The sequence below is a fragment of the Microcoleus sp. D3_18a_C4 genome (genome assembly GCF_036702415.1).
In the GTDB taxonomy this organism is placed as follows: domain Bacteria; phylum Cyanobacteriota; class Cyanobacteriia; order Cyanobacteriales; family Microcoleaceae; genus Microcoleus.
This window is the reverse complement of sequence record NZ_JAUBTI010000005.1, coordinates 1-57,098: the sequence shown is the minus strand read 5'-3', so window position 1 is coordinate 57,098 and position 57,098 is coordinate 1. Positions and strand designations below refer to the sequence as shown.

The window sequence follows — 57,098 nt, the reverse complement described above, 5'->3', positions numbered from 1 at the left end:
TACAAAAATTACTCCTGTCATAATTAGCGCCACGCCTACCAACCGCAGCGGCGGCAAAGGCTCGTGAAATATCAGTTTGCCACCTAAAACAGTAAACAAGTAACTAATTGACAGTAAGGGCGAGACTATGCTAAGGTTGGCCCGCGACAAAACTACAATAAAGCCGATCGAAGAAATTGCATACAAAGAAAGACCACTTACTATCAAAGGCTGAGTAGCCATTGCTATAATTTTTTCTATTAAATTAGCAGCGCCAATGGGCCCTAATATTTTAGCTCCTGCCTTCAGACTAAATTGACCTGCGACGCCGCACAATATTGCAGCAAGCAATAAGAGAAAAACGCTTCTATTCATAAGTTTACTAACCTATAGTACAATCAAAAATTGCCGTTCGCAAAAACCTGAAAAAGTTTAATTAAGTTTTGTTAGGTTTTATTCACCACCAATATTTTAAGCAGAGATACGGGAAAATCAAGTATGGTCGATCGCGATCGAGAGTGGAACAAATATATGGCAGAGCAGACCAACGCAAGCGGAGAATACACTCTAGAACTATCGATACTCATGCCTTGTCTGAACGAAGCAGAAACTTTAGAAATCTGCATCGACAAGGCACAGAAGTCCCTGCGCGAACTTGATATTGCAGGCGAGGTCATCATAGCAGACAACGGCAGCACTGACGGTTCTCAAGATATCGCTACCAGAATGGGAGCGAGAGTCGTGCCCGTAGCAGCCAAAGGCTACGGCAGCGCCCTGATGGGAGGCATCATCGCAGCGCGCGGAGTTTATATTATCATGGGCGATGCTGACGACAGCTACAATTTTTCAAACCTCGGCGCTTTTGTCAACAAATTGCGAGAAGGTTTCGACTTAGTAATGGGAAACCGGTTTCAAGGGGGCATCAAACCGGGTGCAATGCCGCCGCTGCACAAATATTTAGGAAATCCGGTGCTGACATGGGTTGGGCGGCTATTCTTTGCAAGTCCCGTCGGCGATTTTCACTGCGGACTCAGGGGTTTTAGGAGAGACTCAATTTTGAAACTCGACTTGCAAACAACGGGGATGGAATTTGCTAGCGAAATGGTAGTCAAAGCATCTCTGTACACCTTGCGGATAACTGAAGTCCCAACCGTACTTTCTCCCGACGGCCGCAGCCGCCCGCCGCACTTGCGAACTTGGCGAGATGGCTGGCGACACCTCCGATTTCTGCTGCTTTACAGTCCTCGGTGGCTGTTTTTGTATCCGGGTACTGCGCTGATGATTTGGGGTCTAATTGTTAGCATTTGGCTGTTGCCCGGTACTCAAAAAATCGGGGGTATCAGCTTTGATGTACACACGCTGCTGTATGGTGCGATCGCAATTATCATCGGTTTTCAAGCAGTAACTTTCGCTTTTTTCACCAAAATTTTCGCCATCAGCGAGAAATTCCTGCCCGAAGACCCCAAACTCAACAAAATATTTCGCTATGTCACCCTAGAGACAGGATTGATTGTCGGAGTCACGCTGATTTTACTCGGAATAGTTGGCTCGTTCTTGTCATTAACTATCTGGAGCGAAACGGCTTTTGGTACTCTCGATCCTTCTAAAACTCTGCGTTTGGTTATTCCCTCGCTCACTTGCCTGACTGTTGGTTTGCAGATGGTTTTGTCGAGCTTTTTTCTCAGCGTGCTGAGCTTGAAGCGTAGGTGATAACATTAAAGTTCCTGCCAACCTTCCTCACAACTAAATTTCCACGCAGGGGAAGTTCAGGGCGATCGCACTGCAGGGAAAATCAGGGCCGCAGGAGCAAAATTTCAGATTATCTGGTATAATAAAACAGCCAGCTCTAATAATTTTCAATAGCTATGAACTATGAAAACTCAAGAACTTCGCCAGAATCTTAAGCAATCCATAGATCGCTTATCTCCTGAACGGCTGATCGTTGTGGCTGATTTCTTAGCTTATTTAGCAGAACGTGAAAGCAATGAAGCTACGGTGGAATTATTGAAAATTCCCGGTTTTCTTGAAGTATTTAATAAAGCCCAAAAAGATGTAGCTGCAGGTAAGGTGACTTCTGTTGAGCAACTCAAACGAAAATACTGATGAAAGTCTAAAGTTTTATTCAGTCGTTCTTAGCTTTGATGCTCAGGAGTTTTTTGAAGAAGCATCAGCTTCTTTACAACGCAAGCTAGATAGATGTTTTGAGATGTTGAAAACAGACCCTCGCAGTCATCCAAATATTAAGCAACTCAAAGGCGAATTAGCTGGATACTATCGCTATCGCGTTGGAGATTATCGGGTAGTTTATGACATTGATGATGAGCAAAAGCGTGTGGTTGTGACTGTTATTGCTCATCGTCGTGAAGTGTATTAGGGCGCACTTTGGGAAGATAAGGGAGATCGCACATTTATTTATTCACTGCTTTTTACATGATGTTCAACATAAGAGCGCAGCACAGCGTTCATTAGAGATTGATAGCCTTTTCCTTGGCTTTTAAACCAATCTAATACATCGCTATCAACTCTTAAAGAAATAGCTTGTTTTGTCAGTGGTGTTACGAGTTTTGCTTTTTCCCAAAAATTCGCATCTAATTCAGGAATATCAGAGGTATCGATCGCAGATTCTGGAATATTCTCTAATTCTTCAAGTCGTTTGCGCGAGATAGTCATATTCAAACTGCATGAGGCTGTATATAGAAAACGTATCTACTTATAATAGAGCACAAAGGCGCTCGCCCTTCGAGAATACTGCCCAAAGTTCGATCGGGGGAAAGCTCTGGGGCGATCGCACTTTAGGAAGATAAGGGCGATCGTACTTCCCTCGATCCTAAATTGCTATAATGACAATCAGCCAAAAAATATTAATGCAGAGTCTATGTCTACTTACAGCACGGTACTGAGTCAGGTTCTAAGACTTGCACCAGATGAGCAACTGCGACTCATCTCTGAATTATTAGTATATGTTCGTCAGCGGGTTCAGGCTAAACCTAGGCGGAGCATTTTAGAATTAGAAGGGTTGGGTGAGGAAATGTGGAATAGAATTGATGCTCAAGAGTATGTGAATCAGGAACGAGATTCATGGAATGGATAGCTCAGTTAGAGATACAACCGTACTAAAGTTGCTATTATTTATTGATAATCCCACAGACGAGGAGATTAAGATGCAAGTCAAAGACATGACAGTTGACCAATTGCGGGACTTAATTCGGCATACCGTGGAACAGTGTTTAGAAGAATATTTGGGCGATCCTGATGCAGGTTTAGAAGTTAAGGAAGAAGTCAAGCAGAAATTGTTAGAGTCAATGAAGCGCAAACAATCAGGAGAAAGCTGTCTTGAACCTGGGGAAGTTTATCAAAAACTTGGCATGAAATCGTAATGACCTATTCGGTTGAGTTGACATCAGAAGCAAAAGAACTAAAATTGAAGTTATCCTAAAAAGCAGAGGAAAGAAAAAAAAATATGAGTACAGAGCGCTGGGATGATGATAGGCTAGACCGCTTGGCTAGCATTGTAGATAGTAACGCCCGCGTCATTCAAGCTTTGGCTAATGTGGCAGCAGAGGCAAGGGAAGAACGGCTGCAAATTTTACAAATGATTGCTCAACAGCAGGCTAGTATTGACCGACAACAGGCTGAAATTGTGGGTTTAAGAACCGAGACTGTGCGGATGCTTGATATCCTGCTAAATCAGCGGAATCAGGGAGATAATCCAACGGCTTAAGTAAATAAGAAAGTACGGGCGATCGCACTTTGGGAAAATAAGGGCGCTCGTACTTTGGGAAGATAAGGGCGATCGCACTTTGGGAAAATAAGGGCGAACGCTTTTCCCCGAATCCCGAATTGAGATAGAATAAATAACAAGCAAAAAAATTAACGAACTTTAGTGTAAGTTAAGATAGCCTATGTTGAGTATTGAACAGATAGAAAATGCGATTCTCCAACTTCCGCCCAACAAGATTGGAGAGTTGTTAGAGTGGTTTATGAATTTGGATTACCAACGATGGGATCTTCAGTTAGAGAAAGATATTGCTGAGGGTAAACTGGATGCTTTAGCAGCAGAGGCGAACGCAGATTGTGAGAGTGGTAATTATCGAGCGATTTAATGCACTATACGAAGGAGAAAATTTTGGGAGTGTTACAATGCTTTGCCATCAAATGTACAAGCTACAGCAGATCAGTGTTATGAGTTGCTGAAGGCAGATCCGTCTCATCCTTCTCTGCATTTTAAGAAGGTTGGTAATTATTGGTCTGTAAGGGCCGGACAAGCTTATCGGGCGTTGGGTATTGAAATTAAAACAGGTATTTTGTGGTTTTGGATTGGTACTCACGCAGAGTACGATCGGCTGATAGGAAAATAAGGGCGATCGTACTTTGGGAAAATTAAGGGCGATCGCGCTTTGGGAAGATAAGGGCGATCGTACTTGGGAAAAATCAGGGCGAGTAGCTGACTGGTGAAAAAAGACAAGTTGCGATCGCCTACCTGATGACTTAAAATAGAAGAGACATATAGCTCTGTGGTCAAAATGGACAGAATCTCCGTCAACCCTCAAATTCACTTCGGTAAGCCTTGCATAATGGGTACGCGCATTACTGTACAGAGCGTTCTCGAATTACTAAATGAAGGGCTTTCTTTTGGAGAAATTATCCGAGACTACTATCCCGATCTGGAAATGGATGATATTCGGGCGTGCTTGCGTTATGCGATCGCACTGGTGGCGGCTGAAGATGTGCATTTGGCATTAGCTTAAATTATGAAATTTCTGATTGATCAAGATGTGTATGCTGTCACCACAAAGTTTTTGATTGATGCAGGACATGATGTAATTGTTGTCGCTCAAATGGGTCTAGCGCAAGCAAGTGATGAAGAAATACTGAGAGTAGCGCAAGCAGAAAATCGCATCCTGGTTACGCGAGACAGAGATTACGGAAATCTTGTTTTTGTGAGGGCGATCGGAACAGGTGTGATTTACCTTCGAGTCTTACCTAAAATGCTGAATGAAGTTCATAATGAACTAGCAGGAGTTATAGAAAATTACTCGGAAGTAGAACTAAAAGGGGCATTTGTGGTTGTAGAACCTGATGGATATCGGTTTAGAAAACCGCTTATATAGGGTATTAATTAGTTTGGTGTGGGAAAGCAAAGGGCGATCGCACTTTGGGGAAATAAGGGCGATCGCACTTCCCTCGATCCTAAATTGCTATAATGACAATCAGCCCAAAAATCTCCACATAAAGCCTATGTCTACTTATAGCGAGGTACTGAGTCAGGCTCAAAATCTTACTCCTGACGAGCAACAGCAGCTTTTAGAAGTATTGTCAGCTTTGATGCGCGATCGGGTAACAACCCAAACTCAGGGTAGCAGTCAAAGATTGCCCAGGAAAAATCTCAAGAGATGGCGAGGTTTTTTGCCGTATCGTGTGGATGCTTTGGAATTCCAGTTGCAACTTAGAGAAGTGTCTTGGTAACTCGCAATGCTGAGGATTTTAAGCGCGTTGATGGGTTAAGAATGTTGAATCCATTTGATTAAGTTGGGCGATGTGTTGACTGAGCCTAGGTATCTTTTTTTCTACTTACGACAGGTCATAAGTCGATGAAACACGCCTACCATAGTACGGTAATGAAATGGATGACGATGCCAAAATATGGAGGGCAAATGACCCTCTGGTGCTGACTCTTGATAAATTAGACGAGAATCGTCCCATCCTATTATGTTATAGAATTTATACATGGCATCGAAATTAGCTAATAATTCAAGTTCGTCCTCGCTACTTTCAATTTTTTCTCGCCTGTTAAATTCTTTTTTCTCATTGTAAAGACGAAGATAAATATCACTCCAAATCATAAATTGAACACTAAAACCAAAACGTCCTTCGCTGTATTTGACCCACAGCCTGTCTATAGTACATATATCTGTGCAAGGAATTCTTGGTATTTTCCTGTTTTGAGGATCGGGATCCATTAGGTCAAGGTCTATAGAGGAAATTTTTTCAAAAAGAGATTTAGTTTCCTTATTTGCGGATTCAAAATCTTTAACTGCTAGACACTTCCGCAGGTTTCGATAATCTATCCCTACTGCTGAACTCAGATCGTCATTCAGTTGACTTTCATCAATAGTCGGGTATCTTATTTCATTACGATTAGGAAGGCTAGGAGTTTGATTTTCCTTTTTATTAACTAAGACAAAGTAAGCAATAGTGGCAATCACAATTACCATTAGAATTAATGTCATCATTATCAATTATTATCGACAAATCTTTTATGTATAACGGAGAGCTTAAGAAACGATCGTCCCCTGCACCCTATTCCATCCTTTCCACTAGCGCGTGAGGGTCACTCAGTCAAACTTTTATGGGGGTGAATCGGTATCAATGGCAGTTTCTTCTTTGCAATCCTGGCATTGATATACAACTCTTTCTGTGTATTTATTGATTACTCTTGAGCGCACGTAACTCATCTTGGTGCTTCCGCAGTGCCCACATACAGGCCCACCAACCTCATTTCTTTGACCCATTTTTTGTTACCTTACTCACTTAAACGTCACTATAGTAAAAGGATGACTCCGATAATGTCGAGACTTACCCGGGACACTCCGATCGCAAATGCCCAAAATATCCACAATAACGGATGTAGCCCGATCGCCCTCAGTGCAACCAACCTCTACTCCAAAAATCATACAACGACCCCATTGCGGCCTCGCCCACCCACTCACTTTAAAAAATGTTATATTTTGTTATCTAAAAAGTTATAAAAAATAAGTTATAATTACTAAAAATTACCCCAGACGCGATCTATGGAGCTTAAGGAAGTCTTAAGATTTGCCGATGAAAAAGTTTTTTCTAAAACAGGGAAGCACTTAGACGACCTGCAAGAAGCTATTTTAAAAGAAACGCTCCAAGGTCGAAAATATGCAACAAAAATAGCGCAAGACCGTAATTGTAGTGAAGGTTATGTTAGGGTTGCTGCTTCTGAATTATGGAAGATATTATCAGATGTCTTCGGCGAAGACGTTACTAAAGTAAATGTTAGAGCGATACTGGAAAGGGCAAAGTTTTATAATTCTCCATCAGCTATTTTGAGCAATCATGTCACGTTTAATAACGTCAATGTTTGTCAAGAAAGGGCGAGAAGTCCAACAGAACCTCAAAACCCCCAACAAACTTCTAAACAACTCCACATAGACTTAGGCGACTCACCGGAAATATTCACCTTTTTCGATCGCACTTCTGAACTCTCCACCCTCGAAAACTGGATAACACACGATCGCACACGCCTCATCGCACTCCTCGGAATCAGCGGCATCGGCAAAACAACCCTCTCCCTAAGCCTGATCGATCGCATCAAAACCCAATTCGATTACGTCATCTATCGCAGCCTCGGCTTTTCCCCAACCCTCGATGCAACCCTCACCAACCTGCTGCAAATCTTTTCCCAACAATCAGAAATTCCCCAAAACATCGAAACCAAGATTGGCCAAATCCTCGATTACCTGCGAAAAAACCGATGTCTGATTGTCCTCGATGACGTACAGATGCTTTTGGGCAGCGGGCAACTAGCGGGACAATATAAAACTGGATATGAAGATTATCAGTTATTTTTTAAACTAATTGCCGAAGTTTGTCATCAAAGTTGTTTGATATTGAATAGTTGGGAAAAACCCAGAGAAATTGCCAGATTATCAAAAGATCATCATCCCGTTCGATGTTTTGTATTGGGAAGTTTGGGAGAAGCAGCTAAAGAAATTTTGAACTCACAAAAGTTATCCGATGAGGAAACATGGGAAACTTTGATTGACATTTATCAAGGCAATTCTCTGTGGTTGGAGTTCACTGCAACGCTGATTCAAGAGTTGTTTGGGGGGAGAGTTTCTGAGTTTTTGCAGTGCGAGATGCCGATTTTAGATGAAGGGTTGCAATCTCAGTTATCTCAACCTTTTGGGCGTTTGACACAGCCAGAATTGGCAGTGATGGTTCACCTGGCTAATCAACCTGAACCCGTTGCTGTGTCGCAAATTTTCAACAAAATACCATTTTCGCCGTCAGAAATAGTCAATGCAGTGCGATCTCTTGGAAATCGGTTTTTATTGGATACGCAGGAACAGGAACAGATAACTTTGTTTAGTTTGAATTCAGTGGTGAAACAGTATGTAAAAACTCAGTCTTCTTAGTCCGCGCAGGCGGACTTTGTTCGTGTAGTTGCGGTTTCAACCGCCGTCTTTATTCGATCGAATAAATTCGATCGTATTTCATAAAGCGGGTAACAAACCCGGATTTAATTTAAGTGCGATCGCACCCATTCCCGAAACTCTCTAATTCTCGCATTCTCTCCCTTTTCTGAGTCGAGGCGCATAAACTGTGCGAGTTCTTTGACAGGAAACGAGGCAAATGCCAAACTGGTTTCCGATTCGACATAACCCCTATCATTTAAAATGTTAATTATTAGTTTCCCCTTCTTCCAAATCCAAACCTCCGGCACTTTAAGTTCCGCATAAACCGCCATTTTATGGATAGATGAGCTAGTCAAATCAATTTCCACAGCTAAGTCTGGCGGGGGGTCATTTTTGAGATCGATAGTTAACTTTCCCCGCATTAAAGCTTCATTTTGGATATAAAAACATTCATCAGCTTCGTTGCCAGCTTTTTTCGGTTCCGAACGCCAAGTAGATGATTTTAATCCGATAATTTCAATCCCAATTTCCTCAGACAGCGCTACAATTAGCCGACCGAGAGTCCAGCTATACCTCTCATGTTCTGGTAAAGGTACCATGAGTTCTAAAGTTCCCTGATAGTAAGTCATGCGCGGCGTTGAACGTTCGGCAAATATTTCTAACAAGTGTTCGTAGGTTTCCCAACTGATATCATGTAAAATCAGGTGAGAACCTGCAAGCTCTTCTTTACTGTACGCCAGGGTTTGAACCATTGCAAATACTCCACGAGAACTTTAACTCTATTTTACTCTATTGAACATTGGACAGGTGCGATTCCCTGCGGGATAGCTTCGCACGCGCGTACTTTACCAAATCGACTCAAGATTCAAAATAAATCCGGGGAGAACATCTTCACCTGATACAGCGGCTGGAGATTCTAGCACTTCAACTTCTTGATCCTGACGATAAATCTCTACTTGTCGCGATTTGCGATTAATTAACAAACCCAAACGTGCACCATTATCGCGATACTCTTTCATCTTATCCTGAGTTTCTTTCAAACTATCGCTGGGAGACATTAACTCGACCACAAAATCAGGACAAATGGGGGGAAATTTCTTTTGTTGTTCGGAAGTTAGTGCATTCCAGCGTTCTAATTTTACCCAAGAAGCGTCAGGAGAGCGATCGGCCCCATTGGGAAGTTTGAAGCCTGTTGAGGAATCAAAAGCAATACCGCTGTCATCGTTATCCGCCCAGTTAAATAATTGCTGGGTTAATCTTCCATTCCGGTTTCCAGTTTCTCCTCCTGCTGGTGACATGATAATTAATTCTCCTTTCGCTGTGCGTTCCAATCTAATATTTTCATTCTCCTGACAGAGTTCAAAAAACTGATCGTCTGTCAGCTTAATAATTGGGTTGAGGTTGAGGGTGAGGGTAGTCATAGCGGTATTTTATCGTGGCTAAACGACCTTTATTAAGGATTGTAGCATATTGAGTGAGTTGTGAGGGCGATCGCTTCCTACTCATCAAAACCCTCCCAAAAATATAAGGACACAGCATTGCTGTGTCCCTACAGATTAAAGGCGATCGTCCGAAATTCGGAGGTTTATTCTACCCCCTCAATCCGGTCTTCCACCTCCTGATAAAGTTCACGCAGACGATCGAGATTACTCTCCGAAGTTTCCCAATAACCCCGGCCATTCACCTCAAGCAAAGTGCTGACAATCTTGCGGAACGAATGAGGATTTAAGTTAAGCAAACGCTTCTGCATCTCCTCATCTTGAATAAACGTAGTGTTGACATCCTCATACACCCAATTATCCACAGCGCCCGCCGTCGCACTCCATCCAGTCGTATTCACCAGACGCTTAGAAATCTCGCGCACGCCTTCATAACCGTGGGACAACATCCCCTCGTACCACTTCGGATTCAGCAGCTTGGTGCGCGAATCTAAACGCACGGTTTCTGATAGCGTCCGCACCTGCGCGTTGGCTGTGGTTGTATCAGCAACAAAGGATGTCGGTTGCTTCCCATCTGCGCGCAAACTGCCGATCAATTTAGTCGGGTCGGAGTCGAAATAGTGCGACACGTCGGTTAGGGAAATCTCGGCAGAATCCAAGTTTTGGAATGTCACTTCCGCAGTTTTCAAGGATGATTCAAAAATCTGCCGGTCTTGTTCCATTGTTCCGGGATTGTCGGAAGAAAAGGCGAAGGATTTGCGAGTTAAGTACATTTCCTGCAACTCGGCTTCGCTTTCCCAAGTGCTGTTTTCCACCGCCAAGTTGATGTTAGATGAATAGGAACCTGAGGCATTGGAAAATACCCGGGTTGCTGCTTGTCGCAGGTTGATTCCCATTTCTTCCGCTTGCTTCAGGGCGTGTTTGCGGACGAAGTTCATCTCTAACGGTTCGTCGGCTTCCGCTGCCATTTTCACGGCTTTATCTAACAAATTCATTTGGTTGATGAACAAGTCGCGGAAGACGCCGGAACAGTTAATTACTACGTCGATCCGAGGGCGTCCCAACTCTTCTAAAGAAAGCAATTCGAGTTTGTTTACTCGGCCCAATGCGTCGGGAACTGGCTTCACTCCCACCATCCACATTACTTGGGCGAGGGATTCGCCGTATGTCTTGATGTTGTCGGTTCCCCACAACACAACGGCGATCGTTTCTGGGTAATTTCCGCCGTTATCAACGCGCTGTCTTTCTAACAGCCGATCGACTACAAGCTTAGCAGACTTAACCGCCCCCGTTGTAGGGATTGACTGCGGGTCCAAAGCGTGCATATTCTTGCCAGTCGGCAAAACATCCGGGTTGCGAATCGGATCGCCACCGGGGCCGGGCAGAACATACTCGCCTTCTAACGCGCGCAACAAAGCGCCTAATTCGTTGTCAGCACAAACTTGCTGCAAGCAGAATTCCAGATACTCAAACAGCGGTTTAATCGGTTCAGGATCGATTTTTTTGTAACCGGCGGCGTGCAAAGCTTCCAGCCAAGGTGTTTTCTTGCCCATGTTGAAGAAATTCAACTTAGAAACAAGGGAAACTCTACCCTCAGCATCGGTTTGTTCCTTCACCAAAGCGCCAACGGCATCCCGACAGGCCAAGGTGATGTTTTGCAGCAATTCGACATCACTTAAAATGCCTTTGTCGCTGTTGGTGTAAATTTCGCCGATATCGCGTCCGAGACTGTTAGCAATAATCCGTGGCAAGCTGATCAGCCCGTCTTCTTCGCGGTCTAAATTGGCGATATTCACCAAAGTTGCGATCGCCTCTTCAGCAGTCGGCGGCTTACCGATAACGTGCAAACCGCAAGGTAACAACCGCGACTCAATCTCCATCAACTTGCGGTAAACCAAGCCAACTAAATTGTCCCGTTCCTCCGAAGTCATTCCCGCAGCAACCCCTCTTTCTTGTTCGGGAGGTAGGGCGATATCTTTGTCCAAATTCACCAGACGGCATTTTTCGACGATCGCATCCACAATCGGCACACCACGCCCAGTCTCTTTCAAAGTTTGATAAGAAGCAATTAACTCGCTGAGTTCCTGCAAACCTTTGTACAAACCAGCATTTTCAGCCGGAGGAGTCAGATAGCTGATTGTTTCAGCATAACTGCGACGCTTAGCAATTGTTGCCTCGCTGGGATTGTTGGCGGCGTAATAATAGAGGTTAGGAATTTTGCCGATCAAACTGTCAGGATAACATTCCCCAGACATTCCCATCTGCTTACCGGGCATGAATTCTAGCGAACCGTGAGTGCCAAAGTGCAGCACCGCATCCGCACCCCAAATGCGCTCCAAATATGTATAGTAAGCAGCAAAACCGTGGTGCGGGCTGGCAGAACGAGAGAATAACAACCGCATCGGATCGCCTTCGTATCCAAAAGTAGGTTGCACTCCGATAAACACATTGCCGAAATGTTTGCCGAAAATCAGCAAATTTTGTCCGTCGCTGTTCAAATGTCCCGGAGGCGGGCCCCAATTTTCTTGCAAGCGTTCCGAGTAAGGAGTGAACTCTTCGTATTCAGCTACCGACATCCGGTAAGCAACATTTAATTCGGGACTTTGGTATTGGGCTGTTGCGTCGTGGATGACTTCTTGCATCAGTTTTTCGGCGGAATCCGGCAATTCTGGCAAGTCGTAACCGTTGCCTTTTAAGGCTTTCAATACTTGGTAAATCGAGCCAAAAACGTCCAGATACGCGGCAGTTCCGACGTTGCCTTTGTCCGGCGGGAAACTGAAAACTGTGATCGCAACTTTTTTATCTAATTTTGGTTTGCGGCGCAGCATTGCCCATTTCATGGCGCGCTGGGAAATTGCTTCGATCCGGTCTTGTAGGGCGATCGCCTTGCCAGTTGCGCCATCTCTTCCCGACAATATAATCGGTTCGATCGCGCCATCCAACTCGGGAATCGCAATTTGCAAAGCAACTTGAATCGGGTGCAAGCCTAAATCGCTATTTTCCCACTCTTCCGTCGTTTGGAAAACCAGCGGCAAAGCCACCATGTAAGGGCAGTTTAGCTTTTTCAAAGTCTCGATCGCCTTCGGGTGATCTTGTTTCGCCGGGCCGCCCACCAGGGCAAAACCAGTCAGAGAAACCACCGCATCAACGATCGGCAGTGGCGCAACACCTTTGGTTCCAACTTCCAAGAAAAAAGTTTCCACTGGTTTCGAGAAGTCCAAACCGCCGGCAAAAATCGGCACCACCCGCGCCCCCATTGCCTCCAATTCCTGCACCATTGCTACATAGTGCGCGTCATCTCCGGTGACTAAGTGAGTCCGCTGCAACACCAAGCCGATGCAAGGTGCGAGGGGGTCTTTGAGGTCTGCGGAAATATCTTTGCGGGCGTTGTACCAGGTGAGGTATCCTTTTACATCCTCAAACATCGACGATGCCAAAGGATGCCAAATTCCCATATCCGGGTAGACAACGGGCTCTTGGAAAGTTAGCTGTTCTTGGCCTTTGAATACATATTTATGTGACAGCATCAGCAGGAAGTTTTCCAAGTTTTCTTGGGAACCTCCCAGCCAATACTGGAAACTCAGCATGAAGTTGCGCGCATCTTGGGCTTTGTCGATGGGCAAATATTTCAGCACTTTCGGCAAAGTTTGCAGCAGTTTCAGCATTCCGTCTTGGAAGGAACTCCCGGATTTTTCCTTCCGTTTTTTCATGAATTCGCCGATCGCACTTTTGCTTTGTCCCAACTGTGCCATCGAGAAACTGCCCATTTTATTGAGTCGCATCACCCCTGGCATCGACGGGAAGACGACGGCGACATCCAAGCTGTCGCGCAGCGGTTCAACTGCCGCTACCACTTTTTCGGCCAAATCTTCAATGAAAATTAGAGAAGCAATAAATACATTGGCATCCGCCACATCCCGCTTGAAGGCTTCGTAATTTTCCGGGCTGCGGAGTTCCTCGATCAGGTAGCCGCTGATTTCTATTGCCAAATTCGGATTTTTCTTGTTTATCGATCGAACCGCTGCCGACAGGGCGCTTTGATACTGCGGTTCCAGTACGACATAGACCACCTTCATTAGCGATCGCCCCTGCAAGTTTTCCGGCACGACATGGCGAATGGTGGGCTTGACGTGAGTGAACATCCGGTTAGGCTCCTTTAAGATGCTGTTTTCTGGAATCGGGAATTTTTTTATCCCATAAGCATTTTTACCAGAAAACGCTTGCCATTAGGCGATTTGAGCCTGCACATGACACAATTCGACAAATTTAGGTCAACTTTTCGTTACATTTTTTTATAAATTCCTTGAGCAAATACTCCATTTTTTCTTTACAAAAATTTACTTGACATAAAGTTAATTGTATGTAATGAAGTAATAATGGGGAGAAAAATAATTAAAAATTAACCAAGGATTGAGAAAGAAATCCTGAAAAAAGTTCCAAGTTTTGTAGAAGTGATCGAACTTGCGATCGCTCAATTAACTGAGGAAAAAAAGGCATAATTGCTGAAAGCAGAATGTAGCCTTGGGATAATTGCTGAGTCACAAAGATTGACATTTTACCAGGAATTTAAAACCCTTTCATAACGTCTGTTTTGTGTAAATTCCTGATCGGCGATCGAGTTCATGGAGAACTAATTGCTATAGAATCTCAAACTCATCAAAACTTTAGGGGGAAACATGGCTAACTACGCAATTTTCGACGAACAATTCTACCTCGCCTCATATCCTTGGATCAAACCAGCCATTGATGCCGGAGTCATCAAATCCGGGAGAGAACACTTTGAAAAATTCGGGCGAGAAGGCGGTCTAACTAAAGTATCGCGTTATTTTGACGAAAATGCTTACCTTGCTGGGAATCCCGACCTCGCACCCTTTGTCCGCACTATCAATCCAAACGCACCTTTTGCGACAGGCCTCGATCACTTTATCCAGTTCGGTTACGATGAAGGACAGCGCCGCAGCGCAGTATCGCCTGAGTACAGCGAAGATTTTTATTTAGCAAATAACTCAGAGTTGCGATCGTTTGTCGGCCCCAATGCACCTTTCAAATCGGGATACCAGCATTTCATTCAATTCGGCTCAAAAGAAGGTCGTTTTGGAACTTCATTTTTTGAACCGGAATACTTAAAAGAAAACCCCGACATTGTGCCGTTTATAAACTCTGGAGCCCTGAGAACTGGTCGGGATCACTACTTCAATTTCGGGAAAAACGAGCCAAGCCGCAACGCAACTTTTGTTGGTAGCCGCAGCACCGATATTCTCACTGGTGTTGGTGTGGGGAATACCGAACTGATTGGAGTGGAAGTAGGTATCGATCCCAGGGGCAACCGGCAGTATGAAAGCTTTGGCACCAATGAATTCGATGTCCTGATTGGCAGTCCGGGAGCTGATAGATTCGTACTGGGAGTTCCTGCTACAGCCGGGAATGTCACCCCGACACCGCTGTATTTGGGTAACGGTCAAGCTACGATTCGTAACTTCAACATAGAAAGCGATTTTATCCAACTGCAAGGAAATTCTTTAAACGACGGCTACAGCCTGACTCCGGTTGGCAACAATTTGGCAATCCAGCGTTTTGGAGATGTGCTCGGCGTGATTGAAGGAGCAGCAACCTTGGGTTTAACTTTCCAAGAATCTAACGGTAACGGTACTTTCTTGATTGGATAGTCATTGGTCATTGGTCATTAGTCATTGGTCATTAGTCATTGGTCATTAGTCATTAGCTAATGCTGATGATTAATGATTTTTTAGTGGTTGTAGGCTAATGTGCTATAAAAAAGTACGATCCTCTTCGAGGGCTTCGCTAACGCACTTTACATTCTTTAAACTGCAAACTATGAATTACGATATCTTCGACGAACAATACTACCTTTCGCAATATCCGTGGCTGAAACCAGCCATTGATGCAGGCATCATCCAATCGGGAAGAGAACACTTTGAAAAATACGGTCAAGCCAGCGGCCTCACAAAAATATCGCGGTGCTTTGACGAAGATACATATCTAGCTCAAAATCAAGATATTGCACCCTTTGTTCGCACCGCCAACAACCAAAACCAACCTTTTGCTTCAGGTTTAGACCACTTTATCCAGTTTGGTTACGAAGAAGGTCGCACGCGAGTATCGCCTGACTACGACGAAGTTTTTTATTTAAAGCGCCACCCGGAAATAACTCCCTTCGTGCAGAACGGAATTTTTAAATCCGGCTTTCAACACTTTATCCAATTCGGAAAAACAGAAGGTAGGTACGGGACAAGTTTCTTTGAACCACGTTACTTGGGAGATAACCCAGATGTGGCGGCAGTTGTGGAGGCTGGAAGTTTAAAAACGGGTCGAGAACACTATCTAAATTTTGGGCAATTTGAGTCAAATCGATACGGATTTTTTACAGGAACCAACGGTAATGATATCGTCACGGGATTTACAGCGGGAAAAAATCAAATTATCGGACTGCAAGTAGCTTTCGCCGGCCCTAATCCACCTTTTGGGATTAATAAGAATAAGTATGACGCTTTGAAATTGGATGACATCACGAGAGAGCCTTTCCTGACTACCACTGAATTCGATACATTGATTGGCACTTCTGGCATTGATTACTTCGTACTCGGAGATGCTGTTCCCAACAACCGACGTAGTTTTATCAGCCGGGTAGATTTCTATACGGGCAGTGGGGAGGCCAGGATTGTCAATTTTGAAAAAGGAAAAGATTTTATTCAGTTGGTGGAAAGCTTTAATGAACTGAGTATATTTCCATCAGGGGCGGACTTATTAATTCAAAAATCTGGAGATACACTTGCCAGAATTCAGGGCGGATCAAATCTAACTCTGCAAACGATTGAGATGATAAATCCGTTTAGTCCTCCAGTCGGTCTCACTTTCCTCGGCTAGAAAACATAGAGTTTAAGTGAGATTTGACACTTGGAAAAAATCACCCGATCGGGTAATTGTCTCAGTTTCGGATGATTGATAAAGTCATAAACAGCTCATTAAAGTCGCCGCCACAAAAAATAGCTAGTTACGCAATTTTTGACGAAAAATACTACCTCGATCAATATCCTTGGGTCAAACCAGCCATTGATCCAGGAGTCATCAAATCGGGACTAGAACACTTTCAAAATTTTGGTGAAGCAGGCGGCTTAACCAAAGTATCGCGATATTTTGACGAAGCTACTTACCTCGCTGGCAACCCAGATATCGCTGCTTTAGTCCGCACCCCCAACAACCCAAATGCACCTTTTGCGACCGGACTAGACAACTTTATCCAATATGGTTACGAAGAAGGTCGCACGCGCGTATCGCCTGAGTATGACGAAGCGTTTTATGTAGCAAATAACCAACACTTGCAGCCGTTTATTCAGAATGGAACTTTTAAAAACGGCTACCAGCATTTCATTGAATTCGGTCTCAAAGACGGTCAGTTTGGAACTTCATTTTTTGAAACAGAATACTTAAACAAATACTCCGATGTTCTGCCGCTTGTCGAATCTGGAGCCTTGAAAACCGGTCGCGAACACTACTTCAAGTTCGGAACTTCCGATCCAAGCCGCTCTGCGACTTTTATCGGAACTTCCGGGAATGACATGATTGCCGGTGCTGGGGTGGGAAATACCGAATTAATGGGAGTTGAAGTAGGTTTAGGTACAGGTGGTGCCTTTTCCATCCCAGGTCGAAATTATGAAAGTGACTGCAGTAATGAATTCGATACTCTCACTGGCGGTAGCGGCCACGATAAATTCGTACTCGGAGACCTTATGCAAGGTACTGGTGGTAAGGGATACAGTTCCCCAACAAGGCTCTATATCGGGCCGGGTTTTGCTACAATTCGGAACTTTACCGAAGGTCAGGATAGCATTCAGCTAGCATCAGATATTTTTGTTGAGGGAAGTCCCTTAGATCAATTCTTGGTATTTCCCATCAACAACAATCGAGATTTAGCTATCCAGACGAACGGCTTGTCAGTATTAAGTCCCAATGGAGATTACGAAATTAGTAGATTTGACACGATCGCTGTTATTGAACGCGGCGGAAATCTTAAGTTGAATCTATTACCAGAATCTAGAGGTTCTCTATCTCTACTTGGCTAGAAATCTCGAAGCTATTCGGGATTTGCCTGATTGCTGCTGGGAAGTACGATAATTAATTGTACCCTCCAGAAACCGGATTTATCGAATCAACCCGGTTTCTAAGTTTTTAATGCCGATCGCGCGCTAGCTTCAAAACCTCAACCGCATCTTTGTGACCCTCCGAAGACGCCCAAATTAACGCAGTCCAAGTATTATTATCATACGCTTTGATATCAGCTCCTTTATCGATTAAAACTTCCACAACTTGAGTGCGCCCGCTGCCTGCAGCACTCATCAAAGCCGTCAAACCAAAATTAGTTTTAGCATTCACATCCGCTCCCGCCTCCAGCAAAAGCTGTACAATCTCCGTATGTCCGGCAGCAGCGGCACTCATTAACGCCGTCCACCCGTCATTATCTTGACTGTTGGGCCCGGCACCTGCAGCCAGCAATTTTTTGACGATCGCCGAATTGCCAGCCTCAGCCGCAGCCGTCAAAGCAGTCCCGCCTTCCTCATCTTTAGCATTGATATCTGCACACTGTTCGATCGCACTTTCTACAGCCGCAACATCACCCGTCTTGACGGCATCAATTAAATCTGTCATAAATTCTCCCTTGTATCCTCTCAAATATTAAATCCTATGGCAGTCGATATTTTAATCCTCTCCAACGGCCCCGGAGAATTGGCAACTTGGGTGCGTCCCGCCGTGCAAGCTTTGCGCGAGCAATTGGCAAACGCGGGCACTCAAGCGCGAATCTCTGTGGTGCTGTCCCCCTGTCCGCACGCCACCGGGAAAGAAGCGCAAATCGCTTGTTCCTACCCAGAAGTTGACAGAGTGCAAGCACCGGAGCATTTTTTTCCATTCTTATTGTCGGGCAAAACGGCTGAAAATTGGGATTGGTATGAAACAGGAGTTGTTTTGTTTTTAGGCGGCGATCAATTTTTTACAGTTGTTATTGGCAAAAGACTCAAATATCGCACTGTTATTTATGCTGAATGGGACGCGCGGTGGTATCGCTGGATTGATAAATTTGCGGCGATGAAACCACAAGTTTTTGCTAAAATTCCCCAAAAATATGCTAAGAAATTTACAGTTGTCGGAGATTTGATCGCGGAAGTAGGGAACGGGAAATCGGGCAGGGCGGGCACGGGGGCACCGCCCCTACGGAAAATAGAATTAATTGGATTGTTGCCCGGTTCTAAAGCGGCTAAATTAGCTTTAGGTGTACCGTTATGTTTGTCGATCGCCCAATCTATCCATCGCCTCCGCCCTGAAACTCGCTTTGTAATTCCCGTTGCTCCTACCTTAGATGTGCAAACTCTAGCACGTTTTGCCGACCCCAAACAAAATCCTTGCCTGCATTTATTTGAGAACGCCAGCGCCGAACTTCATTTAACAGAACCGCCGTTTTTGGAGACAGCAAATAAGCTGCAAGTAGAACTTTGGACGCAGACACCCGCCTACGATTTGCTATCAGAATGCAGCTTATGTTTAACTACTGTGGGAGCGAATACTGCGGAATTGGGTTCCTTAGCTGTACCGATGATTGTTTTGATTCCGACGCAGCAATTGGATGCGATGAAAGCTTGGGACGGATTGCCGGGTTTGCTGGCAAATTTGCCGTTAGTCGGTTCAGTTTTTGCTACGGTGATTAATTGGCTAATCTGGCAATTGGGAAAGGGAAAGCTTTATGCTTGGCCGAATATTTGGGCACGGGAGGAGATTGTGCCGGAGTTGATTGGGAAGCTGGAACCGGAAGTAATTGCTCAATTGGCGATCGACTATTTGAGCCATCCTGATAAATTAGCACAGATGGGCGATCGTTTGCGTGCGGTGCGGGGAGAATCGGGGGCGGCGAAAAAAATTGCTGAATTGGTTTGTGAAGAAATTGAGGTGCAATAATCAATAAAACCTCGTAGGGGCGGGTTCACCAACAATCTCTGACTGTAATTCATAATCTAAATAAACCCGCCCCCGCCCAACAGTAAATATCAATCTGCATTATTCCCGTATTTTATAAATAAAATAGGAAATAATTTGATTTGTATCGTAGGGGCGGGTTCACCACAAATCTCTGACGGTAATTCACGATCTAAATAAACCCGCCCCCCCAACTCAATCTGCATTATTCCAGTATTTTATAAATAAAGGTTGATACAGGCTATTAGTTGGGTGGGGGCGGGTTTTTGAGATTGTCGGTTTTTGGCAATTATTGCAGGTTTACCCGCCCCTACAGGAGATTAACCTCGATCGTGCTTAGCAATTATCCAAATGGCGTGGATCGTACCCGGAAACAAGAAAAAACAGCTTAGAACCAGGTTGATCCAAAAATCTCTGCCAAGGCCGACCGTCATAAATACGCCCAGAGGGGGAACAAAAATTGCAGCGACTATGCGAATTAAATTGCCCATCTCAGTTACTCCAAACGAGTTTTCTCTTTCAATTTAACTTCACTGACCAACCGAACCTTTCCCGAAAAACTTAGGCGGTGCTGCCATAGTGTAAACTTCGGTTTCAGCGGCGATTACCTGTCGTAAGTGACCGGGAAGCTGCATCAACCCCAACAGTGTAATTCCGTCGAACATCCGCAACCCGCCTGTTGTTTTCTCGGCGAGTAATTTGTCAGTAGCTTCGGGATCTGGTCGCGTATTTATTTCTTGATTAGAAGCTATCGCAAAACCCCAAGGAGCTCCATAAGTAGAAATAAAGCTGGTGCAGGATTGAACATTGGAGAAAACAGATTTCAGGGTATTTACAATGCGAGCGTGCATTTTCATTTCTGCCGGAGAAACGGGGCCCGCTTGCACTACGAAATATCCGTTAGGTGACATTACGCTGCGAACTTTCTCAAAATACTCCTTGGTAAACAACTGGAAAGATGGGCCTTCTTCAATGGGATCGGACAAGTCAGAAATGACAATATCCCAATCATTGTCAGTTTTATCTAAATAGTCCAAAGCATCGCCGATTACTACTTCGCAGCGGGGGTCGTCAAAGGCATTTTGGTGCATTTCGGGCAGGTGTTCGCGGCAAGCTTCTACTACTTCGCTGTCAATGTCGATCATCACGACTTTTTCAACTGTTTTCCACCGCAGCACTTCTCTAATTGTAGCTCCTTCTCCGCCGCCGAGAACGAGGACTTTTTTGGGTGAACCGTGACACATCATGGCTGGGTGCACCAGGGGTTCGTGGTACAGAAACTCGTCGCCTGTACAAGATTGCCACTTACCGTCCAAAACTAAGCCTTTCCCGTAGATACCGGTTTGAACTACGTACATTTCTTGATAGGCAGTTTTTTTGTAAGCGAGCACGGCGATGACGCCGTGAACGTAAATATCCCAAGGGGTAATGTACTCGCTCATCCAAAAGTCTGCACGAACTTCGCTACCTGACATCAATTACTCTCCAAATATAAACTGCTGTGTCGATGTTGTCACAAGTAGTAGTTATTAGCACAAAATGGTGCGGGTGTGTGAGTACGATCGACACACTAAACTGAGATTTCTCAGCAATGGTATAGTGTGATTGCGTTCTGGGATAGAGCAAGTGCCTTGGTAGTTGAGATTGCTTGTGGGATCTCGCGCGCCCAGTCGAGATCACTTTTCCCGTCGCCCCCACTCCATCGCACTCACATTTAATATTTTCGCTTTGCATTGCCGGCGGGTTTTATACAAAAGTTGTCTGAATCGGGCAATTTTTCGCGCTGGGCCCGCCTTTATAAGTTTGCGATCGGCCTGCTTATTTATCAACAATCGGATGAAAACCACGCAAATGCGAGAGCCGAGAATAAAAGTAGCGATCGGTTTTAACCAGATTTGTTATTAATATGTTGACATTTTGAATGTATATTAGATAAGATTTTTAGATCGAGCCAATTAAAGGAAGTGTGGAATTTTTAGGACAAAATTGGCTAGGCGATGTGTGCCGCGATTCTAACTAGGTAAAGGGTGCAACTAAATTTCCTAATAAAACTGTTATGACACTATTTTTAGGTTCAAAATAATAGCCGATGGAACCAACAGACTGGGACAACCGAATCAAAGAGCTAGAAAAAGAAAATCGAATCCTGCGGGAAAAACTTGAAACTTCGGAAACCGAACGCAGCCAATTACAAGTCATTAATCACCAAAAAGAATCTTTGCTAAAAACACTCAGTGAGGAATTTAAAGATTCCGAAAATATTTTAAAAGCAAGAATCTCTACGCTAGAAAAAGCTCTCTTAAACCAGCAAACAACACAGATCAAATTGATCGAAGCCGAAAAAATGTCGGCTTTGGGCATTTTGGTAGCTGGTATTGCCCACGAAATCAACAATCCCGTCAACTTCATTTACGGCAATATTACCTATGTCAATGACTACGCTGGCGACCTTTTAAAATTGCTAGCAATGTACCAGGATAGGTATCCCGAAACAGATCCAGAGATTGAAGATTTTTTGGAAAAAATTGACATCGACTTTTTGCGCGAAGATTTGTTGAAAACTCTTTCCTCAATGAAAGTTGGCTCCGAGCGCATCCGCGAAATAGTCCTGACTTTACGCAACTTTGCGAGGGTAGATGAAGGTGAAAAGAAACCCGTTAACATTCACGAAGGAATTGACAGCACCTTGTTAATTTTGCAGCACTTAACTAAAGAAAAACCAGGTCATTCTGCTATTAATTTTATTAAAAACTATGGAGATTTGCCCAAGGTAGAGTGTTATGCGGGACAATTAAATCAGGTATTTATGAACATCATTAATAATGCTGTTGATGCCCTGCGGGAGCGAGAGCAAAAGTCTTCACTGGAGGAGATAGAAGCAAACCCTATCCAGATGACAATTACTACTTCTATTATTTCCGAAAATTGGGTCAGAATTAGCATCAAAGATAACGGTGTGGGAATGAATGAATCTGTAAAAGCGAAAATTTTCGATCCGTTTTTCACCACAAAACAAGTTGGTCACGGGACGGGTTTGGGATTGTCAATTAGCTATCAGATTGTTGTGGACAAACACGGCGGGAGGTTGGAGTGCATATCCGCAATTGGAGAAGGGACTGAATTCGCGATCGAGATTCCGATCGCCAATTCCCGCAGCTAAGATCGATCGATCGAGCTAAACTGAGGGATATTGACACTCAAGCGGGCTGAAGCCACTGAGATTCTGCTAACAGAATAGCTTTAGTTATTACTAAAGTCTGATTCTCGCTACGACCGCCAAACGCCGTCTACTTAGTCGCCCAAATCAAGTTTAGGTTTCTAGCTACTTTTGTCGTTTTGCTTTCCGAACCCATCGCCCTTGCCAAAATGCGGTACGCTCAACAACCTGCTATTACTTGCCCTTTACTGTCATACTGTCATCAAGTTTGCACTTGACCGTTGTTTCCAGGGGCGGGAATTTCTCCGCACTAGGATGTCTCTACACGTAGATGGTTGTTCTTACTCACTTCTGGATTATAATACAATATTTCAACAGAAATAGCAACAAAGACACGGGGACTTCCATCCCCGCGTCGCTTCCCACGAGCGGGCTAAAGCCGCGCTCGTTTCCCGCTTCCCGTATTGTTTCTATGAAAACTCCCTTTGACCGCAGATCCTCCTAGTTTGATGTGCAACCTTATGTCTACTGTCACTTTTGGTTTGTCAACCCCTATAGCGGCAGAAGCCGGGGCATCCTACGGCAGCAGCGAACCGCCACAGCGCCCCACCGTGCAAGCAGAGTGGATCGAGGTATTGGTGGACTCTCCTTTCAGGGTTGCGGGGGACTCCCCTGGGGAGGAAAATAAGTTATTTACCTATCGTTTACCTGCGGAACTTACCGTGCAACCAGGGGATATTTTGAGTGTACCCTTTGGCAGTCAACAGGTAGGGGCGATCGCGATTCGGTTCATTTCTCAACTGCCGCCCGACTTAGATCCGGCGCGGGTTAAAGATGTCGAAGATGTTGTCAGTGCGGGTTTTTTCCCGCCTAATTACTGGGAATTGCTCGATCGCACTGCCACCTATTATTGCACACCATTAATTCAAGTAATTAGAGCCTCACTGCCGCCCGGTTTGTTAAGCCGTTCCGTGCGCCGAATTCGCTTAATTAAGGACGCAATTTCTCCGAATGCCGAAACATTTCTCAATCCCGCAGCCAGTCAAATTTTGCAATTGCTGCAAGCTCAAAAAAACGGCGATTACACTTGGCAATACCTCCAGCGACAAGTCAAGGGAAGTTATCGGGGATTGAAAGATTTATTGAAACGCGGTTGGGTAGAAAGTTATTTAGAACCTCCCAATCCTCCCAAACCACAACTCAAACCGGCAGTGACATTAATTGCTAGTGCATTTGTCACAGATTTAACCAAGCGGCAACAAGAAGTATTGGAAGTTTTGCGGCGTGGCGGCGGTGAAATGTGGATGAATGATTTGTTGAGAATTTGCAGCGCGAGTTCTTCTGTTGTCAAAAATTTGGAGCAAAAAGGTAGTGTTGTTATCGATCAAAGGGAAGTGCTCAGGGGCGATCGCGGAATTTCTCAATTGCCCGATGCACCGAAAACTTTAACTCATTTTCAAGCTCAAGCCTTAGCGTTTATTAACTCTTTTTCGGGATTCCGTCAAGTGCTGCTGCATGGCGTTACAGGTTCCGGGAAAACCGAAGTGTATTTGCAGGCGATCGCCCCAATCTTAGCCAGTGGCAAATCCGCCCTCGTACTCGTTCCCGAAATCGGTTTGACACCGCAACTTACCGATCGATTCCGAGCCCGTTTTGGCGAACAAATTTGCGTGTACCACAGCGCCCTATCCGACGGCGAACGTTACGATACATGGCGTCAGATGCTGACTGGAACGCCGCAAATTGTCATCGGCACGCGATCGGCCATTTTTGCGCCATTACCTCACCTCGGCTTAATTATCCTCGATGAAGAACACGACAGCAGCTTCAAACAAGACCAACCAGCCCCCTGCTACCACGCCCGCACCGTTGCCAAATGGCGCGCCGAATTAGAAAATTGTCCCTTAATTTTAGGTTCCGCAACGCCTGCTTTAGAGACTTTTGTCGGGACGCGCCGAGATTATTACTCGTTACCAAATATCCATTATTTATCATTGCCCGATCGCATTTATTCCCGCCCGATGCCGCCTGTGGAAATAGTCGATATGCGCCAAGAATTGCGACAAGGAAACCGCTCAATTTTCAGCGCTTCCCTGCAAAACGCGCTGGAACAATTGCAAGCAAGACAACAGCAAGGTATCCTGTTTATTCACAGAAGAGGACACAGTACCTTTGTCTCTTGTCGGAGTTGCGGCTATGTGATGGAATGCCCGAATTGCGATGTTTCCCTGTCTTATCACCACGTCGGCGAAGGAACAGCAGAAATATTGCGGTGTCACTACTGCAACCACACGGAACGACACCCCCAAAACTGCCCGGATTGCAGTTCTCCTTACTTCAAAAACTTTGGCAGTGGCACTCAGCGAGTCGAACAGGAATTAACGAGATTGTTTCCTGAATTGCGGGCTATTCGGTTTGACAGCGATACGACTAGAAATAAGGGCGACCACCGCAGATTGTTAACGCAATTTGCTAATGGGGAAGCTGACATTTTGTTGGGTACGCAAATGCTGACGAAAGGGTTAGATTTAGCTGGAGTCACATTGGTGGGAGTTGTGTCTGCTGACGGGTTGCTAAACTTATCCGATTATCGGGCCAGCGAACGAGCTTTTCAAACATTAACTCAAGTCGCGGGACGTGCGGGCAGAGGCGACGATCCGGGGCGGGTAATTATTCAAACTTACACTCCCGAACATCGGGTTATTCAAGCAGTTAGGCGACACGAATATGCGGGTTTTGTGGAAACAGAATTAGCAGAAAGAGCGGCGCTGAATTATCCACCTTCGGGGCGGCTTGTATTGTTGCGATTGAGCAGTGCAGATGCGGCGGAAGTTGCGGTGACGGCGGTACAATTGGCGTCTGTTTGTCAGGAGTATATTGAGCGATTGTCTGTACCGGGGTGTGAATTGTTGGGGCCTGCACCTGCGGCGATTATGCGGGTGGCAAATCGCTATCGGTGGCAGATTTTGCTGAAGTTGCCTTTGGATGAGTCGGTGGATTTGTCGGATTTGATCGGATTGCGCGATCGCACGCCGCGTTCTGTTAGTTTAATTATTGATGTCGATCCGTTGAATTTTGGTTGATTGGTGGTGTAATCGTAGGGTGTGTCAGCTTCGACAATTGTATCAATAATCGAAAATCTCCAAGCTGACGCACCTTAAAAGCTATGATACTTATCAAGCAAGGAATAAAATAATTATCTAATGCGTGTCATCAGCCGAAAACCACTGAGAGAATTTTGGGAAAAACACCCCAATGCTGAACCAAGTCTATTAATATGGTATCAGCGTACTTCTGAGGCTGAATGGCAAAATTTTGTCGAGGTACGCCAAGTCTTTCCCTCCGCTGACTTAGTAGGTAATTTTACAGTCTTTAATATTGGTGGCAATAATTATCGGCTAATCTGTTTTATTGATTATGAATACCAAATAGTATTCGTCCGCAGTGTATTAATTCATTCAGAATACGACAAGGAGAATTGGAAAAATGACGATTGGTTTGAAAACTCCTAGTAGCGATTACATTGAGTTAATCGTAGCTTTTCCCCCGCGCCCGATTAGTTGTGAAGCTGAGTTAATTGCTACCCAAAATCGGATTAATTATATTTTGGATCGCCGAAAACTGACGCAAGATGACCGAGATTACTTAAATGTGCTCGGTATTCTTGTCTATGATTACGAACAAAAACATGAGCCAATGCCTGTGCTGAAGGGGATTAAATTGCTCAAGGCTTTGATGGTTGAAGCTGAGCTTTCAGAAAAAGACTTGGTTGATATTTTTGCTACTGAGTCTCTGGTGGCTGAGGTGTTGAATGGTAACAGGGAACTGACGGTGAGTCAAATTCAGAAATTAGCTGAGTTTTTCCACCTATCGCCTGCGGCATTTATTGAGTGAACTTAATCGGATTCCCACTCTCGCTCGATTCTTTCTAAGTCTTTCGCGGCTCCCAATTGTTGAAATATTTGATGGGCACTGTTGTAATGTTGTTGGGCAAGTTCTGGGTAGTTGCGCTGGCGGTAAAGCTGTGCTAAATCGTAGTTAGTCTCGGCAATATGCCAAGTCATTCCTAGTTCTTGCATTTTCACTAAAGCTTCTTGTAAAAGCGGTTCTGCTGCATCTAGGTTGCCTCTACCGAGTTCCGTTTCTCCCAGACAACCGATCGAAGTTGCCATACCAGAGCGATCGCCCAATTCTGTCATTAATTCCAAAGATTGGCGGTACAATCTCTCTGCTTCATCCCAATTGCCACGATTTCCCTCGATCTGTCCCAACAATGCCCAACTTGTTGCGATACCATAGCGATCGCCCAATTCTGTCATTAATTCCAAAGATTGCCGATACAATCTCTCTGCGTCATCCCAATTGCCGCGATTTCCCTCGATATATCCCAATACTCCCCACATAGTTGCCATACCAGACCGATCGCCCAATTCTGTCTCCACTTCCAAACATTGCCGATACAATCTCTCTGCTTCATCCCAATTGCCGCGATTTCCCTCGATATATCCCAATACTCCCCAACTTGTTGCCATACCATAGCGATCATTATATTCTGTCCTTAATTCCAAAGATTGGCGGTACAATCTCTCTGCTTCATCCCAATTGCCGCGATTTCGCTCGATCTCTCCCAATACTCCCGAAATTTTTGCCATACCATAGCGATCGCCCAATTCTGTCATTAATTCCAAAGATTGGCGGTACAATCTCTCTGCTTCATCCCAATTGCCCCGATTTCCCTCGATCTGTCCCAACAATGCCCAACTTGTTGCGATACCATAGCGATCGCCCAATTCTGTCATTAATTCCAAACATTGCCGGTACAAGCTCTCTGCTTCATCCCAATTGCCGCGATTTCCCTCGAGCTCTGCCAATAGTCCCCAACTACTTGCCATACCATAGCGATCGCCCAATGCGCTGAAAATCTGTAAAGCGTGTTGATAATAACGCTCAGCTTCAGTCAGATTCCCCATTTGCTGTGCCACCCATCCTAACTGCGGGTAGGTGCTAGCTTGAGAATAGATATCTCCAATTTCTTGTGCAATCTCTAAACCTTGCTGATAAAAAACAGTCGCCTGTTGCCAATCTCGCAAATCCTGACAGACATTCCCCAAATAATACAAAGCATTAGCTTCACCGCGACGGTTTCCCAGTGTGCGGCTAATTTCCAGCGATGCTTGATACTCACTCATTGCCGTCGAAAATTGTCCCTCTTGCTTGTAAGATTTACCCAATTCATTGTAAACTTCTGCTCGCAGCGATAAATTTTCCGCTCCCTTTGTCAACTCCAAAGCTTTTTCTAAATACTCCCTCGCTTTAACTGGCTTTCCTTGGCTGAGATAAGCAACTCCTAATTGATGTAAAATATTGCTACAAGCACTAGGATTTTTTTCCGATCCAGAATGACTCGGACTGTATTCCATCAACAAAGACTCTAAAAGTTCAATTCTTTCTTGCTTTTCAGGCGTTTGTAATGTACTAAAACTCCTTTCCGAGTCGAGAGTCCGAGCAAGGGCATCATCTCTAGTAGATTGAGTAGTTTTAAACAGAAATACGCCCGATTTCCACGCCCAAAAATCAGGTGCAAACTTCGCCAAACGAGTAATCGCATAGTCCGGCAAAACAAAGAGGATCGGATGGGGAACGCTGGTTTTATAAGCATCTCGTACCCAATTAAGGTCTTGTAATACCGGAGGATATTCGTCAAATTTGCCTATCGACTTTTCCAATCCCCGCACAATTAAAACTAATTTTTTATTTGGCTCTCGCTTAATAGTAGGTAAAATCTTGATAATTTCATCTCGGAGAAAACGCAAATTCTCATCAAAACTCACAACTTCAAATTGAGTTTCTTGAGAAATCGGATGATTTTTCAATACCTCAATTAGCAAATCAGCTTCCGCATTAAAATTAACTTCTGCAAACCCGATAGTCAAATCTTCCGAAAAATCAACAAAGGTCAAAAGTTGAGTAAATGCTTGCTGATTGACAGCTAAAAATCGCCCAATTTGTGAATTACGATCGTTCTGGGTTAACATTGGATTCTCTGGCATCTCGGAGAGCTTTTTGGAATTCTTCATTTTGCTTCACCACCGGATTCGGATAGTTCCATCGATTTTTGCCGTTGTATTCCAAAACCGAAAGATTGAATAACATCAATTCACTGATTTCATCTTTATTAATATTTTTTGTCAAACAAACTTGAGCTAAAAGTGGATAATGACTTTGCGGGATAATCCGTTCAAAATTAAATTGTTCTTGTTTGATTGCATAGGTAACATCTTCAGCCATTATTTTATCGTGACCGCGACCTCTAGCTGTTATGGAAGCAGTTCGCATAATCTGGATGAGTTGGCGAACATGACCGCCGCTGGCTTTTGCCACTTCCAGCAATTGTTCGCGAGACTCAAAGATTGTGTCAACTTCAACTCGGCGTTCGATTAAACTAGCCATAGCATTTAAGCTAAGTTCATTGTAGTTTAAGTCACAGCTATCTCGATTAAATTCATAAATATTGACCATCGGGACAATGTGAGGACAGTCAAAATTCTTGACGGCATTTTGAGACGAGTACAGAGCTCCCAGCGGAACTGTATAAATCATCGTACAGTTCAGTTCTTGAAGTTGAGCGGCATAGTCAAAAAATAAATGGTTTGCCACCTTGGGAGGAACGCGGTCTAAATTATCAAATATAATTAAAAAACCTTTATAGTTAGGAAACTTTTTACGCAGCTTTTTGAGAGCATCATTTAACAGCAAGTTGATATCGGCTTTCAATCGAGAGATATCTTTTTCTAAAGTTTGGCGAATTGTTTTTTTCTGCTTATCAGAACCTTTGATTTGTGCCAGTAACTTGACCAACAACTTCGCTAAAAATGGAGCTTCCGGCCCCAAAGTTGCTTCTCCTTCGATGCTGATGGAACTTTCAACGGTTCGTTCTGTTTCTTCGGTGACATCCTTAAACCAAGCCTCAAAATTATCCATCAGCCGAGAATCTAATTTCAGCCCCAGCCGGCGCATTTCAAACTCAACTCGCTTAATGGCAATTAAATAGAAATCTGTATAACCGACATCATTAATATCTGTCTCTTCGTTGACTTCCAGATAAATGACGCGATAATCTTTTTCCCACTCTTTTTGAATTCGCTTCAATTCGGTACTTTTGCCACAGCCGCGATGTCCGGTAAACAGGATTGTGGTAAACTGTTCGGGTTCTTGACAGTCTAAAATATTACTGACACCTGCGATCGCTTCGGTTTTGCGAACATCCGATAAATCAACATAATAGCGATCGAGATCTGCACCTTCTAAGGATTGGAGAGGATTACAGACTTGATAGGCAGTTTTGAGGGTAGTGGCGCGGTTGATAGGATTAGTGGTCATAAGTTTTTAATTTAGTATATTTGTTGCAGGAAACCTGAACAATGTATCAAAGTTAAGTTGTTTATGTACTTGGATTGTAGCAAAATAGGTCCGCACTCAGGACTTTAGCCCTGAGAAAAGAAAGGACGGAATTCCTTACTACAAACTAATGGGTAATATACCAGTTTTCAGTCGAGTGAAGTACAGATTCAACGGTAGGGAAACGGCACGGCGCCGTGTCCTCGATCCTGTCAACAAGGGCGTTAAACCCGCAGTCCGGCAGGGGTTGAAACCCCTGCCTCAAAGCAAAAGTCCTCTTAAGAGGACTGAGAAAAAGACTGGTAAACCGATTAGTCCTCTTCAGAGGACTTTCGCTATTAGACAGGGAATTCATTCCCTGGCGGACTGCCGGGTAGGCGCGAGGACTGGCGGACGAAAAGCTTAAGTTGACACCAATGGGCACGGCGCCGTGTCCCTACTGTAAATCCTACCAACTAAGGCAAATCAGTGCTCCCCATCAGATAAAGGTCGCACTCCCGGGCCACGCCGCGCCCTTCGTTAATTGCCCAAACCACCAAACTTTGTCCCCGGCGACAGTCCCCAGCCGCGAAAACTCCCGGAATGCTGGTTGTATATTTTTCGTGCTCGGCTTTTACGTTGCTGCGGGCGTCGCGTTCCAATCCCAGCGCATCCAGCAAGGGCTGTTCCGGGCCGAGGAAGCCCATCGCTAGCAACACAAGCTGTGCGGGCAACACTTTTTCGGTGCCGGGGATGTGGTTCGGAATGAACTGCCCTTTCTCGTTTTTCGCCCACTCCACTTCAACGGTGTGCACGGCTTTGACATTGCCGTTTTCGTCGCCCTCGAACTTTGTCGCCGTGGTGAGATAGCCGCGGGGGTCATCGCCGAATTTGGCTGCTGCTTCTTCTTGGCCGTAGTCGAGACGGTAGACTTTTGGCCATTCCGGCCAGGGATTGTTGGCCGCCCGTTCTGAGGGCGGTTTGGGGAGGATTTCTAGCTGTACCAGGCTTTTGCAGCCGTGGCGAATGGAGGTGCCCACGCAGTCGGTGCCGGTGTCGCCGCCGCCGATAATCGCGATATCTTTGCCTTCGGCGGAGATGAAGTTATCGTTGGTGCTCTTGTCTAAAACTGCTTTGGTGTTCGCAGTCAGGAAGTCCATTGCGAAGTGGATGCCTTTTAATTCCCGGCCGGGGATGCCCAAGTCGCGGGGTTTTGTCGCGCCGGTACAGAGCACAACTGAGTCGTATTCTTTTAGCAGTTGTTCGGCTGGTAAGTCTTTGCCGACTTCGGTGTTGCAGACGAATGTCACCCCTTCGTCTTCCAGGACTTTGAGGCGGCGCATTACGACTTGTTCTTTGTCTAGCTTCATGTTGGGGATGCCATACATTAGCAGGCCGCCTGGTCGATCGGCTCTTTCGTATACTGTTACCCAATGACCGGCTTTGTTGAGTTGCGCGGCGGCGGACAAACCGGCGGGCCCGGAACCGATGACGGCGATTTTTTTGCCGGTGCGTTTGGCGGGTGGTTCGGCGGTAATCCAGCCTTCATCCCAGCCTTTGTCGATAATTGCGGCTTCGATGTTTTTAATCGTCACCGGCGGGTTGTTGATGCCGAGCACGCAAGCGCCTTCGCAGGGTGCGGGACAGACGCGGCCGGTGAATTCGGGGAAGTTGTTGGTTTTGTGGAGTCTGTCTAGGGCTTCTTTCCACAGTCCGCGATATACGAGGTCGTTCCATTCGGGGATGAGGTTGTTAATCGGGCAGCCGCTTGCCATGCCGCTGATAATTGTCCCCGTGTGGCAAAACGGAATGCCGCAATCCATGCAGCGCGCGCCTTGGGTGCGGAGTTTGTCCTCATCCATTGGCAGGTGAAATTCGTCCCAGTTGTGGACTCTCTCGACTGGTGAGAGTTCGGAGGGCAATTCGCGCAAGAATTCGATAAAGCCTGTTGGTTTTCCCATAGTGGTGTTCTGGTTAGAATTTACTATTCTGGTAGTTTGTCAAAGCTGAAGCCTGTATGCTTATGAACTAACTATTGTCATATAAATTGTGGGCGATCGCACCTCAGATTGAGCAATTTGTACATGAAATCTTTAATATCGCCGGGAGTCGGGGAATTGTCGGCAGCGGTAAAATATAGATAGATGGACAGCAAAGAAACCGGGTTTTTTACGGGGATTAAAGGTTTTAAAGGTTTTGATGCAGTATTTTCGTCCCTCAAACCCGGTTTCTACGTAATTTCAGCATGGCTTATTCTGGGACGATCGCATTTACCGATAATCCCACATCTGGAAACCCTCGCGGGTTAACTCGGACGACCCGCCAGCGTCAACTTTCAAGCGCCGTCCCCATCAGCAGGGCTCGAAATACAATACAAAAAGTTACAGGCCTTGCCAAATATTAATTTCAGGATATACTACTGTAAATCGGTCAGATATATGGAGTTAATACCGTCAACTCCTAAAATAGGTACACAAAGTCATGAGCATTACAATTCAGAACGTATCGAAACACTTCGGCTCCTTCCACGCAATTGACAACGTGAATTTGGAAATTAAAAGGGGCTCTTTAGTCGCGCTGTTGGGGCCTTCGGGTTCCGGGAAATCAACTCTGCTGAGGATGATCGCGGGGCTAGAACCGCCGGACAGCGGTCAGATTTACCTGACAGGTGAAAATGCTACTCATCAGTCGGTGCAGGAACGTCATATCGGTTTTGTGTTTCAGCACTACGCTTTGTTCAAACACATGAGTATTCGGAAAAATATTGCTTTTGCGATGGAAATTCGCAAAGTTCCTAAAGACTCTATTCGCAGGCGGGTGGATGAACTTTTGGATTTAGTGCAGTTGACAGGTTTGGGCGATCGCTATCCTTCGCAACTTTCCGGGGGCCAGCGGCAGCGGGTGGCTTTGGCCAGAGCTCTCGCAGTTCAACCGAAAGTGCTGCTGCTAGACGAACCTTTTGGAGCATTAGATGCTAAAGTCCGCAAAGAATTGCGATCGTGGCTGCACAACCTTCACAAAGAAGTTAACATCACCACAGTTTTTGTGACTCACGACCAAGAAGAAGCTATGGAAGTAGCCGATGAAATTGTGGTGATGAACAAAGGTAGAGTCGAACAAGTTGGCACTCCTGCTGAAATTTACGACAAACCGGCGTCAGCTTTTGTGATGAGTTTTATTGGGCCGGTCAATGTGCTGTCGAATGCTGCGGGTTTGTTCGCCAGCAACGGTACAACGGCTCGCAATAATGGATCCGCTCATTCGGACGTAGTATTTTTGCGCCCCCACGACGTGAAAATTCAAACTAAGCCGGAGTCGGGTTTTGCCTTAGCAAAAGTCAGCCGCATCATTCATTTAGGACGGGAAATTCAAACCCAGTTAGTATTAGAATCGGGTCAGGTAGTAACAGCTTACGTGAGTCGCGATCACTTCGACGATCTACAGCTAAAGCAATATCAGCAAGTTTACGTCAAGCCCAAACACGCGATGACTTTCCCTGCTTACTCAGTTTAAATCAGCGGCTGCATCTTACGCAAAATACTATCGGGGAGCTTCTAGACAAAACTGCTGCCACATCGTTACCAGGCTCGTGCCTGGTAATGCTGTCTCGTGGCTCTCAATCGGAGGCCGAGCCTCCTGAAATTCATTCCCAGGCAGAGCCTGGGAACGAGAAAAAGCTTCCCCCTGAAATTTTGAGTGGGAACGATAAAAAAAGGTCAGCGAAGAATATGAATGCTAACAAATTGTTGAACTTAGCAACTAGCACTTTACTTAGTTATCGCCGTTACATCCAGGCAGGATTAACACTTTGTGCAGGATTGGGGCTGTCTGCGATCGCCTCTTCAGTTGCGTACAATTGGGAATATAAATCCATGCAAGCCGAACTGCAAGACCGCCTGGACAAAATAGCTACAGACATTCAGAAAGATGTTAGCGGTAATTTAGAAATCATTCGGGCTGCGGGAGCATTTTACAGCGTATTTGACGGCGTTAAAAAACCAGAAATGAAGACATTTGTTGGGCCGGCCCTCTACCGCCATCCGAGCCTAAAGGCGATCGCTTGGCTGCCTAGTGTTTCTGACTCTCCGCAATTCCTGACAGAGGAAATAGATTTAAATTTAGATTTAACAGCCAATCGGCTAGCGTTAGAAAACGCCACAAAAAGACAAGAAATTACCGCGACCGATCGCCAAAAATGGTCGTCACAAAATCAACCCACAGTCTTCGTCTTCATGCCAATTTTTACTCAAAATTCTGCTGATGATGGCGCCGAATTTCAGCCAAACTTACCTCCTCGGTCACGAGAAAATTTGAAAGGTTTTACTTTTGGCGTTTTGCTGGTTGATGCTATTGTAAAATCGGCTTTACAGGAAACTAACCTCAACTTTGTTAACGTTTATCTTCAAGATGCTATGGCTCCTGAAACAGAAAGATTTCTTGCGTTTTATGAAGCCAAGACCAAAAGGATAATTACCGACGAAAATATCAAAAATCAACTCCAGCTTGGAGAAAGAGCTTACTGCCCAGACGGCAGCAGTTGCACCCGCATTATCAATATTGAAAATCGCAGGTGGTTGCTGCAACTACGGCTAACGCCAGAGTACATTAATCCTCTAAGATTTTGGCGTTCTTTGACTGTTTTAATATTTGGAACAATCTTAAGTTGGGCGGCGACACTTTATCTAATAAGCTTGTTGAATTATACCGACAAAATTGAGAAAATAGCAGCAGAGCGCAGGGCTAAATCTCAACAGCTAGAGCAAACATTGCAAGAGTTGCAGCAAACTCAAGCTCAACTGATTCAGCAGGAAAAAATGTCTAGTTTGGGTTTATTAGTTGCTGGTGTCGCCCACGAAGTTAACAATCCTATTAATTTTATTTACGGCAATATCCACCACGCTCGCGAATATACTAGGGATTTGTTGGAGTTAATAGAACTCTACCAAAAACACTATTTATACCCTCCATTGGAAATTTCACAGCATTTACGAAATATTGAGTTTGACTTTCTGTGCGAAGATTTGCCGGAAGTGCTGTCCTCGATGAAAATAGGAGCAGAGCGCATTGTTCAAATAGTCCAATCTTTGCGGAATTTCTCTCGCTTAGACGAAAGCGAAATGAAACCTGTCAACATCCATGAAGGCATTGACAGCACTCTGCTAATTCTGCAAAGTCGCCTGAAAGCTACAGCCGATCGCCCGCCGATCGAGATTGTTAAAAACTACAGCCATTTACCTTTAGTAGAGTGCTATGCCGGACAATTAAATCAGGTGTTCATGAATATTCTGGCTAATGCGATCGACGCCCTTGAGAGTTACAACCTCGATCGCGGGCCCAAAGCAGCGAAAGCTAATCCGATCGCGATCGCCATAACTACAGAATATTCAAGTCCCGATAAAATAATTGTGCGGATAGCCGACAATGGCCCCGGTATGGCAGAAAATGTCAAAAAACGGCTGTTTGACCCGTTCTTTACTACTAAACCTGTGGGAAAAGGGACAGGATTGGGACTGTCAATCAGCTATAAAATTATCGTAGAAAAGCACAAAGGTACGCTGCGCTGCGATTCGACACCGGGATTGGGGACCCAATTCTCGATCGAGATTCCGCTGCGGCAAGAAGTCAGACAAGCTGTACCGTTTGTTTCGCGGAAAATATCGGAGGCAGCTTAGAAAGGGCTGGGGAAGGAAAATTTTTTTTCTCATTAACTACTGTAATTCGGTCGGATTATAGTATTATAAGTAAGAATGCCACAACCAATACTGCTTTATGCAGCTTAAACCGTCGGCACTGCCGATACTGTATAACCGAAACACGGCGGGACTAAATATGTTCAGTGACTTGCAAATTATTTACGAACGTGACCCCGCGGCGCGCAACTGGCTGGAAGTATTATTTTGCTATCCCGGACTGCAAGCAATTTTTTTGCACCGGATAGCAAACTGGCTTTATTCCGCTGGTCTGCCGTTTGTACCGCGCTTGATTTCCCAACTAAGTCGGTTTTTAACAGGTATTGAGATCCACCCAGGAGCGAAAATTGGTAGGGGGGTGTTTATCGACCACGGCATGGGGGTGGTAATTGGCGAAACTGCGATCGTTGGAGATTATGCTGTAATTTATCAAGGAGCGACCATTGGCGGCACGGGTAAAGAAATAGGAAAACGGCATCCGACGCTGGGAGAAAATGTAGTCGTGGGAGCCGGTGCTAAAGTTTTAGGCAATATTCAAATTGGCAATAATGTTCGGATTGGTGCGGGTTCGGTGGTGCTGCGGGATGTCCCTAGCGATTGCACAGTTGTGGGAATTCCCGGCCGCATTATCTCTCGCAAAACGCAGGTGGAAGATGCTCAAAATTCTCAAGGCCTACCGGATTTGGAAGCTCAAGCAATTCGAGCTTTGTTCGATCGCATTAAGGATTTAGAAGAGCAAGTTGATTTTTTAAAATCTCAATTATCTCCGCTCAAAACAACTCACTCAGAGCAAGCAGAGGTCGAAAAATATGAATTATTTCACTCTTCTGATTTATTCATTACACAGTTTTTAGACGGTGCAGGAATCTAGTAAAGCTTTAATTTATATAGATTTTTGCCAGCCACACAATCCTGCTGTCATTGGACAAACTAACTTTTATTCTTTCAGTAACTGGCTATGACTATTGCTTCTCTTTCCACTAAAACTTTTGATGAAACGAGCCGCCATATATTTCCTCGCCGCTCGCGCTTGCCCAACAGAAGCAATGCTCTGTGGCGAATTGAAACTGGAGTTGTGCGAACTGTAACGTGGCTTGAAGATGGCACAATTATCACCTTGGGATTGTGGGGGCCGGGTGATACGATCGGCAAACCGATATCAAAATGCGATCCTTTTCAAATTGAATGCCTTACTAAAGTCGAGGCAATTTTACTATCGGGCGAGCGCTGGCTAAATAGAGATATTTTGCTCACTCACATTCAGCAGGCTGAAGATTTTATGGTAATGCGAGGTTACAAAAGAGTTGATTTTATGCTCTATCAACTATTAACTTGGCTGGCTAAGAGGTTTGGTTCTGAGGTAGAGCAAGGACATCTAATCGATATGATTTTAACGCATCAGGACATTGCAGAAATCATCGGTACGAGCCGCGTAACTGTCACTCGCACCCTCGGTCATTTTGAGCAGCAAGGCTTGATCGATCGTCTGCCGCTCCACCGGATTATTCTACAACCTTCCGAGGTTTGGCACTACGAAATCTAAGGGTAGAATCAATGTCTCGCACGCGCGTGCGAAGCTATCCCGCAGGGAATCGCCCCAAAATTTCTGTATCCTTCGCTACTAAAAAAAACTATTGACTTTCTGAGACTGTCTGTGCAACAATCAACAGCTATACCTATAATATACGGTAAATCGGTCCAGTTTAAGATGATTGCTAGATAGAGCGATCGGCTCTCTAGCAGCGAGGAGCTTTTTGTGCTTTTCGACAGAGACAATGCAAGAGGAAAGAAAATGAAAACTAAATGGCTGAAAGCTCGATTCAAAAGAAACAAAATAGGGGCATTAATTGCCGTCCTAGCGGTGCTGGCGATCGCAATTCCTCTGTTCCCATTTTTCCCAACCCAAGCAGCGGAATCAAAAAGTAAAATTCAATTCGTTTCCCCCGCGTGGGTTGCCCAAAACGCCAGCGACAAAAACCTGCGAATTCTCGATGTCCGCACCAATCCAATGGACTACTTTATCGGGCATCTTCCCAACGCAGTCAACATCGCCGACAACACCTTGCGCGGGCCGGACAGCGGTTTGCCAGTACAGTATCTAACGCCGGATAAACTGGGGCAATTACTGTCGCGGGCAGGAGTAACAGACAACAGCCGCGTCGCAGTTTATTCCGACGGCAGAGACATTCTGGGTGCGACAATGGTTGCTTACGTATTGGAGCGATTGGGACACTCGGACATAGCAGTTATCGACGGAGGTTATGCGGGTTACAAAGCAGCTCAAACTGTGACGAAAGAGTTTCCAAAATACGCGGCCGGTACACTGACTGTGCGCGACAACAAATCAATTCGTGTCACCCTGGATGAAGTCAAAAATTTAATTGGCAAAGCAGGCGTCACATTCATCGATCCCAGACCGGAAAAACTATTTCAAGGGGAAGAAAAAATCTGGACGCGCAACGGACACATTCCCGGCGCTCGCAACATTCCCTGGCCGACTTTTACCGATGCTGAAAACCCGCACAAGTTGAAGTCTCTCGACGAAATCAAGCAGATTTTAGCAGCTAAAAAGATCGATCGCAACAGCGACATCATCGTTACTTGCAGTACGGGGCGGGAAGCAACGCTGCAATATGTAGTTTTGAAACACTTGCTGAACTATCCGAAAGTCAGAATCTACGAAGGTTCTTGGACTGAATACAGTCAGACTAATTTACCTGTAGAAACTGGGCCGGAACAAGCAGTGTAGAAAACCAATCTGTAGTTAACAGCAATTTTGGCTAAAAATTGACCTAAGAGGTAGAATGAAAACAGCAATTATCTCGATATCAATGCTCGGAATAATCAGCTCGATTGGCTTTGGTTTATCAACAATAGCTGAGCACCGACAAGCAGATAATTCCGTTGCTTGCACTCCTAGCGAACAACCCGAGGAAAAATCGGAGACTTCGCCGCGAAAAACTTAGCGCTAAAATGGAGGCTCTGCCTCGCTTTACAGTTGTTTCTGGAGTCAAGTATTTTATTGTGAATAACACCGCAGAAATTGCTTTTTCACCGCTGACAAAAACTTCGCCGCCCCGATCGCAGCGTCCGATTTTAGCTCTGATACTGACGCTATTTGCTGCTGGTGCGGCCGGTTTGAGCGCCTACGGGTGGCGGCAGAGCGTTTTATTTCTGATTGGAGGCTTGCTGGGCGCGAGTTTGTATCATGCAAGTTTTGGCTTTGCTTCTGCTTACCGCAAATTATTTGCCGATCGCGATATTACAGGTGTTTTAGCGCACTTGTTGATGTTAGGAATTGCTACTGTACTTTTTGCTCCCGTACTTGGATCAGGAGAGGCATTCGGACACAAAATAGCCGGGGCTGTTGCGCCTGTGGGCTGGCAAAATGCGATCGGCGCTTTTCTATTCGGAATTGGAATGCAATTGGGCAGCGGCTGCGCTTGCGGCACGCTTTGGACAATTGGCGCCGGCAGCGCGTCAATGCTATTAACGCTGCTGACTTTTTGCATCGGTTCTTTTGCAGGAAGTTTGACCAGACACCTGTGGAATTTGCCATCGCTACCGCCGATATCTTTAGGAAAAACTTTGGGATGGATGCCCGCAGTCATCTTGCAGCTAAGCGTATTTCTGTTAATTGCGATCGCCCTCTGGCAGTGGAATCGCACCAATGGCAAGCAACCCTTAACAGCAGATTTTATCATTAAAACTCCTCAATCTCACATCAAGAATCAATGGCTTTACGGGCCTTGGTCTCTCGCTGCCGGAGCCTTTGCCCTTGCCTTTCTCAACTGGGTAAAACTGTTAATTGACGGCAGGCCTTGGGGAGTGACTTGGGGGTTTACTTTGTGGGCGGCAGAATTTGCTACCGCTTTCGGCTGGAATCCCGCAACTAACCCGTTTTGGAATACTCCCGACAAGTTGGAATCCTTGCAAAAAGGCATCTTTGCTGATGTTACTTCCGTGATGAATTTTGGCATTGTTTTGGGTGCAATTTTAGCAGCGGCTTTGGCTGGCAAGTTCGCCGTCAAAACAAACCTGTCGTTACCCAAAGTTGCAGCCGTTTTGAGCGGCGGTTTCATGATGGGTTACGGAGCGTTGCTGGCTTTTGGCTGCAATGTCGGCGCTTTTTTTAGCGGTATTGCTTCTACCAGTTTGCACGGTTGGCTGTGGATTGCGAGTGCTTTGTTGGGCAGCGTTGCGGGAATTAAATTGCGATCGCTCTTGCGACTTGAGAATTAATCTCCAGCATTCATGGGCGATCGACCTCTGTAGGGACAAAGGCTTTGCCTTTGTCCCTACCCGCAGGTCGCGTTTTCCCACCAAGCGCGCCTAAAACAACAAACTACTGTTTATGTGTAGACATTAAGTATTTAATAGTTTAATGTATTAGATTAAGTAGAGAGAGGTGGCGATCGCACTCAAAGATATATCGCCAAACTGCTAGCAAAACAGTCTCTCAATCTTGCCACTGTTGCCATTAATAAGAATTGCCACATCAGCGAAATCTTATAGATTATCCGGGCCAATCTCATCAGGCTACATTTGCCCTATATCAAGCGCATTAAACTTAATTATGCGCTCAATCTATCTGAGAAAAACAATAGGAACTAAGAAGCATCAATGCGGAATCATCATCTCGCAGATAGTGTCTTGCAGCCATTTAAGAAAAAAAACGGTTTGCCAGTATTTTCTCTTAAATCAGCCGCTCTGTTAAAATCGTCCCTGTTCAAAGGTGACGGTGCAATCTTCGATCAAATTCAGAATGGTCTGGGCAACAGATAATTTGCATCGAATGTGCGTTAATTAAATTTAATCATCGACTCGTCAATAAGTTCAAAAGCAAGGGCAACAATCGCACTTGTTTTTTTGTTTGTGTTGATTTCTTTCTTCTCACTGCCAACAGATGCGATATCTCGCACCTGTTTACTGCCCCCAAATAGGTGAGTATGAACTCATATGTTGCACCATTCTCAATTAGCCTTTTATGAACAGGCTTTTCGGCCTGTTCCACAACAGATAAATTTTCTTGTGGAACAGGCCGAAAAGCCTGTTGCTGACAATGGTGCAATATCTCAGTATCAATCAACTTAACGATGACACAGCATATATCCGCCTACCTATTTAGTAGTTACTTTAAGGCGGCGGTATTGCCTTTAATATACTCGCTCCCTGCAACATTTGAGACTCTCCTGCTCTACCCGCTTCGGGGTATTCCCAAGACGGTGCAAAGGGCGGAACCAAGAAGGGGCAAGCTTTCCACCCACCCTGTACCCCCACGCCCAGCATCAGGCAGTTTCCGCCCCTGTGCCCGTGCTGCTCGTAATACCGACAGTGCCGACAGCTTAAACCTACATTTACGTTGCTCACGGGATTTCTCCAACCGTTTTTGTAATAAAGATATATTAACACCTGTAGACCTACCGGAATTGTGTACTATTATATAATGTACAATTTAAACTCGATCGCCAGTGGGGAATGTGGAACTATCTTCTAGAGTACAATATGCCCTGTTAGCCCTCTTGGAACTGGCGAGCCACCACCCGAAGGATTCGCCCCTAACAGTAAGCGAACTTACTGCTTCTCAAGAGATACCCGAACGCTATCTAGACCAAATTCTTGCCGTGCTGCGGCGTGCAAGTATTGTCCAGAGTTTGCGGGGTGCTAAAGGCGGTTATTTGCTGGCGAAAGAGCCTTGGCAGATTACTTTGCTAGAGGTGTTTTCGACACTCGAAGGCGACGGCAGCGGCCCGACCCAAAAAGTTTCGGAATCTGTAACAATAGAAAAAACTGCGGTGCTAGAAATCTGGCAGGAAGCTCAACAGGCATCTTGGGCTGTTTTGGGCAAATACACATTACAAGATTTGTGCGAACAGCGGGATGTTCGCAAACAAGCACATCCCATGTATTACATTTAAGTGGAGAGAAATTAAGCCATGAGAATTGCTAAGGATGTTACAGGAATAATTGGCAGAACTCCTTTAGTTCAGCTCAATAAAATTCCCCAAGCCGAAGGAGTAGTTGCTCGAATTGTGGCAAAATTGGAAGGGATGAATCCGGCTGCTTCGGTGAAAGATCGGATTGCGGCAAGCATGATTCAGGCGGCAGAAGATGCGGGGTTAATTCAACCGGGAAAAACTATTTTAGTTGAACCGACTTCAGGCAATACTGGAATAGCTTTGGCAATGATTGCGGCGGCGAAAGGCTACAGTCTGATTTTAACGATGCCGGATACGATGAGCACGGAACGCCGATCGATGCTGAAAGCTTACGGAGCTCAGTTGGAATTAACTCCGGGACATGAAGGGATGTTAAGCGCGATCGCCCGTGCGGAAGAAATTGTAGAAGAAACCCCCGATGCTTTCATGCTGCAACAATTTCGCAACCCCGCTAATCCAAAAATTCACCGGGAGACAACGGCCGAGGAAATTTGGGAAGATACAGAGGGTAAAGTAGATTTTTTAGTTGCTGGAGTTGGCACCGGCGGTACGATTACTGGAGTTGCTGAAGTAATTAAACCGCGAAAGTCTAGTTTTAGGGTAATTGCAGTTGAACCAGCCAGCAGCCCTGTACTTTCTGGAGGAAAATCTGGTGCTCACAAAATTCAAGGGATTGGTGCAGGATTCATCCCGGAAGTGTTGAAACCAGAGTTAATTGATGAAACAATCGCAGTTAGCGACGCAGATGCGATCGCTTACAGTCGTCGGCTGGCCAGAGAAGAAGGATTGTTGTCAGGAATTTCTGCAGGCGCCGCTTTGTGTGCCGCCATTCAAGTCGGCAAGCGTCCCGAAAATGCTGGAAAATTGATAGTTTTTGTGCAGCCTTCTTATGGTGAACGCTACCTCAGTACAGCCTTGTTCAAAGATTTAGAATTACCGACTGTCAGCGAACTCGAAGCATTAGTCAGCAAGTATTAAATTGTAGTAGGGCATTGGTAACAACTTAACGTCAAACCGACAGTCTCTCTTGTTATATCGAAGTCTAGATCCCCCCTAACCCCCCTTAATAAGGGGGGGACAAGATTCTTCTCAAAGTCCCCCTTCTTAAGGGGGATTTAGGGGGATCTAGACTCGGCTATAAACAAGATATACAAAGGTTTGTAGGGCATTGTTGACAGCAATGGGCCCGGCACTACCCCTACTTTTCAGACTTGATACAACTTCCAACTAGCCATCGCCAACATTCCGTAAATAACAAACTTTAGCGGGCGTTGAGGCATAATTTGGCAGAATTTAGCACCTACTAAAACTCCCGGCACCGAACCCAACCAAATCGGCAAAACTAAAGTCCAGTCTACCGTTCCGAGGCTGAGGTGTCCCAGAGATGTAAACATCAACAAAATTGCCGCTTGCGAAATATCTGTACCCACCAATTTAGAAGTATCCAGGCGGAAAAAAGCAATCAGCAACAGTGCAAACATCGAACCGGAAGACACGCTAGTGATTCCCACTATGCAGCCTAAAATTGCTGCCGCACTCACAGTACAAATACGGCCATAATTAGTATTTAAGTCCCATTTAGCGGGCGAAGGCAATTTAAAACTAGGGAAAAATGTTTTGACCACTAATTTGGTCAGCGATAAAGCGACAATTAGTGCGATTCCTACTCCGAGACAGCGCAGCAATATGCTGTCTAAGTCCTGACTTCCGCTGGATTTGATGCAGTGTAAAATCCACACGCCAGTCAGCGAACCGGGCACGCTGCCCAAAGCCAGCCACTTAACTATTTGCAAGTCGAGGGTCTTTTGCTGCCAGTGTTTGAAGCCACCAACAACTTTCATCAGTGTGGCTGCTACGACATCCGAACTAATAGCAATTGATGCTGGAATTTGGAAAACAAAAATTAACATTGGGGTAATGAGCGAGGCTCCGCCAACTCCGGTCAAACCAACGATAATGCCCACAAAAAAGCTGAGAAACGATAGTAATAAGTAGTTCACTGTTATGCCCAAAAACTGTGTATTTAAGCGCTGCCAACCAACAAATAGATAACTTGGGTGGCTACAACAACACAGCTACACAGGCTAAATATCACTTGCATTTCAATATGCGTTGCCAGGAGTTTTGCTTTTCAACGCTTGAGATTTACTGCGTGTTAAGCTACCAAAATTTTGGCAAAAGTAAGTAAATGCCAATCAATCAAACTACAAAAAATGTAGTGTAAAAGCTCCCTAATTTTCTTATATGTACCTGTGTAACTGATGAAAAATCCTGGATTTATGGGGTTTATATTCGGCGTTCTACCTTGAAGTGACCACCGTCACAGGTAAAGCATAGCTGAGGTTAACCGAGTCCTTGCCGGAAAAGAAATCGGGAGTATCGAGAACATTAAAATGAATCAATGCCACAATGACCACAGTGAAGGCGGTTGATGATACTAAACCCGTCAATAACTCTTTTTTGAGGTTTTTTTCCTTGGGTTTGTCGGCAAAAACATCTAAAGTTCCTAGCTGCATCAACAGAATTCCCACAATATTGGAAAGCCAGTAGCCGACAATTGTGCAAGGAAACAGTAAATCTGGGGAAAGCCAACTGAAGATATACCCAAAGGCGTAGGCAATTGGCAGATTGAAAAATATGTCGTTCCACCAACACAGGGGTGATAGCAAATATCCAATTGCCAGAAGCAACCCGCCTCTGATCTTTTTAAACCAGACTTCGTTAAAGCCCTTAGCTTCTGGCAACTGTTGGGTGAGTTGTCCTGGAATCTGGTACTCTTCAATGACTTTTTTAGCGTTTTCCACGTTAATAGCTCATTACTGGATCGACTTACCGTAGTTTAACAGCCCAAATCAGTTATGTCTAGTAAGTCAATCAAGTTACCGTATTTTGTGGAAGCGGCTAAATATACTTTTTTTGCGGTACTAAAATATCTATCCGAGAGAGGTTGTTGAGAATGCTGGCTGGTGATAATTTAGGCGCCGATCGACAAATTGAAAGTTTCCGGCAAATGCTTGACAGTTTGCCAAAGATATGCAGTGTCGATGCCCCAGTAAAATTGCAGGTAAACGAGCAAAAGCCCGATCGCGACTGTCAGGCCCAGCAATTTAGGGACTATTTTCGCCACAGTCTCCAGCACTACGAATGCAGCCCAGATAGCAGCAGCTAAGATGATAATGGAAGCGATCGTGGCAACTGTATCGCTGTTCATGATTAACTCCTGTTGACAATCAATCGGGTATGACAAAACTACTTGGGCTCAGGGCGGTTGCCAAAATCGAATAAATTACTCCAATCCCCAATAAGCCCACAGCAAAACTGAAAAATAAAACCATGCCGTCTGGGGGATTGTAGGTATCGTGGTCAATTTGGTGGCGAACGGTGAAGTAATGCTTAGTTGAGATTAAGACTGTCACCCAACCTATTAGAGAGAAGATTAAACCCAACTTCCACCCCATCGCCTCGCGGTAATGTACGGGCATTTGCACGACGCGAAGTCGGATGATGACGACGCCAAAACCCATGAGTGCGATCGCAGCCCGCATCCATGCTAAGAAGGTGCGCTCATTTGCCGATCGATCGATCGCCCGCGACAGATTTTGCTGTTTTGTTTTCTCATCATCTACTTGCATCGGTGGGAGCTCACATCTTGCACCATTCTCGATAAGCCTTTTTTGGGCGGGCAGGATGCCCACCCCACAAGAAAATGCACTTTTTGTGGAACAGGCCGGAAAGCCTGTTCTTGACAATGGTGCAACATCTCAGTTGGAACGATAATTGCACGCGATCGAACTCTTTAATATTCATATTAAACCGCCACCATTATTCAGGTGCCATCAAACCAAATGAGCTAGAAGGAACGGTGAACATATAATAAATTACCCCAGCCCCTAGGATTGCGATCGCGAGGCTAAAAAGAATTACCCAGCGATCCGTAGGTTCATAAGTATCGTAATCGATATCATGACGGACACCAAAGTAGTGCTTAGTTGAGAATAACACCGTCAGCAAACCCACTGCCGAAAAAAGCAAACCCAACTTCCAGCCATTGCCGGGAGTTGGGAGTAGAGGGGGATGAAAGGTGCGAAGGCGCACGATAACTACGCCAAAACCCATCAGCGATATTGCAGTCCGCATCCATGCTAAATAAGTGCGCTCGTTTGCCAAGTGATCCCGCACCCGCGACGGATTTGGTCGCTTAATCTTTTCTGTAATTACTTTTGTGGATTTCCAATTTAATAGCATAGATAAACCTTTTAATTTTAACGGGAAATGAGAAGGTAAACCGATATATTTTCGCTGGGATGATTATCCGCCGGGTATTTATACCCGGCGGGATTTTGCGTTGCAACGGGCTTTACACAGCCGATCGCATTACAACTTCACCAAAACTAATCATTTTCCTCAGTTGGTGCGTTGGGAACTTGCGTATCTATGTAAGCCTGAGTCACATCAGGAACAAACCAATTCGCATCCCCAGGCTGGAAAACCTTAGCAGTAGGAACGTTGAATTCTACAGCCCCCGTATCGGGATTAGCTCTGGCTACAACTTGAGTGCCGTCAACTATCTTAACAGCTAGACCGCCCGTCAATTCTTCTGAAGGTTGATCGGTCGTTCTTAAATCGGTTGCTTTGACATCGCTGGCTAGATAAATTCCATCGCAATCCCATTTATGTTCAGTTGTTTGGCCGTCAGCTAGAAAATAAAGGGCATTCTCGTAAGTAGAAGAAGCGGCTTTTTTGCGTTTCGGGCCGTAGACAGCCAGGGTTTTTCCTGTCTCGTTGCGGCACTGACCCCAAGGTTTTCCCGTTTCTAAAGTGTATTTTTGAAACTCCAATTGAGAGATTTTTTTCTGGAACTCTTCAGGGGTATAATTCTGGGCGGTATCGGGTGCGTCTTTCGCTGCCTTGAGAGTGTTCAGAGCTTGAGTCACCTCTATGTAGTCGGGATTGCTCGCATATTTCGGCGTTTTTGGAGCGTCGGCCCAGGATGGGGGAACGAATACTAAATTGGCGGCCATTACCAAGAGCACTAAAACAAATTTGAAGATTTTCACAATTTTTCTCCTTTTCTCGATTGTCAGGTTTTTTCCAACTTTCTGTTTGCTTGCTATTTTAGGACTTAGGCAAAAACGATATCTCTTTACCTGGTTTGCCTGAGAAACCAAATTTGGCAGAAGCGAAAAATCTGTGTTTTTAGCATTATACCTATTGTCAAATTCGCTCTGCGTAGGGTAGTGGCGAAGCGATCGGGCGAGCGTTTAGGGATTCATCCTCAAGTTTTTAGCTCGGTTTGATTCACCACTACAGGATTTCTTGAGACAAGAGGTATATTGTTGCCTAAGTCTGGCAATTGGCTAGCTCAAAAGATGGTTTCAAGTTTCGTGACTACTTGAGGCTAAATTAGTTTGAAGCTGCTTTTAGCTTGGTCACTCACTTCATTATTAACTTAGCATATTTGTTGATAAATTTCAAGCAATTTACCGCCATTTTTAAGCAAGCAATTGTTAAAGTAAAAATGATGAGTTAGGACTTATGACTTATGGCAAATTATCTACCGACAGAGGGATGAAAGTAGCGAAACCTTGGCCGATCATTAGTTAGATTAAAATGGCGGGAGCAGCCGATAACTACCACTTTCAATCAGGATGAATATTCCCAAACCAATCAATACAAAAGGGACAGCAGCCTTGGTATAGCGAGTCAAAATATGGGCGATCGTCCTTTGGCGAGTTAACCGATAAGCGGCATAAGACCAAACACCTACCATCACCGAGAAAACCGCCAAAATCACCAGCAAGCTCGGCAAATCGCTGCTAGCAAACAGCGGCAAGTAGATACCGATGTTGTCACCCCCGTTAGCCACTGTTACCGCAGCCACATTCAAAGTTTGGGGATTGAAAAGATTTGCTAATTTTGACACAGGTGAATTAGATTTCCGGTTAAATTCGCCCGATACTGCTTGTACGTCATTCTCCTCATTTTCTCTCTTGACTAAGTGACTGATGCCGATCGCGATCGGAACCAAACCCAGCAAGCCAATCCAAGCTTTCGGCACAATTAAACCGCCAAAAAAACCGGGCAAACTAGCAGCGATGAGTGCTGCAAATCCGAGGTACTTACCGACAAAAATATGCCGAGGGCGGAAAGTATCATTTACCTGGGCGAAGAACAGCATCGAAAGCACCATATCGTCGATATTGGTTGCGGCAAAAGATGTAATACCGGCAATAATCGCTGCTGCAATCCAATTCATGTGCTGTCCCTGCAAATTTTCTAAACTTCAGTTTCGCTGGCGTTACTTCTGCTCATCGTTATCAAACAGAAACCGCAACCCAGTAAAGATATTATACTTAAAGTTGGGCTTGCCAGAGTGCCGCTTTTAACCAGAATCGCCATTCCCAATCCGATTAAAACAAAAGGCACAAGCTGATTGCCGTAGCGAGTCAAAGTATCCGCGATCGCCCGCATCTGAATTAACCGATAAGCAGCGTAGCACCAAACGCCCACCATCCCGAAGAATACAGTGAGAATCACCGCCAAACTTTCTAAAGTATTGCTAGCAAAAAGCGGCACATATATCCCGATATTGTCGCCGCCATTTGCCACAGTCACCGCTGCTACGCTGTAAGTTTGAGGAGACAGAAAACTGCTAAAAAAAGATTTCTCAGATTGCTCTAATTCTGCCTCAACTTCCGAATCGTCAGTTTCGGAATTCAGCAAGCGGCTAAGCCCGATCGCAATTGGCAGCAAACCCAGCATTCCGATCCAATCTGGCGGAAAGATTAAGCGGCCAAAAAAGCCGGGAAGGCTAGCCAAAACCAGTGCAGTAAAGCCCAGAAACTGACCGAAGACGATATGCCTGCGCCGAAATACTGCATTCACCTGCGAGAAAAACAGCAGCAGAATCAGAATATCGTCTAGATTCGTAGCCGTAAAAGCTGTCATTCCCGTAGAAATTGCTGTTAGTAATTCATTCATTTCTGTGTCTCCTCAGATTTTTTATTTGGTTGTACTCGCTGGGATCGTATCTTCGGAACGGGCAAGATGCCCGTTCCACAAAAATCAAATTTTATTGTGGGCTGTTGATCGGAGCAACGTCCTTGAAATGCTTATTGACAAGGCTGCAATATCTCAGCAAAAACCCAGTTGCTAAAAACTATTAGTTTTGACTGTGAACTGGTAACTGTTAATCAAAAACGATCGCTGTCAAAGGGAACGGCTTTCAATCGAACACCACCGTAAATTGCATTTTCTTCCTCGAATCTGGCATGAATTGCGTCAATACCCTGCTCCATCGAACCCACAAGTCCCGGAGAACGCAGCCGTTGCCAGAAAAACCATCCGCAAGTAGCCACCAAGTACATCAAGAACAAGTAAGGAAACGCATCGTAAGGAGCTTCTGGAGGTGGGAACATCGTGCTGCCGGGAATGCCCACGCTGCCCGCAATCGGAATCATCATAAATGCGATCGCCGCCACCGAAAACGCTACATCCCGCACGCGCAATTTACCAATTTTGTGCAGGTACATCGGTGCGGCGATCGAAATTAAGACGTACACAGTTAAAAATCCGTAGCTGCAAATTGCCCCCAAATAACCCATACAATCGAACAGTTTGATGTCAAACATAGACATCACAGCAGGCACCAAAAATGTCATAAATGTACACATCGTTACTGCAACGTGGGGAGTTCTATTAGACGAATGCGCTACACCTAATGAAGAGTGAAACAAACCGTGCCGCGCCATCATAAAAAACACTCTCGCGGCTGGATTGATGCTGCCGAGCACGCAAGCAAAAAAGCTAAATAAAGCGCCGAAAGCCACTAACTCTCCCAGCCAACCCATGCCCACTTGTTGCGCCAGAAAACTCAGAGGTTCTTCAGTATTAGTAATAGAAACTCCTGTACCGCTAAAACCCAAAACCTCAATATAGGTCATCAAAATGAAGAATAAGCCTGCCATGACAGCACTGCCCATGACAGCCCTGGGGATATTTTTTAAGGGTTTTTTCGCTTCGTCGCCCAGAGATGTAGCACTTTCAAAACCAGAGAAACCAAACATTACTAATACCAGTCCCGTCGCTATATTGCCGGGAGTTACGCCTTCCAAAGTTAATTGCGACATATCCAGGGCAAAACCTTTGTGCGCCCAGATGATGATTCCCAAGATAAAAATCGCCGCCACTGATGCCCCCTCCAGCCACAGCATCGCCATAGCTGAGAGTTGGATATCTTTATAACCTGCATACCAAGCAACGCCGGCCCCGATCGCTAACAGCGTAATCGGCGAGGGATGGATGCCTAAATGACCGATGAAAGTACCCGTAAAGTTGGCAAAACCACACAAAACGGCCATCGCAGTAAATAGATAAGCGAGTACCAAACTCCAGCCGCAAATTACGCCGGCCGTCGGGCCTAGTCCTTTAACAATATAAGAATAAAGAGAACCGGCAGAAGCCGATCGACTCGCAAATTGGTTGATATTGATGCTGACAAATACTAGGCCTATCAAGCCGATGAGAAAGCTCAGCCAAGCCCCGTTACCCGAAAGAGCGACAATTAACCCTAGATTAGATGCGGGTATAGTTGTAGGTGCAATGACAGCAAAGGATTGAGCTAAAACCTCTCCAAACGAGAGGCAGTCCGGCTTTAAGCCGTGGGGACTGTGATTTTTTGGCGTTTTCTTAGTCATTTATCAGAAAAATGGGTTTGAAACCCCGTCCTTTTAGGACGGCTTTACAGTTCGCCATGAGTTGTAAGCCAGAAACTTACAATCCGTGGGCTTTGCGTTTTGACACAGGCGTTTTCCTGTACCAAGACTGTGCAGGCTAATGCGAGATTTTTTCGCATCTTCGCCACCTACATAACACTTTCCATACGATAGATGCTTGACAATCCCCCCACGCTTCAATCCTTGCGACATGGAGCCACCGTAAGGACGGCGATATCCATTTTTCCCAGGGTTAAAAACGTGCAATTGTCTGCGATAAATACGGATGGGCTTACATTCCATCACCACCATATTTTCTGGTGATATATTGCCACCTACCAACAGGTAAGCTAGCACCCAAGAATCGACACAATGGGCATCAAAAACATTGGATAACTTTGCCTTACATTTTTTTAGACCTAATCTTTGACGAGTTAAGTAGGTGTCGGTATAGCCATCAAATAGGGTGAGAGGTGCAATTTTTTTCAACTCGGAATAACACCATTTTTTGCCAACTTCTAAAGGCGAAAATGACGTGTTCCACTTGTGGCAACCTTTTTTTGTCAATGCTTTTACATCCTCAATTCCAATACCGGAGAGGGGAAAGATGGTATCAAAAACTTTGACTACTCGGATTTTGAATTGCCAACGCGCCTTAGTGCTGGGAGGAATTGCGCCACGCGAACGGTTTTGACGAGGTTGGCGACAAGGTGTTTTTCGATTACGTCTTGCACGTCTGGCATTTGTACTTGTCTCTTCAGCGTCTTTAACCCAATCAACAGCATGAAACTGCTGATTTAAGTAGGTGTGAGCTTTTGATTTGACTGTGTACCCCTCACGTTTAGAACCCGGATCGATTCCAACTGCTACGGGTTGAGTATGACGATTTGAAGGTTCAACGTTTAAGCGAACACAAAAGATCCCTTTACGGAAAAATGGTGTTGCTTTTCCAGATTTAATCCAACGCTCTGCCCTTGCGGGTGTTGTTGGCATTAAAGGACGTTGCTCAAAGTCCACTACAGGAACGTATTGCATGGTGTTTGTTTGGCGATAAGCCTAACTGTTTAATTTCCTTCGACTTTGACTAACGGAGTGGTTACGGGTTAGGAATAGCGCCTGTAACGTCCAATGAAAGTGCCACCTTCAGTTAGTTCAAATTGGCTTCTCGGCCGTTGTCTAGTCCTACTTGCGCTTGTGTTCCACCTATGGCTTGGTTTCTCTACAAGCCCCATCCCTTTAGGGTGGGGTTAGTGACTTATCTTCTCTCTTGTTGCCGATCGACTTTTGGCGATCGGCTTAAACTTGTCGGTGCTGCTTCAGCATCGGACCCTGCGTTAGAAGCTTAAGTATCACCTTAAGGCTCTTGACAGGTAGAATCAAATGGTATTTTTTATCGAATTAATAAATACAAGTGATGCAGTGCCACGGCCCAAGAACTGTTGGAAGACGAGACCTATCTGTCGCCACCAGCCCAAACCCTTTATGTTAAAAGGAAAATTTAAATAGCGGCGGGCAACCGTGCTTTCGGGGAATTCCAGTCTGTACCAGAGACTCGAAAAGTTCAGGTCAAAGTTTAGCCGCCAAAGATTTTTATTTCAAAAAAGAACTGTCTGTATTTAGTAAAAGGGTACTCAGCATGGCCGGAATGACACTTGACCAACTGCGAGTTTTTCTAGCTGTCGCGGAACACCTGCACTTCAGCCGCGCAGCGGAGGAACTTTACATCACCCAACCCGCTGTCAGTGCGACAATCCAAAGCTTAGAGGCGCAATACGGAGTAAAACTATTTCACCGCATCGGCCGCCGCATCGAAATCACAGATGCTGGGAAGTTGCTGCAAGTTGAAACGCAGAAAATTCTCGACCAAGTTGCTTTGACTGAGAGAGGTTTGCGGGAGTTGAACGACTTGCAGCGAGGCGAACTAAACTTGGGTTGCAGTCTGACCATTGGCAATTATTGGTTGCCTGATAAACTTAGCAAGTTCAAACAAAAATATCCTGGTATTTGCGTGAATTGTACTCTGGCAAATGCCGAAGAAATTTGTGCGGGGACGGCGACGGGAACATTTGATTTGGGTTTAGTGACGGGAGATATTAAAGCTTCACTTAAGAGCACTCTGGAGGAAGAAGTTGTAGGCAGCGAACGCTTGCTGATTGTAGTTGGCAAATCTCACCCTTGGTTTGAACGTGCAGAGGTTAGTTTAACGGAAATTGTGAAAACGGATTGGGTGATGCGAGAAGCTGGTTCTGGAGTTCAGCAAATGTTGGAACAAGCTTTGCAAAGTTGGGGCATTAATCCCCATGAATTGAATGTAACTTTAGTTTTGAACAGCAGTGAAATGGTAAAAGCCGTGGTGGAAAGCGGCACAGGTGCAGCGGCTATTCCTGAATTGATGGTAAAAAAAGAATTGCACCTATCTACACTGCGAGCGATTAAAATTATAGATAGCCAACCAAGTTCTAATGTAGGTTTTGAAATAATTAAACCTGTTTTAAAACTGAAGCATCGACAGCGCTTTCAAACTGGAATTACTAAAGCTTTTGAACAGATATTAACTTAAGGTGCTGGTAATATCATGTCTGATCGGTCGCCCATAATACATAAGCCGGGCGGGTTTGTGAGATTGTCCGTTAGGGGCAAATATTATTGGTGAACCCGCCCCTACAAGAATCAGGGTAATCGACCGGACATGATATAATTGGTAATTCAGGAGTTACGCACGAATACTCAAGAAACCGGGTTTTTTACCGACATAAAAAGCTAAATTCCCTGTTTTTTTGTACGGGACTTGTGCACCGATAGTCAATCGATTTTAGATTTTAGATTTTAGATTTTAGATTGAAGGATTGACCCCACGGATAAATTCGGGGGGCAAGTTTCATCGGATACAGGTTTTTTATTTCTGGGTCCTGAGTTTGCGAAGGAATGAATCACGTGGCGGGTATCCTGGATGCTTTCGGTCAGAAACCGGGTTTTTTTCAGAAAATCCTTCGTTGTAGGTTACAGATTAGGTAAAAAACCCGGTTTCTTTGGGCTGATGCGTCCAGGGCTGTTATCTCTCCACCAATTTCCTCAAGTCCAATAAATTTTTACCCCCATCACCAACAATCAGTGGCAATTTCCCGTCCCATTTTTCTATAGCCTGCCTTTCCAAAAGTTCGGGAGTCAAATTGTCCCGCAGCAACCTTTGCACTTCGGCTTCTCCCTTGGCTAAATTCACCTTAGCCTCGGCCTGTTTTACTGCCTTCAGCGCTAAAAACTCCCCTCTTTTGGCCTCCTGTTCGGCAATTTGTTTCGCCTCCACCGCCTCGCTAAACCGCTCAGAAAAGTGAACGTGTACTAAAGAAATATCGTCTACTGCAATGTGATATGTAACCAGCCTCAAGGTCAAATAATCATCAACTGCGGCTTTTACTTCTCCCCGTTTAGTAATAATTTCTTCAGCCGTGTATTTGGCCATAACTGCTTTTAATACTTCTTCAACTGCCGGATCGATAATGCGAGCCACGACTTCTTTTTCGTCACCTATTTGTTGAAAAATAGCATTTGCTTCTTCTGGGATAATGTGCCAGTTGAGCGCTACATCCGTGAAAACATCTTGCAAATCTTTTGAGGAAGCTTCAGCGGAACTTTCCTGTTTTTGTACCCTGACGCTCAACTTTTTTACAGTATAAACGGTGGGGACTATTACGTGAATTCCTTCTCCGAGTACCTGTTCTTGCACTTTACCAAACTGCATCAGCACGCCCCGCTCTCCAGCGTTGACTATGACAAAGAATTTGGACAAAATAGCTAGAAATACTATCAAGAGAGCTAGTTGAACAGCTAGGTAAAAATCCTTATTTTTTTTATGGCTGGATTTGAGTGAGTCCACGTTACTGCTGGATTCTAAAACCATATTCCACCCCGATCGCACTTAATTCAATGGCCAATATTGATTTAACCAATCTTCTATTTTCCTGCCATCAACAACTGTTCAAAATCCGCTGCCGCCAAAGGAGGACTGAACAAATATCCTTGCATTATATCGCACTTATAGCGCCAGAGAAAATCTTTTTCGGCTTCTGTCTCAACTCCTTCGGCAATTACCTCAAGACAGAGACTGTGCGCCATTTCAATAATAGCTTTCACAATCGCTGCATTTGTGCAACCATCGGTGATATTGCTGATAAAACAGCGGTCTATTTTTAAAGTATCGAAGGGGTATTGCGTCAGATAGCTTAAAGAAGAATACCCAGTTCCGAAATCATCAATAGATATAGAAACTCCCAATTTTTTCAATTGTTGCAAAGTAGCGATCGCACTTTCGGCATCTTCTACCATCAAACTTTCGGTCAGCTCTAATTCCAAACTGCTCGCTTGCAAACCAGTCTCTGCTAAAATTTGAGCAACTCTGCTGCTGAGATCCGGTTGGTGAAATTGCCGTGGCGACAGATTCACCGCTACCCGCCGCCCCGAAAAACCAGCATTTTCCCAAACTTGCATTTGCCGGCAAGCTGTCTGCAAAACCCACTCCCCTAACTGTACAATGAAGCCAGTTGCTTCTGCCTGGGGAATAAATTCTGCGGGCGAAATCAGCCCTTTTTCTGGATGCAGCCAGCGCACTAAAGCTTCGGCGCTGATAATTTTACCAGTGTGGACATTGACCTGCGGCTGATAGTAAACTTGGAATTCTTCTCGTTCCAGTGCGTCGCACAAACCTGTTTTTATCCGCTCTAATTTGTCGGTGGCATCTTGGATAAATTCGCTGCTTTGCGATCGCAAAGTATGGTACTGTTCGGCGACAGCTTCTTGTTTTTTCAAGCGGCTCGATATCGCCCCCACAAGTTCAGCTTTAGTAAAAGGTTTAGTCAGGTAATCATCTGCTCCCAATTCCATACCTTGCCGCATTTCAGAGCGATCGGCTTTACCTGTGAGAAAAACAAAAGGAAGTGTAGCAGTAACAGGATTCGATCGCAAGGCCACCAGCACCCCGTACCCGTCAAGTTCCGGCATCATCACATCGCAAAGAATCACGTCGGGAAGATTTGACACCGCCGCATTTAAACCTTGCGCTCCATTTTCTGCACCCGTCACGTCGAAACCTTCAGCTTTGAGGAGTTTGAGAATATTCTCGCGAATTAGTTGCTCGTCCTCAATCACTAGAATCTTTTTCATACGTCATTCCCTGAAAGCGGTATAATTGATAGGCGTTACTGAACGCGATAAGCGTCCCAATAACTGAGAACGCACAGCTCGATCGGCCCAACAGCGGAATATTTTCCGACACAAATAGCAAACACCTGAAAAACGCTAATTTTTCAAGCACAACTAGATTAATGTTTCTGTGCTTACTCAGTGCCGTCCGTATTATTACGAGGTTAATTAATAATCTCTCAACTAATTCTAGGCGATCGACAGTTAGCAGCCCCTTAAATAACTGCTAAACTAATTGTGCCACCTGAACGATTGTCTGCAAACAATCTCAGCCTATTTATACCAGTTGCCAAAAACCCTGCAACTGCCAGCAAGTTCCAAACCCTTGCAGAGTCAGTCTTTCCCCATTCTTCCATGTAAAATCTCAACTTTTAAATCTCAAATGGTATTACCTACTGGATTCCCTGAACCCGCACAGATTGGGGTGATAGAAGTTAAGCAATATCCTCAGTACCGCGCTGTCACCTACACCCACGCGGGCGATTTGCGACAAGCAACTGGCATCGCCTTCAATCCCTTATTTCAACACATCAGCAACAACCAAATTGCGATGACAACACCAGTAGAAGCGCGCTACACGGAAACTTCCGGGCAAATCGATGCAGTTCCCCAAGCAGAAGTTTCGTTCCTCTATCCCGCACCAAATATCGCCCCCAGCAGCGTTAACTCCGCTGTAGAAATCACGGATACTTCGCCGATGACGGTTGTCAGCATCGGCGTGCGCGGGGCCTACACTTGGGAAAGCTACGAAAATAACCTCCAGACACTCAAAGATTGGCTTCAAGAACATCCCGAATACGAAATAGTCGGGCCGCCGCGCCGCTTTTTTTACAATTCCCCGATGACGCCGGAAGCAACTAAAATCAGCGAGGTACAAATTCCGATCAAGTGCCGCTGACGTGAACAACTAATTCGCGAATGTGACCCCGCTGGCGGTGTTCCCACAGGTAAATTCCCTGCCAAGTTCCTAACAGCAACCTGCCGCGATCGATCGGGATTTGTTCAGAAGTATGAGTCAGCGCAGTGCGAATGTGCGCCGGCATATCGTCTGGGCCTTCGGCATCGTGAATGTAGCGATCGTCCTCCGGTACCAGTTTAGCTAAAAAGTTAGCCAAATCCTTAAGTACATCCGGGTCAGCATTTTCTTGAATCACCAAACTAGCAGAAGTGTGGCGCAAAAATAAGCTACAAAGTCCCGTTTTAATACCTGAATTCGCCACCGCATCTTCTATCTTAGGAGTGATTTTGGACAGAGATTTCCCTGTAGTTTGAATCTTGAGTATCTGTTGGTAATGAGTCATAGGATTTGGGATGTGGGATTTGAGATTTGGGATTTTCAAAGAAACTATTGCAAAAATATTCTCCTATTGTTACCTCTTACTTCTTCCTTTTTTATTCTGTAGGTTGGGGCCCGTGGAACGAAACCCAACACTCATTAATTGGATGTTGGGTTTCGTTCCA

Annotated in this window: 58 protein-coding genes (1 of these 58 running past the window's edge); 31 read left to right on the top strand and 27 right to left on the bottom strand. The window is 45.1% G+C overall.

Going from position 1 to position 57,098, the window contains the following annotated elements:
- Positions 1–354, bottom strand: the 5' portion of a protein-coding gene (locus QUB16_RS04245) for a transporter (RefSeq protein ID WP_333085435.1). Its footprint begins 39 nt before the window's first position; the window shows 354 of its 393 coding nt (coding positions 1–354); the start codon lies at positions 352–354; its stop codon lies off the left edge, out of view.
- A 123-nt stretch (positions 355–477) separates the two neighbouring features.
- Here QUB16_RS04245 and QUB16_RS04240 point away from each other — a divergent pair, with 123 nt between their 5' ends.
- The 3 genes from QUB16_RS04240 to QUB16_RS04230 all read left to right on the top strand — a co-directional run bounded on the left by QUB16_RS04240 (position 478) and on the right by QUB16_RS04230 (position 2,353).
- Positions 478–1,689, top strand: coding sequence for a glycosyltransferase family 2 protein (locus tag QUB16_RS04240; RefSeq protein WP_333314252.1), 1,212 nt, complete (start codon positions 478–480; stop codon positions 1,687–1,689).
- Between the two features lie 162 nt (positions 1,690–1,851).
- Positions 1,852–2,082 (top strand): hypothetical protein, encoded by a 231-nt coding sequence (locus QUB16_RS04235; RefSeq protein WP_333314250.1) that lies wholly within the window; start codon positions 1,852–1,854, stop codon positions 2,080–2,082.
- A complete protein-coding gene (locus QUB16_RS04230; protein WP_242719033.1) occupies positions 2,057–2,353 on the top strand; it encodes a type II toxin-antitoxin system RelE family toxin in 297 nt (98 codons plus the stop codon). Before QUB16_RS04235 ends, QUB16_RS04230 begins: the two co-directional genes overlap by 26 nt.
- A 38-nt stretch (positions 2,354–2,391) precedes the next feature.
- On the opposite strand, the gene QUB16_RS04225 is transcribed toward QUB16_RS04230, so the two are convergent.
- Positions 2,392–2,649, bottom strand: a complete 258-nt coding sequence (locus tag QUB16_RS04225) for a BrnA antitoxin family protein (protein WP_333227602.1) — start codon at positions 2,647–2,649, stop codon at positions 2,392–2,394.
- Positions 2,650–2,854: 205 nt separating this feature from the next.
- On the opposite strand from QUB16_RS04225, the gene QUB16_RS04220 reads away from it, so the two are divergent.
- The 5 genes from QUB16_RS04220 to QUB16_RS04200 all read left to right on the top strand — a co-directional run bounded on the left by QUB16_RS04220 (position 2,855) and on the right by QUB16_RS04200 (position 4,337).
- Positions 2,855–3,070 carry a hypothetical protein gene (locus QUB16_RS04220; protein WP_333314248.1) on the top strand — a complete coding sequence of 72 codons (216 nt, stop codon included), beginning with the start codon at positions 2,855–2,857 and terminating at the stop codon, positions 3,068–3,070.
- Positions 3,063–3,356, top strand: coding sequence for a hypothetical protein (locus tag QUB16_RS04215; RefSeq protein WP_333314247.1), 294 nt, complete (start codon positions 3,063–3,065; stop codon positions 3,354–3,356). Before QUB16_RS04220 ends, QUB16_RS04215 begins: the two co-directional genes overlap by 8 nt.
- Before the next feature lie 83 nt (positions 3,357–3,439).
- Positions 3,440–3,700, top strand: coding sequence for a hypothetical protein (locus tag QUB16_RS04210; protein WP_333314246.1), 261 nt, complete (start codon positions 3,440–3,442; stop codon positions 3,698–3,700).
- A 181-nt stretch (positions 3,701–3,881) separates the two neighbouring features.
- Entirely contained in the window at positions 3,882–4,082 is a 201-nt protein-coding gene (locus tag QUB16_RS04205; protein WP_333314245.1) for a hypothetical protein, read from the top strand.
- A 42-nt stretch (positions 4,083–4,124) separates the two neighbouring features.
- Positions 4,125–4,337, top strand: coding sequence for a ParE family toxin-like protein (locus QUB16_RS04200; protein ID WP_333243939.1), 213 nt, complete (start codon positions 4,125–4,127; stop codon positions 4,335–4,337).
- Here QUB16_RS04200 and QUB16_RS04195 read toward each other — a convergent pair.
- A complete protein-coding gene (locus QUB16_RS04195) occupies positions 4,304–4,501 on the bottom strand; it encodes a hypothetical protein (RefSeq protein WP_333314244.1) in 198 nt (65 codons plus the stop codon). The two genes, QUB16_RS04200 and QUB16_RS04195, sit on opposite strands and share 34 nt — an antisense overlap.
- Before the next feature lies 1 nt (position 4,502).
- Here QUB16_RS04195 and QUB16_RS04190 point away from each other — a divergent pair, with 1 nt between their 5' ends.
- Genes QUB16_RS04190 through QUB16_RS04180 form a run of 3 tightly spaced genes read left to right on the top strand, consistent with a single transcriptional unit; the run spans position 4,503 to position 5,445 of the window.
- On the top strand, positions 4,503–4,727 hold the full coding sequence (locus QUB16_RS04190) for a DUF433 domain-containing protein (RefSeq protein WP_333031785.1): 225 nt from the start codon (positions 4,503–4,505) through the stop codon (positions 4,725–4,727).
- A gap of 3 nt (positions 4,728–4,730) precedes the next feature.
- On the top strand, positions 4,731–5,090 hold the full coding sequence (locus QUB16_RS04185; RefSeq protein WP_333314243.1) for a DUF5615 family PIN-like protein: 360 nt from the start codon (positions 4,731–4,733) through the stop codon (positions 5,088–5,090).
- On the top strand, positions 5,059–5,445 hold the full coding sequence (locus QUB16_RS04180) for a hypothetical protein (protein ID WP_333314241.1): 387 nt from the start codon (positions 5,059–5,061) through the stop codon (positions 5,443–5,445). The genes QUB16_RS04185 and QUB16_RS04180 overlap by 32 nt, the downstream gene beginning before the upstream one ends.
- Before the next feature lie 101 nt (positions 5,446–5,546).
- Here the strand turns inward: QUB16_RS04180 and QUB16_RS04175 are convergent, their stop codons facing one another.
- Complete coding sequence (locus QUB16_RS04175; protein WP_333314239.1) at positions 5,547–6,194, bottom strand: GUN4 domain-containing protein; 648 nt, start codon at positions 6,192–6,194, stop codon at positions 5,547–5,549.
- A gap of 576 nt (positions 6,195–6,770) precedes the next feature.
- Between QUB16_RS04175 and QUB16_RS04170 the strand changes: the two genes are divergently transcribed.
- Positions 6,771–8,144, top strand: a complete 1,374-nt coding sequence (locus tag QUB16_RS04170; RefSeq protein ID WP_333314237.1) for an ATP-binding protein — start codon at positions 6,771–6,773, stop codon at positions 8,142–8,144.
- Between the two features lie 104 nt (positions 8,145–8,248).
- Here QUB16_RS04170 and QUB16_RS04165 read toward each other — a convergent pair whose 3' ends face one another.
- From QUB16_RS04165 to QUB16_RS04155, 3 genes are all read right to left on the bottom strand, one after another.
- The gene (locus tag QUB16_RS04165; protein WP_333314235.1) at positions 8,249–8,896 is read right to left on the bottom strand and encodes a Uma2 family endonuclease; all 648 of its coding nucleotides are present in this window, start codon (positions 8,894–8,896) and stop codon (positions 8,249–8,251) included.
- 93 nt (positions 8,897–8,989) lie between these two features.
- Positions 8,990–9,565, bottom strand: a complete 576-nt coding sequence (locus QUB16_RS04160; protein ID WP_333314234.1) for a Uma2 family endonuclease — start codon at positions 9,563–9,565, stop codon at positions 8,990–8,992.
- A gap of 164 nt (positions 9,566–9,729) precedes the next feature.
- Positions 9,730–13,725, bottom strand: coding sequence for a magnesium chelatase subunit H (locus QUB16_RS04155; protein ID WP_333314233.1), 3,996 nt, complete (start codon positions 13,723–13,725; stop codon positions 9,730–9,732).
- Positions 13,726–14,259: 534 nt separating this feature from the next.
- Here QUB16_RS04155 and QUB16_RS04150 point away from each other — a divergent pair.
- From QUB16_RS04150 to QUB16_RS04140, 3 genes are all read left to right on the top strand, one after another.
- On the top strand, positions 14,260–15,249 hold the full coding sequence (locus QUB16_RS04150) for a calcium-binding protein (protein ID WP_333314231.1): 990 nt from the start codon (positions 14,260–14,262) through the stop codon (positions 15,247–15,249).
- A gap of 169 nt (positions 15,250–15,418) precedes the next feature.
- Entirely contained in the window at positions 15,419–16,468 is a 1,050-nt protein-coding gene (locus QUB16_RS04145; RefSeq protein WP_333314229.1) for a calcium-binding protein, read from the top strand.
- Between the two features lie 71 nt (positions 16,469–16,539).
- Positions 16,540–17,664 (top strand): calcium-binding protein, encoded by a 1,125-nt coding sequence (locus QUB16_RS04140; protein WP_333314228.1) that lies wholly within the window; start codon positions 16,540–16,542, stop codon positions 17,662–17,664.
- A 106-nt stretch (positions 17,665–17,770) separates the two neighbouring features.
- On the opposite strand, the gene QUB16_RS04135 is transcribed toward QUB16_RS04140, so the two are convergent.
- Positions 17,771–18,247: an ankyrin repeat domain-containing protein gene (locus QUB16_RS04135; protein WP_333314227.1), complete on the bottom strand. Its 477-nt coding sequence runs from the start codon at positions 18,245–18,247 to the stop codon at positions 17,771–17,773.
- A gap of 36 nt (positions 18,248–18,283) precedes the next feature.
- Here QUB16_RS04135 and QUB16_RS04130 point away from each other — a divergent pair, with 36 nt between their 5' ends.
- On the top strand, positions 18,284–19,546 hold the full coding sequence (locus QUB16_RS04130; protein ID WP_333314225.1) for a lipid-A-disaccharide synthase: 1,263 nt from the start codon (positions 18,284–18,286) through the stop codon (positions 19,544–19,546).
- A 338-nt stretch (positions 19,547–19,884) separates the two neighbouring features.
- Here QUB16_RS04130 and QUB16_RS04125 read toward each other — a convergent pair whose 3' ends face one another.
- Positions 19,885–20,055 carry a YqaE/Pmp3 family membrane protein gene (locus QUB16_RS04125; protein WP_333314223.1) on the bottom strand — a complete coding sequence of 57 codons (171 nt, stop codon included), beginning with the start codon at positions 20,053–20,055 and terminating at the stop codon, positions 19,885–19,887.
- A 39-nt stretch (positions 20,056–20,094) separates the two neighbouring features.
- Positions 20,095–21,039 (bottom strand): fused MFS/spermidine synthase, encoded by a 945-nt coding sequence (locus QUB16_RS04120; protein ID WP_333314222.1) that lies wholly within the window; start codon positions 21,037–21,039, stop codon positions 20,095–20,097.
- Positions 21,040–21,653: 614 nt separating this feature from the next.
- On the opposite strand from QUB16_RS04120, the gene QUB16_RS04115 reads away from it, so the two are divergent.
- From QUB16_RS04115 to QUB16_RS04100, 4 genes are all read left to right on the top strand, one after another.
- A complete protein-coding gene (locus QUB16_RS04115; protein ID WP_333314221.1) occupies positions 21,654–22,724 on the top strand; it encodes an ATP-binding protein in 1,071 nt (356 codons plus the stop codon).
- Between the two features lie 518 nt (positions 22,725–23,242).
- The gene (gene priA, locus QUB16_RS04110; protein WP_333314220.1) at positions 23,243–25,804 is read left to right on the top strand and encodes a primosomal protein N'; all 2,562 of its coding nucleotides are present in this window, start codon (positions 23,243–23,245) and stop codon (positions 25,802–25,804) included.
- 120 nt (positions 25,805–25,924) lie between these two features.
- Positions 25,925–26,233 carry a type II toxin-antitoxin system HigB family toxin gene (locus tag QUB16_RS04105; RefSeq protein WP_333310847.1) on the top strand — a complete coding sequence of 103 codons (309 nt, stop codon included), beginning with the start codon at positions 25,925–25,927 and terminating at the stop codon, positions 26,231–26,233.
- On the top strand, positions 26,208–26,615 hold the full coding sequence (locus QUB16_RS04100) for a transcriptional regulator (RefSeq protein WP_333310845.1): 408 nt from the start codon (positions 26,208–26,210) through the stop codon (positions 26,613–26,615). The genes QUB16_RS04105 and QUB16_RS04100 overlap by 26 nt, the downstream gene beginning before the upstream one ends.
- A gap of 2 nt (positions 26,616–26,617) precedes the next feature.
- Here the strand turns inward: QUB16_RS04100 and QUB16_RS04095 are convergent, their stop codons facing one another.
- The 3 genes from QUB16_RS04095 to gltD form a co-directional block, all read right to left on the bottom strand.
- Positions 26,618–28,756 (bottom strand): tetratricopeptide repeat protein, encoded by a 2,139-nt coding sequence (locus QUB16_RS04095; protein ID WP_333314218.1) that lies wholly within the window; start codon positions 28,754–28,756, stop codon positions 26,618–26,620.
- Positions 28,734–30,101, bottom strand: coding sequence for a P-loop NTPase fold protein (locus QUB16_RS04090; RefSeq protein WP_333314217.1), 1,368 nt, complete (start codon positions 30,099–30,101; stop codon positions 28,734–28,736). The genes QUB16_RS04095 and QUB16_RS04090 overlap by 23 nt, the downstream gene beginning before the upstream one ends.
- 473 nt (positions 30,102–30,574) lie before the next feature.
- On the bottom strand, positions 30,575–32,059 hold the full coding sequence (gene gltD / locus QUB16_RS04085) for a glutamate synthase small subunit (protein ID WP_333167206.1): 1,485 nt from the start codon (positions 32,057–32,059) through the stop codon (positions 30,575–30,577).
- Positions 32,060–32,242: 183 nt separating this feature from the next.
- On the opposite strand from gltD, the gene QUB16_RS04080 reads away from it, so the two are divergent.
- From QUB16_RS04080 to QUB16_RS04050, 7 genes are all read left to right on the top strand, one after another.
- A complete protein-coding gene (locus QUB16_RS04080) occupies positions 32,243–32,407 on the top strand; it encodes a hypothetical protein (RefSeq protein WP_333314216.1) in 165 nt (54 codons plus the stop codon).
- 172 nt (positions 32,408–32,579) lie between these two features.
- Positions 32,580–33,611 (top strand): sulfate ABC transporter ATP-binding protein, encoded by a 1,032-nt coding sequence (locus tag QUB16_RS04075; RefSeq protein WP_333314215.1) that lies wholly within the window; start codon positions 32,580–32,582, stop codon positions 33,609–33,611.
- A gap of 215 nt (positions 33,612–33,826) precedes the next feature.
- Complete coding sequence (locus QUB16_RS04070) at positions 33,827–35,770, top strand: ATP-binding protein (protein WP_333314213.1); 1,944 nt, start codon at positions 33,827–33,829, stop codon at positions 35,768–35,770.
- 157 nt (positions 35,771–35,927) lie between these two features.
- The gene (cysE, locus tag QUB16_RS04065) at positions 35,928–36,659 is read left to right on the top strand and encodes a serine O-acetyltransferase (protein WP_445251097.1); all 732 of its coding nucleotides are present in this window, start codon (positions 35,928–35,930) and stop codon (positions 36,657–36,659) included.
- Positions 36,660–36,746: 87 nt separating this feature from the next.
- Complete coding sequence (locus tag QUB16_RS04060) at positions 36,747–37,331, top strand: Crp/Fnr family transcriptional regulator (protein WP_333314210.1); 585 nt, start codon at positions 36,747–36,749, stop codon at positions 37,329–37,331.
- A 249-nt stretch (positions 37,332–37,580) separates the two neighbouring features.
- A complete protein-coding gene (locus QUB16_RS04055; protein ID WP_333314209.1) occupies positions 37,581–38,537 on the top strand; it encodes a sulfurtransferase in 957 nt (318 codons plus the stop codon).
- Between the two features lie 224 nt (positions 38,538–38,761).
- Entirely contained in the window at positions 38,762–40,030 is a 1,269-nt protein-coding gene (locus QUB16_RS04050; RefSeq protein WP_333314208.1) for a YeeE/YedE family protein, read from the top strand.
- 894 nt (positions 40,031–40,924) lie between these two features.
- Here the strand turns inward: QUB16_RS04050 and QUB16_RS04045 are convergent.
- Positions 40,925–41,158 (bottom strand): hypothetical protein, encoded by a 234-nt coding sequence (locus QUB16_RS04045; RefSeq protein WP_333314206.1) that lies wholly within the window; start codon positions 41,156–41,158, stop codon positions 40,925–40,927.
- Between the two features lie 110 nt (positions 41,159–41,268).
- Between QUB16_RS04045 and QUB16_RS04040 the strand changes: the two genes are divergently transcribed.
- Complete coding sequence (locus tag QUB16_RS04040) at positions 41,269–41,706, top strand: Rrf2 family transcriptional regulator (RefSeq protein WP_333045935.1); 438 nt, start codon at positions 41,269–41,271, stop codon at positions 41,704–41,706.
- 18 nt (positions 41,707–41,724) lie between these two features.
- Positions 41,725–42,705, top strand: coding sequence for a cysteine synthase A (cysK, locus tag QUB16_RS04035; RefSeq protein WP_333314205.1), 981 nt, complete (start codon positions 41,725–41,727; stop codon positions 42,703–42,705).
- A 227-nt stretch (positions 42,706–42,932) separates the two neighbouring features.
- On the opposite strand, the gene QUB16_RS04030 is transcribed toward cysK, so the two are convergent.
- The 10 genes from QUB16_RS04030 to QUB16_RS03985 all read right to left on the bottom strand — a co-directional run bounded on the left by QUB16_RS04030 (position 42,933) and on the right by QUB16_RS03985 (position 51,476).
- On the bottom strand, positions 42,933–43,727 hold the full coding sequence (locus tag QUB16_RS04030; RefSeq protein ID WP_333314203.1) for a sulfite exporter TauE/SafE family protein: 795 nt from the start codon (positions 43,725–43,727) through the stop codon (positions 42,933–42,935).
- A 300-nt stretch (positions 43,728–44,027) separates the two neighbouring features.
- A complete protein-coding gene (locus tag QUB16_RS04025; protein WP_333314201.1) occupies positions 44,028–44,531 on the bottom strand; it encodes a hypothetical protein in 504 nt (167 codons plus the stop codon).
- Between the two features lie 170 nt (positions 44,532–44,701).
- Positions 44,702–44,938 carry a hypothetical protein gene (locus QUB16_RS04020; RefSeq protein ID WP_333314200.1) on the bottom strand — a complete coding sequence of 79 codons (237 nt, stop codon included), beginning with the start codon at positions 44,936–44,938 and terminating at the stop codon, positions 44,702–44,704.
- Positions 44,939–44,957: 19 nt separating this feature from the next.
- Positions 44,958–45,359, bottom strand: a complete 402-nt coding sequence (locus QUB16_RS04015) for a DUF202 domain-containing protein (RefSeq protein WP_333314199.1) — start codon at positions 45,357–45,359, stop codon at positions 44,958–44,960.
- Between the two features lie 190 nt (positions 45,360–45,549).
- Positions 45,550–45,972 carry a DUF202 domain-containing protein gene (locus QUB16_RS04010; RefSeq protein WP_333146423.1) on the bottom strand — a complete coding sequence of 141 codons (423 nt, stop codon included), beginning with the start codon at positions 45,970–45,972 and terminating at the stop codon, positions 45,550–45,552.
- 146 nt (positions 45,973–46,118) lie between these two features.
- Positions 46,119–46,784 carry a hypothetical protein gene (locus QUB16_RS04005; RefSeq protein WP_333314197.1) on the bottom strand — a complete coding sequence of 222 codons (666 nt, stop codon included), beginning with the start codon at positions 46,782–46,784 and terminating at the stop codon, positions 46,119–46,121.
- Positions 46,785–47,332: 548 nt separating this feature from the next.
- A complete protein-coding gene (locus QUB16_RS04000) occupies positions 47,333–47,983 on the bottom strand; it encodes a cadmium resistance transporter (protein WP_333314196.1) in 651 nt (216 codons plus the stop codon).
- Positions 47,984–48,003: 20 nt separating this feature from the next.
- Positions 48,004–48,708: a cadmium resistance transporter gene (locus tag QUB16_RS03995; RefSeq protein ID WP_333314194.1), complete on the bottom strand. Its 705-nt coding sequence runs from the start codon at positions 48,706–48,708 to the stop codon at positions 48,004–48,006.
- Between the two features lie 212 nt (positions 48,709–48,920).
- Positions 48,921–50,423 carry an APC family permease gene (locus QUB16_RS03990; protein ID WP_333314193.1) on the bottom strand — a complete coding sequence of 501 codons (1,503 nt, stop codon included), beginning with the start codon at positions 50,421–50,423 and terminating at the stop codon, positions 48,921–48,923.
- A 33-nt stretch (positions 50,424–50,456) separates the two neighbouring features.
- Positions 50,457–51,476 (bottom strand): RRXRR domain-containing protein, encoded by a 1,020-nt coding sequence (locus QUB16_RS03985; RefSeq protein WP_333314192.1) that lies wholly within the window; start codon positions 51,474–51,476, stop codon positions 50,457–50,459.
- A gap of 610 nt (positions 51,477–52,086) precedes the next feature.
- Between QUB16_RS03985 and QUB16_RS03980 the strand changes: the two genes are divergently transcribed.
- On the top strand, positions 52,087–53,001 hold the full coding sequence (locus QUB16_RS03980; RefSeq protein WP_333314191.1) for a LysR family transcriptional regulator: 915 nt from the start codon (positions 52,087–52,089) through the stop codon (positions 52,999–53,001).
- Between the two features lie 492 nt (positions 53,002–53,493).
- On the opposite strand, the gene QUB16_RS03975 is transcribed toward QUB16_RS03980, so the two are convergent.
- Positions 53,494–54,339 (bottom strand): prohibitin family protein, encoded by an 846-nt coding sequence (locus tag QUB16_RS03975; protein ID WP_333314190.1) that lies wholly within the window; start codon positions 54,337–54,339, stop codon positions 53,494–53,496.
- 53 nt (positions 54,340–54,392) lie between these two features.
- Positions 54,393–55,598, bottom strand: coding sequence for an EAL domain-containing response regulator (locus tag QUB16_RS03970; RefSeq protein WP_333314189.1), 1,206 nt, complete (start codon positions 55,596–55,598; stop codon positions 54,393–54,395).
- A 421-nt stretch (positions 55,599–56,019) separates the two neighbouring features.
- Between QUB16_RS03970 and QUB16_RS03965 the strand changes: the two genes are divergently transcribed.
- The gene (locus tag QUB16_RS03965; protein WP_333314187.1) at positions 56,020–56,535 is read left to right on the top strand and encodes a heme-binding protein; all 516 of its coding nucleotides are present in this window, start codon (positions 56,020–56,022) and stop codon (positions 56,533–56,535) included.
- Here the strand turns inward: QUB16_RS03965 and QUB16_RS03960 are convergent.
- Entirely contained in the window at positions 56,522–56,938 is a 417-nt protein-coding gene (locus QUB16_RS03960; RefSeq protein WP_333314186.1) for a secondary thiamine-phosphate synthase enzyme YjbQ, read from the bottom strand. The two genes, QUB16_RS03965 and QUB16_RS03960, sit on opposite strands and share 14 nt — an antisense overlap.
- Positions 56,939–57,098: the final 160 nt, after the last annotated feature.

Excerpts from the sequence above, each read along its gene's own strand:
- QUB16_RS04105 (WP_333310847.1), top strand. The coding sequence starts at position 25,925 with ATGCGTGTCATCAGCCGAAAACCACTGAGAGAATTTTGGGAAAAACAC.
- QUB16_RS04055 (WP_333314209.1), top strand. The coding sequence starts at position 37,581 with ATGAAAACTAAATGGCTGAAAGCTCGATTCAAAAGAAACAAAATAGGG.
- QUB16_RS04135 (WP_333314227.1), bottom strand. The coding sequence starts at position 18,247 with ATGACAGATTTAATTGATGCCGTCAAGACGGGTGATGTTGCGGCTGTA.
- QUB16_RS03960 (WP_333314186.1), bottom strand. The coding sequence starts at position 56,938 with ATGACTCATTACCAACAGATACTCAAGATTCAAACTACAGGGAAATCT.
- QUB16_RS04075 (WP_333314215.1), top strand. The coding sequence starts at position 32,580 with ATGAGCATTACAATTCAGAACGTATCGAAACACTTCGGCTCCTTCCAC.
- QUB16_RS04150 (WP_333314231.1), top strand. The coding sequence starts at position 14,260 with ATGGCTAACTACGCAATTTTCGACGAACAATTCTACCTCGCCTCATAT.
- QUB16_RS04090 (WP_333314217.1), bottom strand. The coding sequence starts at position 30,101 with ATGACCACTAATCCTATCAACCGCGCCACTACCCTCAAAACTGCCTAT.
- QUB16_RS04210 (WP_333314246.1), top strand. The coding sequence starts at position 3,440 with ATGAGTACAGAGCGCTGGGATGATGATAGGCTAGACCGCTTGGCTAGC.
- cysE (WP_445251097.1), top strand. The coding sequence starts at position 35,928 with ATGTTCAGTGACTTGCAAATTATTTACGAACGTGACCCCGCGGCGCGC.
- QUB16_RS04160 (WP_333314234.1), bottom strand. The coding sequence starts at position 9,565 with ATGACTACCCTCACCCTCAACCTCAACCCAATTATTAAGCTGACAGAC.
- QUB16_RS04080 (WP_333314216.1), top strand. The coding sequence starts at position 32,243 with ATGGACAGCAAAGAAACCGGGTTTTTTACGGGGATTAAAGGTTTTAAA.
- QUB16_RS03965 (WP_333314187.1), top strand. The coding sequence starts at position 56,020 with ATGGTATTACCTACTGGATTCCCTGAACCCGCACAGATTGGGGTGATA.
- QUB16_RS04240 (WP_333314252.1), top strand. The coding sequence starts at position 478 with ATGGTCGATCGCGATCGAGAGTGGAACAAATATATGGCAGAGCAGACC.
- QUB16_RS04020 (WP_333314200.1), bottom strand. The coding sequence starts at position 44,938 with ATGAACAGCGATACAGTTGCCACGATCGCTTCCATTATCATCTTAGCT.
- QUB16_RS04220 (WP_333314248.1), top strand. The coding sequence starts at position 2,855 with ATGTCTACTTACAGCACGGTACTGAGTCAGGTTCTAAGACTTGCACCA.
- QUB16_RS04185 (WP_333314243.1), top strand. The coding sequence starts at position 4,731 with ATGAAATTTCTGATTGATCAAGATGTGTATGCTGTCACCACAAAGTTT.
- QUB16_RS04125 (WP_333314223.1), bottom strand. The coding sequence starts at position 20,055 with ATGGGCAATTTAATTCGCATAGTCGCTGCAATTTTTGTTCCCCCTCTG.
- QUB16_RS04170 (WP_333314237.1), top strand. The coding sequence starts at position 6,771 with ATGGAGCTTAAGGAAGTCTTAAGATTTGCCGATGAAAAAGTTTTTTCT.
- QUB16_RS03985 (WP_333314192.1), bottom strand. The coding sequence starts at position 51,476 with ATGCAATACGTTCCTGTAGTGGACTTTGAGCAACGTCCTTTAATGCCA.
- QUB16_RS04140 (WP_333314228.1), top strand. The coding sequence starts at position 16,540 with ATGATTGATAAAGTCATAAACAGCTCATTAAAGTCGCCGCCACAAAAA.
- QUB16_RS04050 (WP_333314208.1), top strand. The coding sequence starts at position 38,762 with ATGGAGGCTCTGCCTCGCTTTACAGTTGTTTCTGGAGTCAAGTATTTT.
- QUB16_RS04175 (WP_333314239.1), bottom strand. The coding sequence starts at position 6,194 with ATGGTAATTGTGATTGCCACTATTGCTTACTTTGTCTTAGTTAATAAA.
- QUB16_RS04000 (WP_333314196.1), bottom strand. The coding sequence starts at position 47,983 with ATGAATTGGATTGCAGCAGCGATTATTGCCGGTATTACATCTTTTGCC.
- QUB16_RS04070 (WP_333314213.1), top strand. The coding sequence starts at position 33,827 with ATGAATGCTAACAAATTGTTGAACTTAGCAACTAGCACTTTACTTAGT.
- priA (WP_333314220.1), top strand. The coding sequence starts at position 23,243 with ATGTCTACTGTCACTTTTGGTTTGTCAACCCCTATAGCGGCAGAAGCC.
- gltD (WP_333167206.1), bottom strand. The coding sequence starts at position 32,059 with ATGGGAAAACCAACAGGCTTTATCGAATTCTTGCGCGAATTGCCCTCC.
- QUB16_RS04120 (WP_333314222.1), bottom strand. The coding sequence starts at position 21,039 with ATGTCAGGTAGCGAAGTTCGTGCAGACTTTTGGATGAGCGAGTACATT.
- QUB16_RS04145 (WP_333314229.1), top strand. The coding sequence starts at position 15,419 with ATGAATTACGATATCTTCGACGAACAATACTACCTTTCGCAATATCCG.
- QUB16_RS04190 (WP_333031785.1), top strand. The coding sequence starts at position 4,503 with ATGGACAGAATCTCCGTCAACCCTCAAATTCACTTCGGTAAGCCTTGC.
- cysK (WP_333314205.1), top strand. The coding sequence starts at position 41,725 with ATGAGAATTGCTAAGGATGTTACAGGAATAATTGGCAGAACTCCTTTA.
- QUB16_RS03990 (WP_333314193.1), bottom strand. The coding sequence starts at position 50,423 with ATGACTAAGAAAACGCCAAAAAATCACAGTCCCCACGGCTTAAAGCCG.
- QUB16_RS04010 (WP_333146423.1), bottom strand. The coding sequence starts at position 45,972 with ATGCTATTAAATTGGAAATCCACAAAAGTAATTACAGAAAAGATTAAG.
- QUB16_RS04180 (WP_333314241.1), top strand. The coding sequence starts at position 5,059 with ATGGATATCGGTTTAGAAAACCGCTTATATAGGGTATTAATTAGTTTG.
- QUB16_RS04155 (WP_333314233.1), bottom strand. The coding sequence starts at position 13,725 with ATGTTCACTCACGTCAAGCCCACCATTCGCCATGTCGTGCCGGAAAAC.
- QUB16_RS04100 (WP_333310845.1), top strand. The coding sequence starts at position 26,208 with ATGACGATTGGTTTGAAAACTCCTAGTAGCGATTACATTGAGTTAATC.
- QUB16_RS03980 (WP_333314191.1), top strand. The coding sequence starts at position 52,087 with ATGACACTTGACCAACTGCGAGTTTTTCTAGCTGTCGCGGAACACCTG.
- QUB16_RS04115 (WP_333314221.1), top strand. The coding sequence starts at position 21,654 with ATGGAACCAACAGACTGGGACAACCGAATCAAAGAGCTAGAAAAAGAA.
- QUB16_RS04235 (WP_333314250.1), top strand. The coding sequence starts at position 1,852 with ATGAAAACTCAAGAACTTCGCCAGAATCTTAAGCAATCCATAGATCGC.
- QUB16_RS04095 (WP_333314218.1), bottom strand. The coding sequence starts at position 28,756 with ATGTTAACCCAGAACGATCGTAATTCACAAATTGGGCGATTTTTAGCT.
- QUB16_RS04205 (WP_333314245.1), top strand. The coding sequence starts at position 3,882 with ATGTTGAGTATTGAACAGATAGAAAATGCGATTCTCCAACTTCCGCCC.
- QUB16_RS04060 (WP_333314210.1), top strand. The coding sequence starts at position 36,747 with ATGACTATTGCTTCTCTTTCCACTAAAACTTTTGATGAAACGAGCCGC.
- QUB16_RS03995 (WP_333314194.1), bottom strand. The coding sequence starts at position 48,708 with ATGAATGAATTACTAACAGCAATTTCTACGGGAATGACAGCTTTTACG.
- QUB16_RS04215 (WP_333314247.1), top strand. The coding sequence starts at position 3,063 with ATGGATAGCTCAGTTAGAGATACAACCGTACTAAAGTTGCTATTATTT.
- QUB16_RS04165 (WP_333314235.1), bottom strand. The coding sequence starts at position 8,896 with ATGGTTCAAACCCTGGCGTACAGTAAAGAAGAGCTTGCAGGTTCTCAC.
- QUB16_RS03975 (WP_333314190.1), bottom strand. The coding sequence starts at position 54,339 with ATGGTTTTAGAATCCAGCAGTAACGTGGACTCACTCAAATCCAGCCAT.
- QUB16_RS04015 (WP_333314199.1), bottom strand. The coding sequence starts at position 45,359 with ATGCAAGTAGATGATGAGAAAACAAAACAGCAAAATCTGTCGCGGGCG.
- QUB16_RS04130 (WP_333314225.1), top strand. The coding sequence starts at position 18,284 with ATGGCAGTCGATATTTTAATCCTCTCCAACGGCCCCGGAGAATTGGCA.
- QUB16_RS04225 (WP_333227602.1), bottom strand. The coding sequence starts at position 2,649 with ATGACTATCTCGCGCAAACGACTTGAAGAATTAGAGAATATTCCAGAA.
- QUB16_RS03970 (WP_333314189.1), bottom strand. The coding sequence starts at position 55,598 with ATGAAAAAGATTCTAGTGATTGAGGACGAGCAACTAATTCGCGAGAAT.